This window comes from Polynucleobacter sp. MWH-UH2A, from assembly GCF_018687195.1.
Classification (GTDB): domain Bacteria; phylum Pseudomonadota; class Gammaproteobacteria; order Burkholderiales; family Burkholderiaceae; genus Polynucleobacter.
The window spans coordinates 1-57,671 of sequence record NZ_CP061321.1 but is presented as its reverse complement, the minus strand read 5'-3'; the positions used below and the strand labels follow the sequence as shown (position 1 = coordinate 57,671).

Below are 57,671 nucleotides of genomic sequence, written 5' to 3'. Positions count from 1 at the left end.
TCGATCAAACGGTAATCAAACGCTTTAAGACGAATACGAATTTTTTGGTTTTGCATATTAATTCCAAAGAGCGGTGTGGTGCTGCCACGTTATACATCTAAAGAGCACGGTGACATCAGCAGCACTGATGTCACCGGTTAGCAAACCGCTAAATATTGTTACTAGTAATACCTACTTCTTAAGCCAAAATCTTTGCAACCACGCCGGCGCCAACAGTACGGCCACCTTCACGGATCGCAAAACGCAAACCTTCTTCCATCGCGATTGGCGCGATGAGTTTGACGGTAATCGTGACGTTATCACCAGGCATCACCATCTCTTTGTCTTTTGGCAACTCGATTGAACCCGTTACGTCCGTTGTACGGAAGTAGAACTGTGGACGATAGTTGTTAAAGAATGGAGTATGACGACCACCTTCATCTTTACCCAAGATGTAAACCTCAGCGGTAAAGTGAGTGTGTGGAGTGATAGAACCAGGTTTTGCCAATACTTGGCCACGCTCAACTTCTTCACGTTTTGTACCGCGTAACAAGATACCGACGTTATCGCCTGCTTGACCTTGGTCGAGCAATTTGCGGAACATTTCAACACCAGTACAAGTGGTTTTGAGAGTTGGCTTGATACCAACGATTTCAATCTCTTCACCAACCTTAACGATACCGCGCTCAATACGACCTGTTACTACAGTACCGCGACCGGAGATTGAGAACACGTCTTCTACTGGCATCAAGAACGCACCGTCAACAGCACGCTCTGGAGTTGGGATGTAAGTGTCTAATGCTTCAGCCAATTTCATGATGGCTTCTTTACCCAATGGGCCTTCGTCGCCTTCTAATGCTAATTTTGCAGAACCACGGATGATTGGAGTGTCATCACCTGGGAAGTCATACTTAGACAGGAGTTCACGTACTTCCATTTCAACGAGCTCTAACAATTCAGCATCGTCAACCATGTCGCACTTGTTAAGGAACACAACGATGTAAGGAACGCCAACCTGACGTGCCAAGAGGATGTGCTCACGAGTTTGTGGCATTGGGCCGTCAGCTGCAGAGCAAACCAAGATTGCGCCGTCCATCTGCGCAGCACCAGTAATCATGTTTTTTACATAGTCAGCGTGTCCTGGGCAGTCAACGTGTGCATAGTGACGACCAGCAGTTTCGTACTCAACGTGTGCTGTGTTAATCGTAATACCACGTGCTTTTTCTTCTGGAGCCGCATCGATCTGATCGTATGCTTTAGCTTCGCCACCGAATGCCTTTGAGAGCACGGTTGCGATTGCTGCTGTCAAGGTAGTTTTACCGTGGTCAACGTGACCGATAGTGCCTACGTTTACGTGCGGTTTTGTCCGCTCGAACTTTTCTTTTGCCATTTTTGTCTGCCTTCTTAGCTAGTCAATATTCAAAATTAATGTGGATAAATTACTTCGCTTTAGCAGCCATGACTGCTTCAGCAACGTTCTTAGGTGCTTCGGAATAATGCTTAAATTCCATGGTGTAGGTAGCGCGACCTTGGGTCAACGAGCGCAAGCCTGTTGAGTAACCAAACATCTCTGCCAATGGCACTTCAGCGCGAACGATCTTACCGCCACCTGGAATGTCATCCATACCTTGCAAAATACCGCGACGTGATGAGAGGTCACCCATTACGTTACCCATGAAATCTTCTGGTGTTTCAACTTCAACAGCCATCATCGGCTCAAGCAACACAGGGGCTGCTTTACGCATACCGTCTTTGAACGCCATAGAGCCCGCCATCTTAAATGCGTTTTCATTGGAGTCAACGTCATGGTATGAACCGAAGAACAATGTTGCTTTGATATCTACAACTGGATAACCAGCCAAAATACCGGAGTTCAATGTTTCGATGATGCCCTTTTCTACCGCAGGAATGTATTCACGTGGAACTACACCGCCCTTAATAGCGTCAACGAACTCAAAACCTTTGCCTGGCTCTTGTGGTTCGAGCTTCAATACAACGTGACCGTATTGACCGCGACCACCAGACTGCTTAACAAACTTACCTTCAACTTCATCGCAAACCTTACGAATCGTTTCGCGATAGGCAACTTGCGGCTTACCAACAGTTGCTTCAACGCCGAATTCACGCTTCATACGATCCACCAAAATTTCCAAGTGGAGCTCGCCCATACCGGAAATAATGGTCTGACCAGATTCTTCATCTGTCTTCACGCGGAATGAAGGATCTTCTTGAGCCAAGCGGTTCAATGCAAGACCCATTTTTTCTTGGTCAGCTTTTGTCTTTGGCTCTACAGCTTGAGAAATCACAGGCTCTGGGAATACCATACGCTCCAAAATCACGATGCTGTCTGGATCGCACAATGTTTCGCCAGTAGTTGCATCTTTCAAACCAACTGCTGCAGCGATATCACCTGCATAAACTTCTTTAATTTCTTCACGTTGGTTTGCATGCATTTGCAATAAACGGCCAACACGCTCTTTCTTACCCTTAATTGGGTTATAGATGGTGTCGCCAGACTTCATTACACCTGAGTAAACACGGAAGAAGATGAGCTGACCAACGAATGGGTCAGTCATGATCTTAAATGCCAATGCAGAGAACTTCTCATCATCAGCTGCTTTACGCTCCGCAGGTGTACCGTCTTCCAATTCACATGGAACTGGTGGAACATCTAATGGGGATGGCAACAACTCAACCACCGCATCCAACATCGCCTGAACACCTTTGTTCTTAAATGCTGTTCCACACAACATTGGAACGATTTCATTGGCGATAGTACGTTGACGTAAAGCCTTTTTAATTTCTTCCTCAGTCAAGCCTTCGCCACCGAGATACTTTTCCATTAACTCTTCTGAGCTCTCTGCAGCAGCTTCGAGCATCTTCTCGCGCCACTCTTCAGCAGAAGCTTGTAACTCAGCAGGAATATCTTCGTAGGTGAACTTGGTGCCTTGTGAAGCGTCATCCCAAATGATGGCTTTCATCTTTACCAAGTCGATAACGCCTTTGAAATTTTCTTCAGCACCAATTGGAATCTGAATCAAGATTGGATTTGCTTTAAGGCGAGTTCTCATTTGGTCATAAACCTTGAAGAAGTTCGCACCAGTACGGTCCATCTTGTTTACAAACGCTAAACGAGGAACTTGGTATTTGTTTGCTTGACGCCAAACAGTTTCAGATTGTGGCTGTACACCACCTACCGCACAGTAAACCATGCAAGCGCCATCTAAAACGCGCATTGAACGTTCAACTTCAATCGTAAAGTCTACGTGTCCTGGGGTATCAATAATATTGATACGGTGCTCAGGCATATTACCTGCCATGCCCTTCCAGAAGGTAGTGGTAGCAGCAGAAGTAATCGTGATACCACGCTCTTGCTCTTGCTCCATCCAGTCCATGGTAGCTGCGCCATCATGCACTTCACCGATCTTGTGATTAACACCGGTGTAGAACAAAACGCGTTCTGTAGTTGTTGTCTTACCTGCGTCAATGTGCGCAGAAATACCAATGTTGCGGTATTTATCGATGGGGGTTTTTCGTGCCACTGTTGGTGCCTTTTCTTAACTATTGGATTAGAAGCGGAAATGTGAGAAAGCTTTATTAGCTTCTGCCATACGGTGAACTTCTTCACGCTTCTTCATTGCGCCGCCACGACCTTCAGCAGCCTCTAATAATTCGTTAGCCAAACGTTGCGCCATTGATTTTTCGCCACGCTTCTTAGCAGCCTCGCGCAACCAGCGCATTGCCAAAGCGGAACGACGTGATGGGCGAACTTCAACAGGAACTTGGTAGTTAGCACCGCCAACACGACGGCTCTTCACTTCAACCATTGGCTTTACATTGCCCATAGCAGTTGAAAAAATTTCGAGGGGTTCTTTGTTTGCTTTTTTCTCGATGTGATCAAAGGCACCGTAAACGATACGCTCTGCAACCGATTTCTTGCCGTCCAACATCAGGACGTTCATGAATTTAGCTACTTCTACATTACCGAATTTTGGATCCGGCAAAATTTCCCGTTTGGGAACTTCACGACGACGTGGCATAACTACTCCTTCAGTTCAGTTAGGGGTAATTCACATGAACTACCCGCTCCGGCTGTCCTACTATTTAAGAAAATTCCTAAACGGAACAGCCACTTACTTGTCTTTAAAGTCTGACAAACAATGACCTACTACAAATTGCTTACTGCAAAACTACAGCTGCTTAATTAAAAAATTAAGCAGCTTTCTTAGCGCGCTTAGCACCGTATTTAGAACGGGCTTGCTTACGATCTTTAACGCCTTGTAAGTCCAAAGAACCGCGAACGATGTGGTAACGCACACCTGGCAAGTCCTTTACACGACCACCACGAATCAACACTACTGAGTGTTCCTGGAGGTTATGGCCTTCACCGCCAATGTATGAAATCACTTCAAAACCATTGGTTAAGCGAACTTTGGCTACTTTACGAAGCGCAGAGTTAGGCTTTTTAGGAGTGGTTGTGTACACACGGGTACATACACCACGGCGCTGCGGGCTGTTTTGCAGCGCAGGGCTCTTGCTTTTAACGGTAAGCCTTGTTCTTGGCTTGCGTAATAGTTGATTAATTGTTGGCATAAAAATAGCTCGGTTAGTACTTCTTTGTTGCTTTCTTCAAGAAAATCAATGACTTAGAGAATTTCTAGGTCAAAAAGACCCTCTTCTGAATCAGTAGAACTCAGCATTCTAGCTTGGCCAGCCTTCCCCGTCAACCTAAATGGGGGAAAACTGGCCATTTGTGGCCAGAATTACCAAATTAGCTTGGATCAGCCTCCCCAGTAGGAGCGATGACTTCAGCCTCTATTTCCACAGGGGCGCTAGCCATTGCCTCTTCCTCGGCAGCAATCATTTGAGCGCGATCACGCTCGAATTGCTCCCTGACCTTGCGAGCACGGCGATAAGACAAGCCGGTACCAGCAGGGATCAGACGACCAATAATGACGTTTTCCTTGAGGCCACGGAGTGTATCGGTCTTGCCCATAATGGCTGCTTCGGTCAATACACGGGTGGTTTCTTGGAAAGAAGCCGCTGAGATGAAGCTGTCGGTAGACAAAGATGCCTTAGTAATACCAAGCAATACATTGTCAAACGAAGCTGGACGCTTACCTTCAGCGATCACGCGATCATTCTCGTCATAAAGCTTGGAACGCTCAACTTGTTCGCCAGGGATGAATGAGGTTTCGCCTGGATCAGTTACCTGAACACGACGCAACATCTGACGCACGATTACTTCAATGTGCTTGTCATTGATCTTCACACCTTGCAAACGATAAACGTCTTGCACTTCATCAACGATGTAAATCGCCAACTCTTCGATGCCTTTGAGAGTCAAGATGTCATGTGGATCAGCAGGGCCTTCCACAATCATCTCGCCCTTGTTCACCACTTGACCGTCGTGAACGAGTACTTGCTTCTCTTTCGGAATCAAGAATTCATTGGCTTCACCATCCATATCGGTAATGACCAAACGTTGTTTACCTTTGGTTTCTTTACCGAAGGAAACTGTTCCGGTCACTTTCGCCAATACTGCTGCATCTTTTGGTGAGCGCGCTTCGAACAATTCTGCAACGCGTGGCAAACCACCGGTAATGTCGCGAGTCTTCTGTGATTCGATTGGAATACGTGCCAATACTTCACCGACTTCAACCTTCTGACCGTCTTTAACAGTAATCAAAGCGCCCACTTGGAGGCCAATGTTTACTGGGTGATCAGTACCAGCGATCATCACATCATTGCCCTTGTCATCAACCAAGTTGATCACTGGGCGAACGCCTTTGCTTGCCGCAGAACGACGCTTACCGTCAATGACCACCAAAGTGGAAAGACCAGTCACTTCGTCAACCTGCTTAGCAACAGTTACGCCTTCTTCAACGTTGTCGAAGCGAGCGATACCAGCGTACTCAGAAATAATCGGACGTGTTAACGGATCCCATGTCGCCAAGCTTGCGCCAGCCTTCACTGCCGCACCTTCTTTTAACAAGAGAGTTGCGCCGTAAGGAACTTTGTGACGCTCGCGCTCACGACCATTGTCATCAACGATCAAGGCTTCACCAGAACGTGAAATCACAATCTGCTCGCCCTTCGCATTCTTCACAACACGCATCGTGCCGGAGAACTTCAAAGAACCATTCGATTTGGCTTCAATATTGCTTGCAACCAAAGCGCGTGATGCCGCGCCACCAATGTGGAAGGTACGCATGGTCAACTGTGTGCCTGGCTCGCCGATTGACTGAGCAGCAATCACACCAACTGCCTCACCAACGTTCACCAAACCACCGCGACCTAAGTCACGTCCATAACACTTCGCGCACAAACCGTAACGAGTTTGGCAAGAAAGTACTGTACGAACCTTCACTTCGTCGATACCCAATGCCACGATTTGATCAACGTGATCTTCATCAAGCAATGTGTCGTTCGGAACGATTACTTCTTGTGTGTCAGGATGAACAACATCGCCGATGCATACACGACCCAAAATACGATCGCGCAATGCTTCGATAATCTCGCCGCCCTCAACCAGCGCCTTCATGGTTACACCAGTAGTTGCGCCGCAATCCTCTTCGATCACCACGAGATCTTGAGTGACGTCACACAAACGACGTGTCAAGTATCCGGAGTTCGCTGTCTTCAACGCAGTATCGGCTAGACCTTTACGAGCACCGTGGGTGGAAATGAAGTACTGCAACACGTTCAAGCCTTCACGGAAGTTCGCAGTAATTGGGGTTTCAATAATGGAGCCATCAGGCTTAGCCATCAAACCACGCATACCAGCCAACTGACGAATCTGCGCAGCAGATCCACGCGCACCAGAGTCTGCCATCATGTAGATGGAGTTAAAAGATTCCTGGCGAGCAGTTTTACCGTTACGGTCGAGTACGTCAACGTGTGACAACTCATCCATCATGGCCTTACCAACTTGGTCACCAGCGGCGCCCCAAATATCAACCACGTTGTTATAACGCTCTTGATTGGTTACAAGACCTGACATGAACTGCTTGTCATATTCCTTAACCTTGGTAGACGCTTCAGTGATGATGCGATCTTTAGAGGTTGGAATCAACATATCGTCGATGGCAATCGAGATGCCGGCCTTAGTAGCCAAGCGGAAACCAGACTGCAACAAGCGATCAGCAAAAATCACAGTCTCGCGCAAGCCGCACTTACGGAATGAAGTGTTGATCAAGCGTGAGATTTCTTTTTTCTTCAAAGGCTTATTAATTTCCTCAAAAGACATGCCCTTAGGCAAAATCTCAGACAAGATTGCACGGCCAACTGAAGTTTGATAGATCTTGGTCTTTTCAGCAAAACGCGCATCGCCTTCTGCCTTTTTGTCCACGATGTCATATTCAGTAATACGCACAGCAACACGGGAAGCCAATTCAACTTGGCCTGCTTCGTATGCGCGCACTACTTCAGTAATGTTGGCGAAAACCATGCCTTCGCCTTTGCCGTTGATCTTGTCACGTGTAGCGTAGTACAGACCCAACACCACGTCCTGTGAAGGAACGATAGATGGCTCGCCGTTAGCTGGGAACAATACGTTGTTCGAGGCCAACATCAATGTACGTGCTTCCATTTGCGCTTCGAGCGACAAAGGAACGTGAACCGCCATTTGGTCGCCGTCAAAGTCCGCGTTAAATGCCGCGCAGACTAATGGGTGCAATTGGATTGCCTTGCCTTCAATCAGCATTGGCTCGAAAGCCTGAATACCGAGACGGTGCAATGTAGGCGCACGGTTCAACATGATTGGATGTTCACGAATCACTTCTTCGAGAATGTCCCAAACGATTGGCGTCTGGCTTTCAACTTCTTTCTTTGCAGCCTTGATTGTGGTTGCAATGCCTAGAGTCTCAAGCTTGTTAAAAATAAATGGCTTGAACAACTCGAGCGCCATCAATTTTGGTAAACCGCACTGATGCAATTTCAATGTAGGACCAACCACGATCACTGAACGACCAGAGTAGTCAACACGTTTACCGAGCAAGTTTTGACGGAAGCGACCGCTCTTACCTTTAATCATCTCAGCCAAGGACTTGAGAGGACGCTTGTTAGCGCCAGTCATAGCCTTACCGCGACGACCGTTGTCGAGCAATGAGTCAACTGCTTCTTGCAACATACGCTTTTCGTTACGAACGATGATCTCTGGTGCGCGCAACTCTAACAAGCGCTTCAAGCGATTGTTACGGTTAATCACACGACGATAGAGGTCGTTCAAATCAGAAGTAGCAAAGCGACCGCCATCCAATGGCACCAATGGACGCAACTCTGGTGGCAATACTGGCAACACTTCCATGATCATCCAGTCAGGCTTAATGCCTGAGCTTTGGAATGCCTCAAGCACTTTTAAGCGCTTAGCGTATTTCTTGATCTTGGCATCGCTACCAGTTGCTTTTAATTCGGCACGAATCGTTTCTACTTCGCGATCGATATCAATCGAACGCAAGAGTTCACGAATACCTTCCGCGCCCATGATGGCAGTAAACGCACCGTCACCATATTCTTCAGTCTTAGCAATGTACTCATCTTCAGACATGATCTGACCGCGCTTCATCGCGCCTTCAGGAGTCATGCCAGGATCCACCACTACATATGCTTCAAAGTAAAGAACGCGCTCGATATCACGCAATGTCATATCAAGAACCATGCCCAAACGGGATGGCAAGGACTTAAGGAACCAAATATGCGCTACAGGGGCTGCCAACTCAATGTGGCCCATGCGCTCACGACGTACCTTAGCGAGAGTAACTTCAACACCACACTTCTCGCAGATAACGCCACGGAACTTTAAGCGCTTGTACTTACCGCATAAGCACTCGTAGTCTTTGGTTGGTCCAAAAATCTTGGCACAGAACAAACCATCACGCTCGGGCTTAAAAGTCCGGTAGTTGATGGTTTCTGGTTTGCGTACTTCACCAAAAGACCATGAGCGAATTTTCTCAGGGGATGCGAGGCCAATCTTGATGACATCAAACTGCTCATCACCCTGCGTTTGCTTAAATAAATCGAGCAATGCTTTCATATCAGTTGCGCTCCATGTCAATGTCAATACCTAACGAACGGATCTCTTTCACCAGAACGTTGAAGGATTCGGGCATACCAGCATCAATCGTGTGCTCGCCCTTGACGATGTTTTCATAAACCTTGGTTCGGCCTGTGACGTCATCGGACTTCACTGTCAGCATTTCTTGCAAGACATATGAAGCACCGTATGCTTCGAGGGCCCAGACTTCCATCTCACCAAAGCGCTGACCACCAAACTGGGCTTTACCGCCCAATGGCTGCTGCGTTACTAATGAGTAAGGTCCGGTTGAACGAGCATGCATCTTGTCATCAACCAAGTGGTGAAGTTTCAAGACGTGCATTACGCCAACAGTTACAGGACGCTCGAACTGATCACCAGTACGACCATCAAACAGAACCATTTGCTGGCGTGATGGAGTCATCTGCAATGACTTGGCAACTTCTTCTGGGTATGCCAATTCAAGCATGCGACCAATTTCAGCCTCGGTAGCACCGTCAAACACTGGGGTTGCAAATGGCAAGCCTTGGCGCAAGTTCTCAGCCAATGCATTGATTTGCTCATCAGTGAAATTGTCGATGTCTTCTTGACGACCAGTTTCGTTGTAAAGCTGCTTGAAGAACTTACGAAGTTCAGCTTGCTTGGCTTGTTGACGAACCATTTCATCGATACGCTTACCAATACCTTGAGCAGCCCAACCTAAGTGGGTTTCCAAGATCTGGCCAACGTTCATACGTGAAGGAACGCCCAATGGATTCAAGACGATATCAACAGGACGTCCGTCAGCCATAAATGGCATATCTTCCGCAGGAGCAATCTTAGAAACCACACCTTTGTTACCGTGACGACCAGCCATCTTGTCTCCAGGCTGCAAGCGACGCTTAACAGCTAGGTAGACCTTAACCATCTTCGTTACGCCAGGCTGTAAATCATCGCCTTGGGTAAGCTTGGTACGCTTCTCTTCGAACGCCTCATCAAACTGTTTACGCTTCGCTTCGATAGAAGATTTGATCGCCTCAACTTGTGAAGCAACTTCATCATCTGCTGGACGAATATCAAACCAATGGTATTTATCCAAATCAGCAAGGTAATCCTTGTCGATCTTGGTGCCTTTAGCTAATTTCTTAGGGCCGCCGTTAGCAACTTTGCCAACCAACAGCTTTTCTAAACGCATGAAGGCATCGCCTTCAACAATACGCAACTGGTCATTCAAGTCCAAGCGATAGCGTTGCAATTCTTCTTGAATAATCGACTGTGCACGGGCATCGCGCTCAATACCTTCACGAGTGAAGACTTGAACATCAATAACCGTACCAACCATACCCGATGGAACGCGCAAAGAAGTGTCTTTAACATCAGACGCTTTTTCACCGAAGATCGCGCGCAGGAGCTTTTCTTCAGGAGTGAGAGTAGTCTCGCCCTTAGGAGTGACCTTACCAACCAATACGTCGCCAGCCTCAACTTCGGCACCGATGTACACAATGCCACTCTCATCCAAACGGGAGAGTTGTGACTCTGCCAAATTGGAGATATCGCGCGTAATTTCTTCTGAACCAAGTTTGGTATCACGAGCAACTACAGACAATTCTTCAATATGAATAGAGGTATAGCGATCATCAGCTACAACCTTCTCAGAAATCAAGATTGAATCTTCGAAGTTATATCCGTTCCATGGCATAAATGCCACAGTCATATTCTGACCTAATGCCAATTCACCCAAATCGGTAGATGCGCCGTCAGCAACCACGTCACCGCGGGCTACACGATCGCCAACCTTCACGATTGGACGTTGGTTGATATTGGTATTTTGATTTGAACGGGTGTACTTGATGAGGTTGTAAATATCCACACCAACTTCACCAGCAGCAGTTTCATCATCGTTCACACGAATCACAACACGGTTCGCATCAACATAATCCACGATACCGCCGCGGTTAGCCAATACAACAGTGCCAGAGTCAACCGCAACGATGCGCTCTAAACCAGTACCTACCAATGGCTTATCTGGACGCAAGCAAGGAACCGCTTGACGTTGCATGTTTGCACCCATCAATGCACGGTTCGCATCATCATGCTCCAGGAATGGAACTAGTGAAGCCGCTGCAGAAACGATCTGGCTAGGAGCAACGTCGATGAAATCAATGCGCTCTGGGCCAACCATCATGGTTTCGCCAGCTTGACGAGCAGAAACCAATTCGTCAGCCAACTTACCGTTTTTGTCGATCGTCGCATTTGCCTGAGCAATCACATACTTTGCTTCTTCAATCGCAGAGAGATAAACCACTTCATCGCTTACCTTGCTATTGGAAACCTTGCGGTATGGAGTCTCGAGGAAGCCATGCTCATTCAAACGCGCAAATAACGCGAGTGAGTTGATCAAGCCAATGTTTGGTCCTTCTGGAGTTTCGATTGGGCAAACACGTCCATAGTGAGTTGGATGCACGTCACGCACTTCGAAACCAGCGCGCTCACGTGTCAAACCACCAGGTCCCAATGCAGAAATACGACGCTTGTGCGTGATCTCTGAGAGTGGGTTAGTTTGGTCCATAAACTGGGACAACTGTGAAGAACCGAAGAACTCACGAATCGCAGAAGAGATTGGTTTGCTGTTAATCAAATCATGCGGCATGAGGTTTTCTGTTTCGGCTTGGCCGAGACGTTCTTTAACCGCACGCTCTACACGTGACAAACCAGCGCGGAATTGGTTTTCAGCCAATTCGCCAACGCAACGTACACGACGATTACCTAAGTGATCGATATCGTCTACTTCGCCTTTGCCGTTACGTAAATCTACGAGGGATTTAATGGTGTCGAGAATATCTTCGTTCGACAAGACCATTGGACCCTCCATCTCGGCACGACCAAGACGGCTATTAACCTTCATGCGGCCAACTCGAGATAAATCGTATGTGTCTTCGCTATAGAACAAGCGCTGGAACAAGGCTTCAACAGCATCTTCTGTTGGAGGCTCACCAGGACGCATCATACGGTAGATGGCGATACGAGCAGCTGTTTGATCAGCAGTTTCATCAGTACGCAATGTCTGAGAAATGTACGCACCAGAATCCAAATCATTGGTATAGATTGTTTCTAATTGCTTGATACCGGCATCGCGCAATGTCGCCAACAACTCTTCAGTGATTTCATCATTAGCGTAAGCCAAGATTTCACCAGAATCTGGATCAACAATATTGCGTGCAACCACACGACCAACTAAATAGTCATCTGGTACAGCGATTGTCTTTGTCTTAGCAGCTTCGAGTTCACGAATGTGCTTTGCATTGATGCGCTTGTCTTTTTGAATGACAACAACGCCATTCTTATCAACCACATCAAAGCTTGCCAACTGACCGCGCAAACGCTCTGGAACAAATTCCATTGATGCACCGTTGGCAGTCAATGAGAAATGATCAAAGTTGAAGAAGTTTGCAAGAATCTGCTCGTTATTTAGACCAATTGCCTTAAGCAAAATGGTGACTGGCATCTTACGACGACGGTCAACACGGAAATACAGAATATCTTTTGGATCAAACTCGAAATCGAGCCATGAACCACGGTAAGGAATGATGCGTGCTGAGAACAGCAACTTACCAGAGCTATGTGTTTTACCCTTATCGTGTTCAAAGAACACGCCTGGGGAACGGTGCAACTGAGAAACGATTACGCGCTCAGTACCGTTAATCACAAAAGAGCCGTTTTCTGTCATGAGTGGAATTTCACCCATGTAGACTTCGCTCTCTTTTACTTCTTTCACCTTAGTAGGCGCTTCGCGATCATAAATAATCAAGCGAACTTTTGCGCGTAAGGCAGAGTGATATGTGTAACCACGTTGTTGACATTCTTTAACGTCAAACGGTGGCTGTGACAACTGGTAAGACACGTATTCCATACGCGCATAGCCGTTGTTAGACACAATTGGGAATGCTGATGTAAAGGCGGCTTGAAGTCCCTCAGTAAGACGAGACATTGCCGGCTTATCAGCCTGTAAAAATTTAGCGTAGGACTCCAGCTGCGTTGCGATCAGGTAAGGAACCTGATGGTTGTTTACTCGCTTAGCAAAGCTTTTACGGACTCGCTTGCGTTCGGTGAAGCTATAGTTCATTTCATCTCCGAATTCAGCGACTGTACAAAGATTTGGCGATTGGCCACTACCAATCACTGGCGGACAACACTACATCACTTAGATCTAGTGTCCGACCAAACTTGCATTCTGCAGTCGTATCAGAAGGCAAACCCGATTTCAATCAGAAATGAAATCGGGTTTGACCTCTAAAGGTCAAACCCAACATGGCTAACGCCCCTTTGTGAGAGGCGCCAGCTGAGTTTGTATTACTTGAGTTCTGCCTTAGCGCCAGCTTCTTCAAGCTTCTTCTTGGCTTCTTCAGCAGTCTTCTTATCAACGCCTTCTTTGATTGGCTTCGGTGCACCGTCAACCAAATCTTTAGCTTCTTTCAAACCAAGTCCAGTAATTTCGCGAACTGCTTTAATTACTGAAACTTTGTTTGCACCAGCTTCAACGAGGTTTACTGTGAATTCAGTTTGCTCTGCGCCACCAGCATCACCACCGCCAGCACCTGCAGGACCAGCAACAGCCATCGCTGCAGCTGATACACCAAATTTCTCTTCGAACGCTTTAACCAAGTCGTTCAAATCCATAACGGACATGCTACCTACTGCTTCAATGATTTCTTCTTTAGTAATCGCCATTTTTAGCTCCTAATACTTAAATAGTTAATTTGTCGCTTATTCAGCGGCAGGGGTTTCGTTTGCTGCTGTAGCTTCTGGGGCTGCTGGTTCAGCTGCAGGCTCTGCGGCTGGCGCAGCTTCTGCTACTGGGGCCGCTGCTTCTGCAGGGGCTGCCGCTTCGGCTACCGGAGCGGGTGCTCCAGCTGCTTTTTGCGTTGCCACTGCGCCCAATACACGAGCCATCGCAGAAACTGGGGCCAACATCACACCCAACAACGTTGATAACAACTCTTCACGGCTTGGAATTGTCGCGAGGGCTTTAACACCTGCAACATCCAACAACTTACCGTTGTATAGGCCAGCTTTAATGACTAGCAAATCTTGAGTCTTAGCAAAGCTCTGCAATACTTTTGCCGAAGCAATCGGATCAGCAGAAATGCCGTAAATCAAGGGGCCAACCATCGAATCAGCAAGAGGCTCAAACTGTGTGCCTTGTGCAGCACGGCGCGCCAATGTGTTCTTCAAGACGCGAAGATATACACCTTGGTCACGTGCGCTAGCACGTAGCTTTGTCAATTGCTCAACTGGAATACCACGGTATTCAGCGAGAACGACAGTTTGGGCTCCAGCCAATTGAGCGCCGACATCAGCAACAATCGCTTTTTTGTCTTGTACATTCAAAGGCACGGTTTAACTCCATAAAAACCAACTGTTTCCAGTTGGGGTTACACACCAGCGTCTGATTATTTGTTCACAAAGGTTCTTGTGAAAATCTTTTCAGGGTCGCCATCTGCGCTGGTCGTTACTTTCGTAACAATTAAGAATTAACTCTTTACTAGCAACTAATTCACCAACGGTCTTTGATGTTCGACTCTCACTCAAAAAGCGGGAGTCGACCCAAAGTTCTTTTTTGTTACAGGCTAATTAAGCTGCTGCCTGTAACGATGCTTGGTCTACACGTACGCCTGCACCCATGGTGCTGCTTACGGCAACCTTCTTTAAATAAATTCCCTTAGATGCAGGAGGTTTTGCTTTATTCAAAGCCTCAAGCAATGCGAGCAAATTGGATTTCAATGCAGCTGGCTCGAATGAACGACGGCCAATGCTTGCATGCACGATACCGGCTTTGTCCACACGGAACTGAACTTGACCCGCTTTTGCATTCTTAACTGCAGTAGCAACATCAGGGGTAACAGTTCCAACTTTCGGATTTGGCATCAAACCACGTGGGCCCAATACTTGACCTAAAGTACCAACAATTTTCATTGTGTCTGGAGATGCGATCAACACATCAAAATCAATTTTGCCGGCTTTAATTTGATCGGCAAGATCTTCCATGCCAACAATTTCTGCTCCAGCAGCTTTGGCTTGCTCAGCCTTCTCACCTTGTGCAAAAACAGCAACACGAACATGCTTGCCTGTACCAGCTGGGAGCACTACTGCGCCACGCACAACTTGGTCAGATTTCTTGGCATCAATGCCCAACTGAACAGCAACGTCGATAGACTCATCAAACTTTGCAGTTGCACACTCTTTAACGAGGTTCAATGCATCTTCTAATGGATAGAACTTGTTGCGATCAACTTTAGATTGAATTGCTTTAACGCGTTTAGATAACTTAGTCATGATTAGATGCCTTCCACAGTGATGCCCATGGAACGGGCGCTACCAGCGATAGTTCTAACAGCTGCATCCATATCGGCCGCTGTCAAATCTGGCATTTTTGCTTTAGCGATTTCTTCCGCTTGAGCACGAGTAATTTTTCCTACCTTATCGGTATGAGGACGTGGTGATCCTTTTTCGATCTTTGCAGCCTTCTTAATCATGATGGTTGCTGGAGGAGTCTTCATGATGAATGTGAAGCTCTTATCAGCGAACGCTGTAATCACAACTGGAATTGGCAAGCCAGGCTCCATGCTCTGAGTTTGAGCATTAAACGCCTTACAGAATTCCATAATGTTGAGGCCGCGTTGACCCAATGCTGGACCTACGGGTGGTGATGGATTTGCTTTACCTGCAGGAATCTGCAGCTTAATAAAGCCAACAATCTTCTTTGCCATGTGTTGCTCCTTAAAGCGCGCCTAACCTCATTAGGAAAGACCGCTGTTGAGTTAACGCTTCGCTAGTTTTTGGCTTTCTAGCTCGGCTCCTCGGTTAATTACAAAATCTAAATAACCACTTAAAAACAAAAAACGACTTTTACTACTTTTGCTGCACCGCAAAACAGGACTAAGTCCTTGTTTTTACATCTTTTCTACTTGGCCAAACTCCAGCTCAACTGGGGTGCCGCGGCCAAAAATTGTAACAGAAACGCGCAATCTTGACTTCTCATAGTTCACTTCTTCAACGTTGCCGTTAAAGTCTGTAAACGGACCTTCCTTGACGCGGACCATCTCACCTACCTCAAATAGGGTCTTAGGCTTCGGTTTATCTACTCCAGCCTGCATCTGATCCATGATTTTGGTGACTTCTGCGTTTGAAATCGGACTTGGGCGATTACGTACGCCGCCCACGAAACCAGTCACTTTTGGCGTGTTTTTCACCAAATGCCAGCTTTCGTCGGTCATTTCCATCTCAATTAAGACGTAGCCTGGGAAGAAGCGGCGCTCAGTTACAGACTTGGAGCCAGACTTCACTTCAACTACCTCTTCAGAGGGAACCAAAATACGGCCAAATTTCTCTGGCATACCTGAACGAGCGATACGCTCCTCGAGGCCTTTTTTAACACTCTTCTCCATGCCGGAATAGGCATGAATTACATACCAGCGCTTATTACCAGCAGCTTGAGAATTTACGACCACTTCTGAATCAGTCATTTTGCTTACTCACTTCCAGCCCAAAAGGACTGAAAAAACTAGCCATTCAATTAATTTGTCTGCAATCCACAAAAACAAGGACATGATCAGAACAAAGCCAAATACGACTAGAGTCATTTGAGTCGTCTCTTTACGAGTCGGCCAAACAACCTTTTTTACTTCATACCAAGAATCTTTTGCATAGGCGATAAAACGACGCCCATCAGGAGAAATCGCCACAATCATGACTGACGCAGCAATGCCGCCAAACAATACCGCTAAGCGCACCAATAAAGATTGGTCGATGAGCGTGTAGTAAAGCACTAACGCGGCAACGACGATTAAAGCAGCAAGGCCTGAGACCCAGCTGCTTTTTTCTTCAGAATGACTTGCAGTTTGTTGAGACATATTGCTTTCAGTTCAAATCGTGGCAGGGGCGGAGGGCATCGAACCCCCAACCTTTGGTTTTGGAGACCAACGCTCTGCCAATTGAGCTACACCCCTTTATTTCTAAATGCTTCTTAAGCCAAAATCTTTGCAACCACGCCGGCGCCAACAGTACGGCCACCTTCACGGATCGCAAAACGCAAACCTTCTTCCATCGCGATTGGCGCGATGAGTTTGACGGTAATCGTGACGTTATCACCAGGCATCACCATCTCTTTGTCTTTTGGCAACTCGATTGAACCCGTTACGTCCGTTGTACGGAAGTAGAACTGTGGACGATAGTTGTTAAAGAATGGAGTATGACGACCACCTTCATCTTTACCCAAGATGTAAACCTCAGCGGTAAAGTGAGTGTGTGGAGTGATAGAACCAGGTTTTGCCAATACTTGGCCACGCTCAACTTCTTCACGTTTTGTACCGCGTAACAAGATACCGACGTTATCGCCTGCTTGACCTTGGTCGAGCAATTTGCGGAACATTTCAACACCAGTACAAGTGGTTTTGAGAGTTGGCTTGATACCAACGATTTCAATCTCTTCACCAACCTTAACGATACCGCGCTCAATACGACCTGTTACTACAGTACCGCGACCGGAGATTGAGAACACGTCTTCTACTGGCATCAAGAACGCACCGTCAACAGCACGCTCTGGAGTTGGGATGTAAGTGTCTAATGCTTCAGCCAATTTCATGATGGCTTCTTTACCCAATGGGCCTTCGTCGCCTTCTAATGCTAATTTTGCAGAACCACGGATGATTGGAGTGTCATCACCTGGGAAGTCATACTTAGACAGGAGTTCACGTACTTCCATTTCAACGAGCTCTAACAATTCAGCATCGTCAACCATGTCGCACTTGTTAAGGAACACAACGATGTAAGGAACGCCAACCTGACGTGCCAAGAGGATGTGCTCACGAGTTTGTGGCATTGGGCCGTCAGCTGCAGAGCAAACCAAGATTGCGCCGTCCATCTGCGCAGCACCAGTAATCATGTTTTTTACATAGTCAGCGTGTCCTGGGCAGTCAACGTGTGCATAGTGACGACCAGCAGTTTCGTACTCAACGTGTGCTGTGTTAATCGTAATACCACGTGCTTTTTCTTCTGGAGCCGCATCGATCTGATCGTATGCTTTAGCTTCGCCACCGAATGCCTTTGAGAGCACGGTTGCGATTGCTGCTGTCAAGGTAGTTTTACCGTGGTCAACGTGACCGATAGTGCCTACGTTTACGTGCGGTTTTGTCCGCTCGAACTTTTCTTTTGCCATTTTTGTCTGCCTTTAGTTAACTCTTCAAAACCAAAACACGAAATACACAATTAATTAAAACTAAGCCTGGTGCCCATGGGCAGGATCGAACTGCCGACCTCTCCCTTACCAAGGGAGTGCTCTACCACTGAGCCACATGGGCCTTTCTTTTTGCTACTAATGCTGGAGCGGGATAAGAGAATCGAACTCTTGACCGAAGATTGGAAATCTGCTGTTTTACCATTAAACTAATCCCGCACATCTGGTGGAGGGGGTAGGATTCGAACCTACGTAGGCGTAGCCAACAGATTTACAGTCTGCCTCCTTTAGCCGCTCGGACACCCCTCCGCGAACCCAATATTCTGACTCCAAATGGAGTTTCTGTCAATATCTCAACGCTTTGCACAAGTAAAAACGCCCAGACCTAAAAGGGTCTGGGCGTCGCATTGGTGCCCGGCAGTTACCTACTTTCACACGGGTAATCCGCACTATCATCGGCGTAGAATCGTTTCACTGTCCTGTTCGGGATGGGAAGGAGTGGTTCCAATTCGCTATGGTCACCGGGCGTAGAGGGTTGAGTTGCTGATAAATCAACAACTCTATTTGAGTAAGCATGTAATTAAGGATGCAGATTAAATCTGGCAAACATCCAACACAATAGTGCTGGTTATAGGATCAAGCCTAACGGGCAATTAGTATCGGTTAGCTTAACGCATTACTGCGCTTCCACACCCGACCTATCAACGTTGTGGTCTTCAACGACCCTTTATGTAGGTTAAACCTACGGGAGATCTCATCTTCAGGCAAGTTTCCCGCTTAGATGCTTTCAGCGGTTATCTCTTCCGTACATAGCTACCCTGCGATGCTTCTGGCGAAACAACAGGTACACCAGCGGTACGTCCACTCCGGTCCTCTCGTACTAGGAGCAGCCCCCGTCAAATCTCCAACGCCCATGGCAGATAGGGACCAAACTGTCTCACGACGTTTTAAACCCAGCTCACGTACCTCTTTAAATGGCGAACAGCCATACCCTTGGGACCGGCTACAGCCCCAGGATGAGATGAGCCGACATCGAGGTGCCAAACACCGCCGTCGATATGAACTCTTGGGCGGTATCAGCCTGTTATCCCCAGAGTACCTTTTATCCGTTGAGCGATGGCCCTTCCATACAGAACCACCGGATCACTATGACCTGCTTTCGCACCTGCTCGACTTGTCGGTCTCGCAGTTAAGCACGCTTTTGCCATTGCACTTTAGGTACGATGTCCGACCGTACCAAGCGTACCTTCGTACTCCTCCGTTACACTTTGGGAGGAGACCGCCCCAGTCAAACTGCCTACCATGCACTGTTCCCGACCCGGATAACGGGCCAAGGTTAGAACCTCAAATAAATCAGGGTGGTATTTCAAGGTTGGCTCCAACAGAACTAGCATCCTGTTATCAACGCCTCCCACCTATCCTACACAGACCGATTCAAAGTCCAATGCAAAGCTACAGTAAAGGTTCATGGGGTCTTTCCGTCTAGCCACGGGTAGATTGCATCATCACAAACATTTCAACTTCGCTGAGTCTCAGGAGGAGACAGTGTGGCCATCGTTACGCCATTCGTGCAGGTCGGAACTTACCCGACAAGGAATTTCGCTACCTTAGGACCGTTATAGTTACGGCCGCCGTTTACTGGGACTTCAATCAAGAGCTTGCACCCCATCATTTAATCTTCCAGCACCGGGCAGGCGTCACACCCTATACGTCCACTTTCGTGTTTGCAGAGTGCTGTGTTTTTATTAAACAGTCGCAGCCACCTTTTTATTGCAACCCTTTCGTCCTCCCCTTGTACAGGTTCAAACTACCAGGGCGTACCTTATCCCGAAGTTACGGTACAAATTTGCCGAGTTCCTTCTCCTGAGTTCTCTCAAGCGCCTTAGAATACTCATCTCGCCCACCTGTGTCGGTTTGCGGTACGGTCTTGTTAGACTGAAGCTTAGAGGCTTTTCTTGGAACCACTTCCAATTGCTTCGCGAATAAATTCGCTCGTCTCACGCCCTTGAATTACGCTACCGGATTTACCTAATAGCCATCTCCAACGCAAGAACCGGGACATCCAACACCCGGACAACTTTCCGCGATCCGTCCCCCCATCGCATCTAACAATGGTCAAGGAATATTAACCTTGTTCCCATCAGCTACGCATCTCTGCCTCGCCTTAGGGGCCGACTCACCCTGTTCCGATGAACGTTGAACAGGAAACCTTGGGCTTACGGCGAGGGGGCTTTTCACCCCCTTTATCGCTACTCATGTCAGCATTCGCACTTCTGATACCTCCAGCATCCTTTACAAGACACCTTCACAGGCTTACAGAACGCTCTCCTACCATCACATTGCTGTGATCCGCAGCTTCGGTTATATGCTTAGCCCCGTTACATCTTCCGCGCAGGACGACTCGATCAGTGAGCTATTACGCTTTCTTTAAAGGATGGCTGCTTCTAAGCCAACCTCCTGACTGTTTTAGCCTTCCCACTTCGTTTCCCACTTAGCATATATTAGGGACCTTAGCTGGCGGTCTGGGTTGTTTCCCTCTTGACACCGGACGTTAGCACCCGATGTCTGTCTCCCGTGCTCGCACTCGTAGGTATTCGGAGTTTGCTATGGCGCAGTAATCCGCAATGGACCCCACTACCATGACAGTGCTCTACCCCCTACGGTGATACACGAGGCACTACCTAAATAGTTTTCGGAGAGAACCAGCTATTTCCAGTTTTGTTTAGCCTTTCACCCCTATCCACAGCTCATCCCCTAACTTTTCAACGTTAGTGGGTTCGGTCCTCCAGTACGTGTTACCGCACCTTCAACCTGGCCATGGATAGATCAACTGGTTTCGGGTCTACACCCAGCAACTAGCGCCCTATTCGGACTCGCTTTCGCTACGCCTTCCCTATTCGGTTAAGCTTGCTACTGAATGTAAGTCGCTGACCCATTATACAAAAGGTACGCAGTCACCCCTTACGAGGCTCCTACTGTTTGTATGCACACAATTTCAGGATCTATTTCACTCCCCTCCCGGGGTTCTTTTCGCCTTTCCCTCACGGTACTTGTTCACTATCGGTCGATTACGAGTATTTAGCCTTGGAGGATGGTCCCCCCATATTCAGACAGGATTTCACGTGTCCCGCCCTACTTGTCTCTAGCCTAGTACCACCCAATAATTTTCACATACGGGACTATCACCCTTTATTGTTGGACTTTCCATTCCATTCTGTTAATTACTGAGCTATCACTAGAAGGCTCTTCCCATTTCGCTCGCCACTACTCTGGGAATCTCGGTTGATGTCTTTTCCTCTCGCTACTTAGATGTTTCAGTTCACGAGGTTCGCTTCTCATACCCTATGTATTCAGGTATGGATACCACAAAAGTGGTGGGTTTCCCCATTCAGAAATCCCCGGATCAAAGCTTATTTACCAGCTCCCCGGGGCTTATCGCAGGTTATAACGTCTTTCGTCGCCTGTAATCGCCAAGGCATCCATCATGTGCACTTATTCACTTGATCCTATAACGAGCACCATTGCTAGCACCTGTTACAGATTTTACTTCTACTTCTGACATGTTTGCCGTAATCCAAACTGTAAGTACTTGTTAAGAACTTTGTAAAACTCGTTTGATATTACTGATTGATGATTCAATCTTTACCCTTATTACATTGTCAAACGCACTCTCAAAGATACGTTTGACACTTTGCTTACTCAAATTTTTAAAGAACAGCCATAAATGGCAAAACTAAACAATTGACTAATTGCTTAGTTTTGACATTTAAGAGTTGGTGGAGGATGACGGGATCGAACCGACGACCCCCTGCTTGCAAAGCAGGTGCTCTCCCAGCTGAGCTAATCCCCCAACGTCCACTAAGACCATATCACTACTGATTGGTGGGTCTGGTAGGACTTGAACCTACGACCCCTGCGTTATCAACACAGTGCTCTAACCAGCTGAGCTACAGACCCGTGGCTATTATTGTCAACCGATAAGTGTGGGCACTATAGCTCCAGCATCTTTTCTCTAGAAAGGAGGTGATCCAGCCGCACCTTCCGATACGGCTACCTTGTTACGACTTTACCCCAGTCATGAACCCTGCCGTGGCAGTCGCCCTCCTTGCGGTTAGGCTAACGGCTTCTGGCAAAACCCACTCCCATGGTATGACGGGCGGTGTGTACAAGACCCGGGAACGTATTCACCGCGACATTCTGATCCGCGATTACTAGCGATTCCAGCTTCACGTAGTCGAGTTGCAGACTACGATCCGGACTACGATGCATTTTCTGAGATTAGCTCCCCCTCGCGGGTTGGCAACCCTCTGTATGCACCATTGTATGACGTGTGAAGCCCTACCCATAAGGGCCATGAGGACTTGACGTCATCCCCACCTTCCTCCGGTTTGTCACCGGCAGTCTCTTTAGAGTGCTCTTGCGTAGCAACTAAAGACAAGGGTTGCGCTCGTTGCGGGACTTAACCCAACATCTCACGACACGAGCTGACGACAGCCATGCAGCACCTGTGTTCACTTTCTCTTACGAGCACCTAATGTATCTCTACTTCGTTAGTGACATGTCAAGGGTAGGTAAGGTTTTTCGCGTTGCATCGAATTAATCCACATCATCCACCGCTTGTGCGGGTCCCCGTCAATTCCTTTGAGTTTTAATCTTGCGACCGTACTCCCCAGGCGGCTGACTTCACGCGTTAGCTACGTTACTCAGGATGTAAATCCCGAACAACTAGTCAGCATCGTTTAGGGCGTGGACTACCAGGGTATCTAATCCTGTTTGCTCCCCACGCTTTCGTGCATGAGCGTCAGTGTTATCCCAGGGGGCTGCCTTCGCCATTGGTATTCCTCCACATATCTACGCATTTCACTGCTACACGTGGAATTCTACCCCCCTCTGACACACTCTAGCTATACAGTCACAGGCGCCATTCCCAGGTTAAGCCCGGGGATTTCACGCCTGTCTTGTATAACCGCCTGCGCACGCTTTACGCCCAGTAATTCCGATTAACGCTCGCACCCTACGTATTACCGCGGCTGCTGGCACGTAGTTAGCCGGTGCTTATTCTTCAGGTACCGTCATTCCCGGACTGTGTTAGAGCCGGTGTTTCTTCCCTGACAAAAGAGCTTTACAACCCGAAGGCCTTCTTCACTCACGCGGCATTGCTGGATCAGGGTTGCCCCCATTGTCCAAAATTCCCCACTGCTGCCTCCCGTAGGAGTCTGGGCCGTGTCTCAGTCCCAGTGTGGCTGATCGTCCTCTCAGACCAGCTACTGATCGTCGCCTTGGTGGGCTTTTACCCCACCAACAAGCTAATCAGGCATCGGCCGCTCTAATCGCGCGAGGTCTTGCGATCCCCCGCTTTCCCCCTCAGGGCGTATGCGGTATTAGCACAGCTTTCGCTGCGTTATCCCCCACGATAAGGTACGTTCCGATGTATTACTCACCCGTTCGCCACTCGCCACCAGGTGCAAGCACCCGTGCTGCCGTTCGACTTGCATGTGTAAGGCATGCCGCCAGCGTTCAATCTGAGCCAGGATCAAACTCTTCAGTTCAATTCCTGTGATCCTTGCGGATCGTCGCACTCATTCAAGAAATCGACTTGGTAAAAACCAAATCTCTTTACTGTCTATGAGTACTATTTATTTACATCTGTCCCGAAGGACTGGATGCTTTCACTTAGTACCCACAATTATCGGTTGACTAATTTTTAAAGAGGGCTGAATCGTTTTTTGAAAAACATTCAGCGAAGAAGCGAGACTATGACATACCCGAATAGGGTTGTCAACACCTTTTGCACTCTTTTTCCTAAAAAAAGCGAAGATTTTTCTGACTTTCTAAAAAACCTCAATAAAATCAGTCACATAAAACTTGAAAAAAATTTCAATCTTTTTTGAAATTTTCTGCGTTTAGCCCCTCTTTTTGAAGCTCGGCGAAGAAGTGGGGGTCACCTTAAAGGCTATTTGCGCATAAGCCACAAACCAAGGGAAAACCCTGAAATTTTCTCTGATTGGTGCTAATATGTTGCTATGCACAATAAATTAGCGAACAGTCACTCACCTTCCAGCCCTTTCTTGGCGGGGCGGGTAGTTCCTGTGCGAGAACTTCATGCGGGTCATAAGGAAGCGATCCTCGACCACTTGCTTAAGCTAGGCGATGAAGACCGTCGCCTACGTTTTGGCACCCAGACCCCGGATGAAGTTATTCATCATTACGTTGAACACCTAGATTTCAATCAAGATGCGGTTTTTGGTGTATTCAATGCCGACCTGCAGCTCATTGGTATGGCTCATCTAGCCTATCTTCCTGAGATCAAAGGGCAGCCCCGTGCTGCTGAATTTGGAGTTTCTGTGTTGCCAGAGGGTAGGGCGCAAGGGCTTGGTACTGCGCTACTGAACCGCTCTGCAGTGCACTCACGCAATAGCAATATTCAAACCCTTTATGTTCACTGTCTTGCAAACAATAAAGCCATGATGCATTTGGCGCAAAAAGCCGGCATGAAAGTGGAGTATGCCTATGGCGATGCCGACGCTTACCTCACATTGCCACCAGCGAATCCTGGCACGATTGTTGAAGAAGCTGCTAATGAACAGTGGGCTGATTTTGATTACGCATTAAAAGAAAATTTGAAACTTGCCAATCAAGCATGGTGGTGGTTTTTAGGAAAACCAAAACACGCGCGTTAACGAAGCATGTTAGTTGAGGTTTGGTGCGCCACGCAAAATCCAACTCACCAATAAAGATAAATCTGCATCGCTTAATTTTGCGTTTGCCGGCATCGGCACAACGCCCCATGAGCCTGCGCCGCCTTTAATAATTTTGTTTTTTAAAAAGGTGGTTGCGTTTTGATCGTGTTTGTATTTTTGTGCGACAGATTGAAAGCTTGGACCAACAATTTTTTTATCAACCGCGTGACAACCTAAACAAGCATTTTGTTTTGCGAGTACAGAAGCTTGTTGGTCTTCGTTATTGCAATAGGCTTTTGTAATAAAACAAAAAAGCGCTGTAAAAATAAAAATTATTTTTACTAGCGCATATTTTTGCAACATCACAACACTTCTCAAAATTTATTGGAACTTTGGCGGGCTATTGGGTTGTGATTCGTCAGCTTTACCTTGCTTCTCTAGGCGGTTTTTTTCTCCGTCAGAAATAATGTCAAAGTAAACATAAACATCTTTTACGCCATTGGTATTGCTAGCTACTTTTTTGGCAAGGTCTGCTTCTTTTTGAGTCAAGATTCCCATCAGATATACGCTCGCTCCCTCTGCCACGATGGACATAGAATTTGATGGCAACTGATCAGTAAAAATCATTTGCGTTTTAATCTTTGATTCGAGATAAGAATCGTTTGCACGAGCAGTGTAGGTGCTGTTAGGTCCAATCACAATTTCATTAAACACAGTACGCGCATTTTTCATGGCCTTTACATAAGCATCGGCTTCGCCTTTAATGTCGGCATCTTTTGCTTCACCAGTTAGCAACACTTTCTGATTAAATGAAGTCACATTGATGTGTGCGTTATCCCCGAATTTTTTGGAGAGCGCCGCATTTGCTTGCATCTCAATTCCATTGTCAATTGCTTGCACGCCTGGCGTACGACGATCCGCCATCACGCTAGCGCCTGCCGCAACGCCACCCACCGCCAAAATTCCGCATGCAGATAATTGGGTGGCGAGCAAAACTGCAATCAAAGATTTACTAATAAATTGGATTTGCATAAAGGTACTTTGTATTGATTTAAAAAATTAACCTAACAAGACGTGATCAACACCATCACATAAGCCATGCAGCAAGACCAAATGGGTCTCTTGAATGCGCGCCGTACGAGTTGAGGGTGCGCACAAATGAATGTCATCTTTATCCAAGAGGGTAGCAATCTTTCCGCCACCGTTTCCAGTAAGCGCAATAATTTTGATGCCGATTTTTTTTGCGGCCTCAATTGCTTTCACAACATTCTTTGAGTTTCCTGAAGTAGAAATTGCTAACAAGATGTCGCCTTTTTTGCCTAGGCCGCGCACTTGTTTACTAAATACTTCGTCGTAACTGTAGTCATTACCAACGGCTGTCAATATGGAGCTATCGGTTGTCAAAGCAATTGCAGCCAACTCTTGTCGTTCACGCTCAAATCGGCCGATCAGTTCTGCCGCAAAATGCTGAGCATCAGCAGCGGAGCCTCCATTGCCACAAGCCATTACCTTGCCACCCGCTTGCAAACAATCCACCATGGCCAGCACGCCCTGAGCAACTGCATTGGGAAGCGTCTTTTCGGCTTCCTGTTTTACGGCAATGCTGTCTAAAAAATGTTGGGATGCGCGTTGACGCAAACGTTCAATCGTATCTTTGTTCATAGCAACATTATGCGCCAAAGTAACCCTAAATTTAGATGTAGTCAGCTTAACTCAAAACCAACGTATTCTCTTGTTATTGATTCATGTTCAGCAGACAATAAACCCATGGAATTTGCCTCACTCGATTTTTTAAAACAACAAGATCTGCCATCTGGGGCTTTGTACATGGTTGCAACTCCTATTGGGAATATGGGCGACATTACTTTGCGCGCCCTGCATATCCTCAATTCAGTCGATGGGATCGCTTGTGAAGACACCCGACATAGCGCGGCTCTTTTACGCCAGTTTGGTATTCATAAAAAGTGCATTGCACTTCATGATCACAATGAGCTTAGTGGTGCACAAACTGTTATTCAGCATCTTTCAAACCATGAACGCTGGGCTTACATCTCTGATGCTGGCACCCCTGGAATCTCTGACCCAGGAGCACGCTTAGTAGAGCAAGTTCAAAATGCTGGGTACCGAGTTATTCCGGTTCCAGGCGTAAGTTCAGTATCTTGCGCAATTTCTGCATCTGGTTCAGTCATGCTGAACTCAGAGGGGCGCTTTCAATTCTTAGGCTTTTGGCCGCATAAAACTAAGGATCGGGATGCCTGTTTACAAGACATTATCAGCAGCAAGAAGGTGAGCATTTTTTTTGAATCACCACACCATATTCGCGAGACACTTCTCTTGCTTGCAAGTTCCTTAGAAAAAGAGCGCTCTCTACTCATCTGCCGAGAGCTTACAAAGAAATTTGAGCAATTAGCTTCAATTCAGGCGCATGAAATTTCAGAATGGCTTGAAAATTCCGAACATCTAAAAGGTGAATTTGTCATTCTCGTGGCGGGTCGCAAGGGCAATACTGATGAGGCTCCAGACATTGACTCTCTCAATCGCTTGGCGCATGCATTGACCCCCTATCTTGGCAGCAAAGAAATTGCTACAGTGCTATCCCAAACCTTAGGCACAAACAAAAAAGAGGCTTATCAAATTGCTCTAGATGCAAAAGCAGAAGAGCAAGAAAAATAAAAGCTGGCATATAGCCAGCTTTTAAAAATACAGATCTAAGAAATTATTTCGTAAATTACTTAGCTGAAGGTGCTTTTGGTTCTGGCAATTTGCCGCCAGATGCATTGGCCATATAAACCACTGCGCGACCCAATTCGTAATCACTAACGTCGGCAGGGCTTGATCCGCCACGCGCTGGCATTGCGCCTTTACCTTTGAGGACGGAAGTCAACAATGAGTCATAGCCCTTTGCAATACGCGGGGCCCATGCACCTGCATCGCCAACTTTTGGAGCACCAGCAGCGCCAGTTGCATGGCATGAAGAGCAAACTGCTTTGTAAACCTGTTCGCCAGTTTGCAATTCTTTTGGGCCACTAGCGTCTTTGAAATTGAGTTGAGCAACTGGCTTAATCAGCTGTTCGGTCGTAGTTGTAGATTCGCCGCGCTTGCCATTGTTAACGAACACCATCAACAACAAAATAATGATCAAGGGTACAAAAAAGCTTGCGAACACCATGATGATGAGTTGTTTTGGGGACTTAATCAGATTTCCGTGCTCGTTGCTCATAAGAATTTATCGTTTGACGGGTTTTAGGGTTGTTTTGCGGTGATTATAACTAGAGAGTAGGGGTATAGGCACTTACAATAACGGGGTATCCAGTTTTTCCATGGGCGCCCGTAGCTCAGTGGATAGAGTATTGGCCTCCGAAGCCAAGGGTCGCAGGTTCGATTCCTGCCGGGCGCGCCAAAACACAAGGGGTTTTTGACCTATATCATGCGTAAAATCGTGAAAACCGCTAAAATTTGCGTCTAACTTATTGATTCTTATCGTGTCTACACATCTAAATTCAGCCCTTTCTGAGCCGTCCCTGACAAATCCCTTGCCGCCTGAGGCGCCATTGCCACATCGCAAAATAATTCGGAGCTGGCTGATCCCAATGGCACAAGGTGAAACAGCACGCGCAATTATGTTGCTGTTGATTGATTCATTCCTGTGGCTCGGCTGCATTGCTGGCACCGTGTTTGTTGAAAACATTTTGCTAAAAGTTATTTTTGGATTAATTGCTGGTTTTGTAACTGGCCGCATTTTTATCTTGGGACATGATGCATGTCATCAAAGCTTCACCCCTAATCGCGAGCTCAACAAAGTACTCGGACGCATTGCATTCTTGCCTTCACTCACGCCTTACAGCTTGTGGGACGTTGGTCACAATGTGGTGCATCATGGACAAACCAATTTAAAGGGCTTTGACTTTGTTTGGGCGCCTCTATCGAAAGAAGAGTTTGACGCCTTACCCTCATGGCGTAAGGCTCTAGAGCGCCTTTACCGAAGCGGCTGGGGTCCTGTTTTTTATTACCTGATTGAAATTTGGTGGAGACGTGAGTACTTCCCAAATGCAAAAAACAAACCTGGTGATCGTCCAATTTTTCTCAAAGATAATTCACTCGTAACTGCGTTTGCAATTATTTGGATTGGCTGTCTCATTGCTGGTGCGATCGCTACCAACCAATCAATTTGGGTTGGCCTTCTTACCGGTTTTGCGATTCCATTTTTGTTTTGGAACGGCATGATTGGTTTTGTGGTCTACGTTCACCATACCCACCCATCAGTGTCTTGGTATGACAAAAAATCCGAGTGGTTGCGTGCTCAACCGTTTGTTTCGACAACCGTTCACCTGACTTTTAGTTGGATTTGGGGCTCTTTGATGCACCACATCATGGAGCACACCGCCCATCACGTGGATATGAGCGTTCCCCTTTATCGCCTTCCAGAGGCCCAAAAAACCCTCGAAACCATCCTCCCAGAGCGCATTTTTATCCAAAAGTTCTCTTGGGCATGGTATTTCGACACCGCGCGCAAGTGCAAACTTTACGATTTCAAGAACAAGGCCTGGTTAGATTTTGAGGGGAATAAAACTGCTGACTCCGTTCGAGTGGTTCTATCCCCAGTGCCAGCGGGACAAAACGGGTAAAATAGCTCTTTGTATAAAGATTTGCCTTACCCGGATTGCCCATGACTACATCGACTCCAGCCGCCCAAGATTCTTCACAGAGCCTGAAATTTTGCTCTTCTTGCAGTCGCGAAAAGCGCCTTGAAGGTGGAACTTGGATTCCGACAAGTAATCGCAAGCAACGCTGGATTTGCGCTAGCTGCTTATACAACCGTACGCACCGCACTGGTTCAGCAAAAACCTAATAGTCCCAGTAGCACATGCAATCATCACGGTTGCTAAGCTTTGTCTCCCACGTAAGGATTCGTTTTACGCTCATTGCCAAACGTAGACATTGGCCCATGTCCTGGCACAAACTGCACATCATCGCCTAAAGGCCATAATTTTGTTTTAATTGCATGAATTAAGTCTGCATGGTTACCGCGCGGAAAATCTGTTCTGCCAATTGAATCTGCGAACAACACGTCGCCAACAATCGCCAGGCGATCTTCTTTGTCATAAAAAATCACGTGTCCCGGTGTATGTCCGGGGCAATGAAATACTTCAAGATCTACATTGCCGAATTGCACATGATCGCCATCATTAAGCCAGCGATTTGGCTCAAACACTTTGGCATGTCCAAATCCAAAGCGAACGGTTTGCTCGGGCAACTGATCAATCCAAAAACGCTCGTCCTCTTGTGGCCCCTCAATAGGCACCCCAAGCCGATCTGATAAGTCTTTAGCAGCAGCGCAATGATCGAGGTGACCATGCGTCAGCAAAATCTTTTTTACCTTCCCGCCCATTTGTTTTACGCCATCCAATATCTTTTCAATATCCCCTCCGGGGTCGACTACTGCGGCGTCACCCGTTTCCTGGCAAACCAAAATCGAGCAATTTTGTTCAAAGGGGGTAACGGGAACTATTCCTAATTTAATTGGCATATTTAGAGGCTAGATAATTTAATAATGGATGAGCCCCTAGTTTATGGGACTGCGCATAAAATGGATTGAAAGGATAGAACCATGAATACCGAAGATACATTTAAATTCGCGCAAACCCATGAGTGGGCCGATCTTGAAGATGATGGCTTGATATGGGTTGGCATTAGTAACCACGCCCAAGAGGCTTTGGGTGATGTCATGTTTTTTCAAGCGCCCAAGCTAGGTCAACAAGTTAAGCAAGGCGAAGCCATTGCAGTAATCGAATCTGTAAAAGCAGCGAGCGATATTCATGCGCCTGTTAGCGGTGAAATTGTTGCGCTAAATGAAACAGTGGATGCTAGCCCTGAATTAGTAAATCAAAATCCTTATGCAATTTGGTTGTTCAAAATCAAGCCAAGTGCTGAGGCTACTTTATCTACTGAGCTAAGTCAGCTCATGAGCCTTGATCAATACAACTCCACAGCAGGAGCCTAACAGGCTGCATTAAATCGTCAGGGGATCGCGCTCTATTAACCAACGAACCCGATCATCCTTGCTAATGCGCCCCTGAGACTGAGAACGCAAATCGCCATCAATCGCCTCTAAGATCATTTGTAGTCGCTTGCGATCATCAGACTCAATCAATAGTTGAGCCCGCTCAACACCCGCAACCCGCATCATACTTCTGGGAACTGGGTCATAAACCTTTAAACCCACACCTATCAAACCCTTATTTTGTAGTCGGCCCTTTAGCTTGCCTAAAAAACGCGTTGCTTTATCAAGGCTCCTGGCCTCCGCATGCACTAAAGCTTGATAGCAGAAAGGGGGTAACTTTGCCTCTTCTCTTTCAGCGGCCAAATGAGACAAAAACCCATCAACGTCATGCCTCAATAAATACTGATAAACCGCGGCTTCTGGAAACTGAGTTTCGATGTAAATATCGCCGCTATATTCACCATCTTTGTTGGCTCTTCCTGCGCGACCCGCAACCTGAACCAGTTGCGCAAATAATCTCTCGGGCGCCCGAAAATCTTGGGAGAACAATCGACCATCGGCATCCAATACAGCTACCAAACTGACGTGTTGGTAATCATGTCCTTTTGCAATCATTTGAGTGCCGACCACAATATCGACATTGCCCTCGTGGATTGCTTGAAAGAGCTCTTCAGCGCCTTTACTTTTGCGACTAGAGTCTGTGTCTACACGCAATACTCGCGCACTAGGCCACCACCCCTCAATCGCATCTTCCAATTTTTGGGTGCCTTGCCCTAGGGTTTTTAAATCAGCGTTGCCGCAATCAGGGCAATGCTTAGGAATACCTTTTACTAAACCGCAATGATGACAGCTTAAGACTGATTTTCCGCCTAAAGCACCAGCCTTATGCATCACCATGTAAGAACTACATTGATGACACTTCGATAACCATGAGCACGCACTACAATTAAGCACTGGTGCATAGCCCCTTCGATTAATCAGAACAAGACTTTGCTTTTTTTCATCCAAACTTTTTTGGATGGCGGCGATGACGGGCTTGCTTAAAGAAAAGTTTAGCCCTGGCTTCACTTTGTCGCCCGGGCTTAATTGGTTTTGTGGATCTCGCATATTAAGCAAGTGCACCTTTGGCAAAGCGGCACCCTGGGCTCGTTGATCAAGACGCAAGTGTTGATAACGACCTGCCTTAGCTGCTATCCAGGTTTCCAAGGAAGGCGTTGCGGAAGATAGCACTATGGGAATTTTTAAATCGTGTGCACGCCAGATTGCCAGATCTCTCGCCGAGTAACGTATGCCATCCTGCTGCTTATAGGATGGGTCATGCTCTTCATCAACCACGATGGCACACAAGTTTGGCAAAGGTGTTAAGGCTGCCAACCGGGTTCCCAAAATTATTTGTGCCTCGCCAGTAATTGCCTCATACCAAGCAGTGCCGCGCTTCTTTTCAGAGACGCCACTATGCAACACTGCCATTTTCTTTTCTGGGAAATATGCACGCACCCGCCGCTCTAGTTGGGGAGTTAAATTGATTTCCGGCACCAATATCAATGCTTGCGATTTGTTGTCGCTTAGAAGAGCGCGCAGCCAGTGCAAAAATACAGCTGTCTTGCCACTGCCTGTCTGACCCTGTAACAAAGCTGCATTAAATTTTTCTTGGGTACAAAAATTTTTTAATTGCTCCAAGGCCAAAAGCTGAACATCATTTAAGTCAGATTCAGAGACGTACCCCTCAGCCAGATTTTTCTCGACCTCTTTTTTCTTTGTTTTTTTAAGGTCGGCTGCCAGCAGGGAGGCTGATAATTTTCCCCAAGAAGCGGGCTTTTTCCACATCTGCGGAATCGCTGGAATGATGGTTTCGCCAAGCCCATGAATGTAATACTGGCTTGCAAAATTCATGAGTCGCAAAGCCGCCGGATCCATTGGGGGTAATGGCGCTAGATTGGTAACACTCCTTAATTTTTTTATTTCATATTCAGAGTGAGCGCTTACTTTAATTACCACACCAACCAAAGAAGACCTCCCAAATGGCACTTCAACCACATGGCCAATTTGCGGATCTACTTCTAGGCTAGCTTTATCCCATAAGTAGTCAAACCCCTGGGCTAGAGGCTTATCTACAACTACTTGAACTACAGTGGGAGAGGGCATGACGTACTTCGTTTTTTTCTATTTTGCTTGTGGATAAGTCTGTGGATATCATCCAAAAACTTTGATTTGTAAGCTAATTTACCAGCAAACCTGGAAAGCTTACTTTTCCATTAATTCATTCAAAAGCCCTTAATAATCAGTAGCTTATATTGATTTTCGAAGGCATCAGTTTATCTTTAAACGCAATCTCCCTGAATTTTCATTTTTACGCATTGCTGTGCATAACTTTTATGAAAAATCCTCCCAAGAAAGTTAGCAATTACTCAGTATTATTGCTTTGCCCTTAAAGCCCTGGAGTGTTGAATCACTGTTTTCGCCAAAATAGACACGCTTTCAGGCGGGGTGAATTGAGAAATCCCATGCCCCAGATTAAATACATGTCCATCCAAGGCATGCAACCCAGGCTTAAGGGCCGGGACGCTGGCTAAATCATCCAAAATTGCACAGACTTGTTTTGCGATTTGCTCTGGCTCTGAAAACAAAATAAGCGGGTCTAAATTGCCTTGCAAAGCTAAAGGCCTATTTAAGGCGAGCAACTGTTTGCGCGCACGACCAAGAGAAATAGTCCAATCTACCGCAATTACATCAGCACCAACTTGCGCCATATCGTCCAACCAAATAGCGCCGCCCTTGGTGAACATAATTACTGGAATTCTTCTACCTTCATGCTCTCTTGGCAACAAGGCAATGACTTTTTGCATGGAAGCCAAAGACATCTTTTGATACCAACCATCTGGAAGCATTCCGCCCCAGGTATCAAAAATCATCAGTGCTTGTGCACCTGCTTTGACTTGCTCAGTTAAGTATGCAGCCACTGATTGTGCATTGATATCTAAGATATGCTGCAACAAGTCTGGGCGACTAAACATCATTGTTTTAGCATGACGAAAATCGTCTGAACTGGAGCCATCAATCATGTAGCAAGCTAAGGTCCAAGGGCTTCCCGAGAAGCCGATCAAAGGTACACGCTGCTTACCATCTTGCATTAATGCTTTACGAATTTCTGAAACAGCATCAAACACATATTTGAGCTCGCCCATATCGGCAGCACGCAGCTTCTTAACAGCCGCTTCATCACGCAGAGGATGATCAAAGCTAGGGCCTTCGCCCGCGGTAAATTTCAAGCCTAATCCCATAGCATCGGGAATGGTCAAAATATCGGAAAACAAAATAGCCGCATCCAGTGGATAGCGATCTAAAGGCTGAAGCGTTACTTCAGTGGCATATGTTGGATTCTTTGCAAGGCCAAGAAAGCTTCCGGCTCTTGCGCGTGTGGCGTTGTACTCAGGAAGATATCGGCCAGCTTGGCGCATGAGCCAAAGCGGTGTTTGATCTACCGCTTCGCCTAGGCAAGCCTTTAAAAACCGGTCGTTTAACAGCAAGGAATGCCCGGTTTTTTATTTTTTACGACGGAAACGTGCAATTGCTGCCAGCTGTGCAGCAGCCATTGCAAACTCAGATTGAGCCAATGCCAAATCAAATTCTGTACCACGATTTTGCATCGCTTCTTCAGCACGTTTCTTAGCTTCTAATGCTTTTGCTTCATCCAGATCGTGGCCACGAATAGCAGTATCTGCCAATACGGTTACATGATCAGGCTGAACTTCTAAATAGCCACCTGCCACAAATACAAACTCTTCGTCGCCATCAGCTTTTTCAATGCGAACTGAACCCGGACGAATGCGTGTCATTAATGGAGTGTGGCCGCGCAAAATACCGAGCTCGCCACTTTCACCAGGAAGCGCTACAAACTTCGCTTCACCGCTGAAAATAGACTGCTCAGCACTTACTACATCGACGCGTATGGTTGACATAATTTCCCTAGATGAGTTCGATTAAAGCTTCTTCGCTTTCTCGATGGCTTCATCAATTGAACCCACCATGTAGAACGCTTGCTCAGGCAAGTGATCCAATTCACCACTTACGATCATCTTGAAACCACGAATAGTCTCTTTCAATGGAACGTATTTACCTGGTGAACCAGTGAACACCTCAGCAACGTGGAAAGGCTGGGACAAGAAACGTTGTATCTTACGAGCACGAGCCACAGCCAACTTATCTTCTGGAGACAATTCGTCCATACCCAAAATCGCAATAATGTCGCGCAATTCTTTGTAGCGCTGCAAAGTCATCTGTACTGAACGAGCCACTTCATAGTGCTCTTGACCAACCACTTGTGGATCAAGCTGACGGCTGGTTGAATCCAATGGGTCAACTGCTGGGTAGATACCCAAAGCAGCAATATCACGTGACAACACAACGGTGGAGTCTAAGTGCAAGAAGGTAGTTGCTGGTGACGGATCGGTCAAGTCATCCGCAGGAACGTAAACAGCCTGAATAGATGTCACAGAACCAGTCTTGGTAGAAGTAATACGCTCTTGCAATTTACCCATTTCTTCAGCCAATGTAGGTTGGTAACCCACAGCAGAAGGCATACGGCCTAGCAACGCAGAAACTTCGGTACCGGCCAAGGTATAACGGTAAATATTGTCAACGAAGAACAAAATGTCACGACCTTCGTCACGGAACGCTTCAGCCATAGTCAAACCAGTCAACGCAACGCGCAAACGGTTGCCAGGAGGTTCATTCATCTGACCAAACACCATCGCCACTTTGTCGATAACGTTAGATTCTTTCATCTCGTGGTAGAAGTCGTTACCCTCACGAGTACGCTCACCCACACCAGCAAACACAGACAAACCAGAGTGTTGCTTAGCAATGTTGTTAATCAATTCCATCATGTTTACGGTCTTACCAACACCCGCGCCACCGAACAAGCCGACCTTACCACCCTTAGCAAATGGGCAAACCAAGTCAATAACCTTAATACCAGTTTCCAAGAGGTCAACGGAAGGGGAGAGCTCATCGAATTTTGGAGCTGGCTGGTGAATCGCGCGACGCTCTTCAGTGGCAATCGGGCCCGCGTCATCAATTGGACGACCTAAAACGTCCATAATGCGGCCCAATGTTGCTGGACCAACAGGAACAGAAATTGGCTTACCGGTAGATTTCACTTCCATGCCACGACGCAAGCCATCGCTTGCACCCATGGCAATCGCGCGAACTACGCCATCACCGATTTGTTGCTGAACTTCAAAGGTCAAACCTTTTTCAGCAAATGATTTTTCGCCGCTTTCAACTAATGTCAACGCATCATAAATGTTTGGCATTTTGTCGCGTGGGAACTGAATGTCCACCACTGGACCGATACATTGCACGATATTTCCGTTACTCATCGCTTTCTCCGCTTTTAATTCCTGAATTCTTTCGTATTCCTAAATGCCGACCGCTTAAACCGCAGCCGCTCCACCAACAATTTCTGACAACTCCTTGGTAATAGCAGCTTGTCGTGTTTTGTTGTAATCCAATTGCAATTCGCCGATCACGTTCTTCGCGTTATCAGATGCAGCCTTCATGGAAACCATACGTGCAGACTGCTCGGACGCCATATTCTCAGCAACCGCTTGATAAATCATCGTTTCAACGTAACGCTTTAATAAGCCATTCAAAATGGACTCAGCATCGGGCTCATAAATGTAGTCCCAAGATGGTCCCGACTTATCTTCAGAGCTCAAAACAGCTGACTCTAAAGGTAAAAGCTTTTCTAGAACAGGCTCTTGTTTCATGGCATTCACGAAACGTGTGTATGCCAAATACACTGCATCAATCTCGCCCTTCTCAAACGCTTCTAATTGGGCAGCAATTGCGCCAATCAAAACATCCAAATGTGGCGTATCGCCAATTTGAATTGTTTGAGAAATGAGTTTTGCTTTTGAACGATTCAAAAATTGAAGGCCTTTTGAACCAATCGCGGTGTACTCAATTTCAACATTTTTTGCCTGCAAATCGCGCACTTGGTTAGCAATCAAACGCAGAACGTTGGTATTTAAACCACCGCACAGGCCTTTGTCTGTTGTAACCAGAATCGTGCCAACTTTCTTAACCTCTCGAGTTGCCATATAAGCAGGGCGATACTCGGGATTTGCTTTAGAAAGATTGGCTACCATTTCACGAATTTTTTCAGCGTATGGGCGCGCATTACGCATGCGCTCCTGGGCACGACGCATCTTGGATGCGGCGACCATTTCCATCGCTTTCGTGATCTTGCGCGTGTTTTGCACGCTCTTGATCTTGGATCGTATCTCTTTTGTGCCGGCCATGATTTACGCGTCCTTAGAAGGCTGCAGAACGCTTGTAGTCCTCAATCGCAGCGCGTAAAGCAGCTTCGTCTTCTTTGCTCAAATCTTTAGTCTCTTCAATGCGAGCAACTAAGTCAGCATATTTTGATTTCAAGTGATCTTGCAGGCCTTTTTCGAAAGCCAATACATCTTTCACTTCGAGATCATCAAAATAACCATTGTTTACTGCGTAGAGTGAAGCAGCCATTTCCCAAACCTGGAGTGGCTTGTACTGAGCTTGCTTGCACAATTCTGTAACACGGCGACCACGCTCGAGCTGCTTACGGGTTGCTTCATCAAGATCAGATGCGAACTGTGCAAACGCTGCCAATTCACGATACTGTGCCAAGTCAGTACGAATACCGCCGGACAATTTCTTAATCACTTTAGTTTGTGCTGCGCCACCAACGCGGGAAACAGAAATACCTGCGTTAATCGCAGGACGCACACCCGCGTTGAACAAGTCAGTTTCCAAGAAGATCTGACCGTCAGTAATCGAAATCACGTTTGTTGGAACGAATGCAGAAACGTCACCCGCTTGAGTTTCAATAATTGGCAATGCTGTCAATGAGCCAGTCTTACCTTTTACTGCGCCGTTAGTGAACTTCTCAACATACTCGGCATTTACACGAGCAGCGCGCTCGAGCAAGCGTGAGTGGAGATAAAACACGTCGCCAGGATAAGCTTCGCGGCCTGGTGGGCGGCGGAGCAACAAGGAGATTTGACGATAAGCAACTGCTTGCTTGGTCAAGTCATCGTAAACAATCAAAGCATCTTCACCGCGATCGCGGAAGTATTCACCCATTGTGCAACCTGCATATGCAGAGAGGTACTGCATCGCTGCAGACTCAGATGCACTTGCTGCCACAACTACGGTGTATTCCATCGCGCCCAATTCTGTGAGCTTGCGAACAACGTTAGCAATAGTAGAAGCTTTTTGACCGATCGCCACGTAAACGCAATAAACGCCTTTACCTTTTTGGTTAATGATCGCATCAACTGCAACCGCTGTTTTACCAGTTTGACGGTCGCCAATGATCAACTCACGCTGACCACGGCCAATTGGAACCATCGCATCAATCGCCTTCAAACCTGTTTGTACTGGCTGGCTAACGGATTGACGTGCGATAACGCCAGGAGCAACTTTTTCAATAAAGTCAGTTAACTTAGTATTGATTGGACCTTTGCCATCAATCGGTTGACCGAGTGCATTTACTACGCGACCAAGCAATTCTGGGCCAACAGGTACTTCCAAAATACGGCCGGTACATTTAACAGCGTCGCCTTCTTTAATGTGGGTGTACTCACCCAACACCACAGCACCAACAGAGTCACGCTCAAGGTTCAGCGCGAGGCCGATTGTGTTGTTAGGGAATTCCAACATTTCGCCTTGCATCACGCCAGACAAACCATGTACACGGCAAATACCGTCAGTCACTGAAATTACAGTGCCTTCATTGCGCACTTGGGAGTCAACGCCCAATTCGCTAATTCGGCTTTTGATCAGTTCGCTGATCTCGGAAGGATTGAGTTGCATTACTTACTCCTGGGTCTTATTTCGTATGTTCTTAATAGGGATAACTTATGCGCCAAGACTTGCTTGCATTTGAGCTAACTGTGCCTTGACAGAACTATCCATCACCTCGTCACCAACTTGAATGCGGACTCCGCCAATCAATGCTGGATCAACCTGAATAGTTGGGCGCAATTCTTTACCCCCAAAGCGCTTCTTCAAACTTGACAACAAATCATTTAGCGCAGAACCCTCTAAAGGGAATGCGCTGGTAATCATTACTTCTGCAGCACCCTCGCTCTTGTTCTTCATTGCCTCAAATTGATAGGCAATTTCTGGAACAGCTGCTAAGCGGTGGTTTTGGTTCACAAGATTTAAAAAGCTAGCGACCTTAGGATCAAGCTTAGTTTTCACCATGCCAGAAAGTAACTTGCTCAAATCATCAGCGGAAACTTTTGGATTGTTTGATAAAGCAGCAATTTCAGGCAAAGCAGCAAGCTGTGCCAACTCATTTAACTGCTCTAGGCAACCAGCGAGTTCCGCCGGCTTAGCGCTTTGAAAAAGCGCCTCAGCGTAAGGACGTGCAATAGTGGCTAAATCAGCCATATCAAAGTTCTGCCTTTAGTTGATCAAGCAATTGGCCATGCGCTTTTGCATCAACTTCACGACGCAAAATTTGCTCAGCACCTTTAACAGCAAGTAGGGCAACTTCAGCGCGCAACAATTCGCGCGCGCGTGTGACTTGTTGATCTGCATCTTGCTTTGCTTGAGAAATGATTCGAGCGGCTTCAGCTTGTGCGTTTACACGAATTTCTTCGGCAGACATTTGCGCACGTTTTTCTGCTTCAGCAACGCGTTGAACGCCTTCTTGGCGTGCTTTGTTTAATTCTTGCTCAGCTTCATTGCTTGCCAATGCTAGTGCTTCTTTGCCGCGCTCAGCAGCAGCTAAACCATCAGCAATTTTGCTTGAACGTTCATCTAGCGCCTTAACTAGTGGTGGCCACACGAAACGTGCAACAACCCACCATAAGACGAAGAAAACGATCATTTGCGCGAATAGGGTCGCGTTCAGATTCACGATATTCCTTTCAGTATTGTTGAGAACAGTTGGATGACCCTTTGGTCATCCATGCCAAAACAATTACTTAATAACAGCGAGCAGTGGGTTTGCGAAAGCAAACAACATTGCAACACCAACGCCGATCAAGAACGCAGCGTCGATCAAACCAGCCAAAAGGAACATCTTAGTTTGGAGCGGCTCCATCAATTCTGGTTGACGTGCGCAAGCTTCGATGTACTTGCCGCCCATCAATGCAATACCCAAACAAGCACCGATCGCGCCGAGGCCGATAATGATGCCAATACAAATCGCTGTGAAACCTTGAATGTTTGCGAGAAATTGTTGCATGTTGCTGACTCCTGAAGTTAAAAGAGGTAGGTTAAAAATAAAATCTTAGTGATGGCTATGCGCTTGCCCGATGTAAACCAAAGTCAACATCATAAAAATAAAGGCTTGCAACAAAATAACCAAAATGTGGAAGATGGCCCAAGCTGATCCAGCAATAACATGGCCCACCAATCCGAACAGGGATAAATCTAAATTAAAAGTCCATACACTTCCGAGCAGTGCGATCAATAAGAACACCAACTCACCAGCGTACATGTTTCCGAAAAGTCGCATTCCCAAAGAAACGCCTTTCGCCAAATATTCAATAATGTTCAACGCAAGGTTGAATGGGGCCAAATACCACTTCGCACCAAAGGGAGCAGAAACCAGCTCATGCAAGAAGCCGCCAACACCTTTTACTTTGAAGCTATAAAAGAACACCAAAACCAATACTGAGAGTGACATGCCCATAGTGGCATTCAAGTCTGTTGTTGGAACCAATCTGTGATGAGGTACGTGAACACCGAAGCTCTCGATGAAATGATTTACGCCCAACACCCAATCCACAGGAATCAAGTCAAGGGTATTTAAGAGGATGATCCAAAAAAATACGAAAAGCGCGAGTGGTGCAATAAAAGTGCGGTTGCCATGAACAATGCTCTTCGCTTGAGTGTCAACCATTTCCACAATCATTTCTACCAAGCACTGGAAACGACCAGGCACACCAGGGGTTGCGCGACGCGCTGCAATTAACAAAATAAATACCGCTAAGAAGCCCATCAAGGAGGCCCAAAAAATAGTATCTAAATTAATTACGCTGAAATCAATAATGGAATGCTGAGGCTCGCCAATATTGGTGAGATTATGTAAATGCTCAGAAATGTACGCCGTTGGCGTCATTTTTTCCGCTGCCTCATGGGCCTGAAGTACTTCGCTAGACATCTCTTAACTAGTCCTTTGTTAATCTCAATTGTCACTACTTAGCGCCACAACCACGCCAGCCACACACACTTCAAGGCAAGCAGGTAAGTCACCAAAAAGGGGACCCAAAGCAAGCTAGGGACAAGGTATGCAATCCCCACAAACATCATTAATGTCACGGCAATTTTTATAAATTCGCCAGAAACTAATGCTGCTAAAAAACTTCCTGCATTCAATCTTTGCGATTTTTTTGCCATCTCTAATCTTATTAAAAACAAGGCTGAGGGCAAGACGCTAATTAAACCACCTAAAAAGGCCGACTGAGTATAAAGGCTTACCCCTACCGGCTCCCCAAAAACTGACCAAAACACCATGCTAATTGCTGTAATAAGTACTTGGGCCAATAAAACCTTCCAAGGTGAAAGAATTCGGTACTTTGCAGCATTTTTTTGCTGCAACGCAACAATCTCTTCCTTACTATAGACCCGAATGTCCTCTTCTTCGAGGTCATCCCAATCGTCCGCCTTGGAAAATTGATTTTTTTGAGGAATCAATTTAGCCCCAAAAGTTTAATGTGTGCAGTGCAATATGTCAAAGGATTTGGGGACATTTTTGGCAATCTTTACGCTTCTATGCCTATCTTTCTTAATAAAGAATCCAACTCATCGAATTGACTAAACTGAATTCTGAGTTCTCCACCCTTGCCTTTGAACTTAAATTCCGCACTCAATCCAATTAAATCCGCAATTTCTTGAGTTAAGCGACGCATATCCGGATCTTGATTTGGGGCTACAGACCCGACTTTAGTTTTTGCTTTTTTATCTCCAATTTGTCCGCCAGCAATAACCAAAGCCGCAGACATTCTCTCCACCTCGCGCACAGATAAGCCCTGAGCTGCAATTCTTTGCGCCAAGGCAACCTGGCTTGCGCCAGGCAAAGGCAAAAGGGCACGGGCATGCCCCATATCAATGTCTCCCGCCAAAAGCATTGCCTGTACAGGTTTGGCCAGTTGAGCCAGGCGCAAGAGATTACTAATTGCGCTACGAGATTTTCCTACTGCTTTTGCTGCTTGTTCATGCGTAAAACCAAACTCTTCAATCAGCCGCGCTAAACCCTGAGACTCCTCCAAAGGATTTAAATCTTCGCGTTGCATATTTTCGACCAAGGCCATTGCTGCAGCAGCTTGATCATCTGCGCCAGAAACCAAAACAGGCACTTCTTTTAAGCCGGCTATCGTTGCTGCGCGAAAGCGTCTTTCACCCGCAATAATTTCGTATTTGCCTGCGCCCACTAAGCGCACTAGCAATGGCTGCATCACCCCTTGTTCACGAATGCTTTCTGCCAACTCTTGGAGTGCGCCCGCTTCCATTTTTTGGCGTGGCTGATATTTGCCTGCCTGCAAAGCAGTTAAGGGCAAACGATTGATATCCGTTGATGGCTTTGGTGCTTGATTTTTTTCGCCCAACAAAGCCTCTAATCCTCTACCTAAACCTTTTTTCTTTATGGCAACCATGATGATTTGTCTTTTTAAAAAATTACATGCGTTTAATGCGTTCGATCATTTCGGCGCCAAAATCTAAATAAGCTTTTGCACCGCGCGATGATTTATCAAAGGCCACACCGGGAAGACCATATGAAGGCGCCTCTGCCAATCGAACATTGCGCGGAATAATGGTCTTAAATACTTTGTCGCCAAAGTGCTCAAGCAACTGCTCTGAGACTTGTTGTTGCAGGGTCATGCGCGCATCAAACATCACGCGCAACAAACCAATAATGACTAGATCTGGATTTAAATTTGCGTGTACTTGTTTGATCGTATTTACTAAATCAGAAAGCCCTTCCAATGCAAAGTACTCACACTGCATCGGAACGATGACGCCATTCGCCGCACACAAGCCATTCAAGGTTAGCAATGAAAGGGCGGGCGGGCAATCGATCAATATAAAATCGTAATCATCTGCTACCCGTGACAGCGCTTCTTTTAAACGAGATTCTCGCTCATCCAAATCAACTAACTCAATTTCGGCACCCGCTAAATCGCGATTCGCAGGTAGCACATCGTAGCCAGAACTCTCGCAACGTTGCGCACATTCTTTAATTGCTGCCATACCAATTAATACTTGGTAAACACTTAACTCTAAATCGGCTTTCTCCACCCCCGATCCCATAGTGGCATTGCCCTGCGGATCTAAATCTACAAGTAAAACACGCTGCCCATGACCAGCCAATCCCGCAGCTAAGTTAACGGCAGTGGTGGTCTTACCAACACCCCCTTTTTGGTTTGCTATACAGAATATTTTTGCCATGGTTTTTTTAAGAATGTGCAGATGAAATAGTGGGGGTAGATTTTCTCACGGGGCCAAGCACTAAAAGGCGTCGCTCTACAGATAAATTAGGAATGCAAAGCGCTTCGTCAGCCAATAATTGCCAATCCTCTTTGCAAACCGCCGATAACTCTTCATCCGCGCGCTTGGCTTTCATTGCAAATACCAAACCATTGGGCTTAAGCAAGGGCAGAGATAGCTCTAAAAACCGGGATAAATTAGTAAACGCTCTCGAAATAACGGCATCAAACTGTCCAGATTGTTGCAATGCAACATTTTCAACTCGGTCGCTCTGCACATCGATGTTTTTTAACTTTAGCTTGCCGCGAACATGCTGTAGAAAAGCGGTTTTCTTGCGAATGGCCTCAATTAATGTCAGGCTCCAATTTGGTTGAATAATGGCAATCGGGATGGCTGGTAAACCGCCACCAGAACCAAGATCAGCTATCCGAGAGTTATCCTGCAAAAAACGTCTCATTACTGGTAAAACTGCAATAGAATCAATAAGATGCAAGCGCACTGAATCTTGCTCATTCTCAATTGCAGTCAGGTTATGGACTTGATTCCAGCGACCCATTTCCTGCAAAAAAAGCTCTAAATCAGCAATGTTATCGTTGCTTAAATTCAGCCCAAGTTCTGCAATTCCAAGCTCCAGAAGATCTTCGGTCATGTAGTTTCCTGAGCGCGACCCAAACCCTTTTTAAGGTGCACCAAAAGCAAGGAGAGGGCCGCTGGTGTAACTCCAGAAATTCTCCCGGCCTGCCCCAATGTTGCCGGTTTGTGCAAATTCAACTTTTGTTGCACCTCTTTGGATAAACCAAGGACTTGGGAATAATCTAGGGACTCAGGAAGAGGGTAGGTCTCATTGTGCTCTTGGCGCGCAATTTCCATGGCTTGACGATCAATATAGCCTTGATATTTAACGGAAACTTCCACTTGATCGCTAATTTGGGCAGCTAAGCCGAGATCTTGATCCAAAATACCAGGCGACCAAATGCCGCCTCCTAACCCAGTAATTGCCTCGTACGTAACCCCAGGCCTTCTTAAAAGATCGGCCAAATTGCATTCGTGCGACAAATCTTGGCCTAACAATTCTGAAATGAGGGGGGCTACCTCGTGTTTTGGGCCCACCCAAATGTCATGCAAACGAGATGTTTCACGTGAAACAGCCTCTTGTTTCCGGCAAAAAACTTCCCAACGACGATCATCAACTAGTCCTAGCTCGCGGCCAATGCCAGTAAGCCGCATGTCTGCATTGTCTTCTCTCAAACTTAAGCGGTATTCAGCGCGGCTAGTAAACATACGATAAGGCTCTTGAACTCCACGAGTAATCAAGTCATCCACCAAGACGCCTATATAAGATTCGCTGCGCTTTGGTAACCAGGGCTCTTTGCCTTGAGCGGCTAAACCAGCATTAATTCCGGCCAACATACCTTGGGCAGCAGCCTCTTCGTAACCAGTGGTACCGTTTATTTGCCCAGCAAAATATAAACCCCCAATTGCCCTAGTTTCTAAGCTGTGTCGCAACTGACGTGGGTCATAAAAGTCGTATTCAATTGCATATCCGGGGCGCACAATCACCGCGGACTCTAGGCCGCGTATGCTACGAACCAAGTCCCACTGCACATCAAAGGGGAGGCTGGTTGAAATTCCATTGGGGTAAAACTCGTTCGTTGTTAAGCCCTCTGGCTCCAGGAATATTTGGTGGCTATTTCTAGAGGCAAAACGATGAATCTTGTCCTCAATAGAAGGGCAATAACGAGGTCCAACCCCCTCAATTACGCCTGTATACATTGGGGAGCGGTCCAAGCCGCCACGAATAATATTGTGGGTTTTCTCGTTTGTATGAGAAATCCAGCACGGAACCTGCTTAGGATGTTGCTCTGGACGCCCCAAGTATGAAAAAACGGGTACCGGGTCTAAGTCTCCAGACTGCTCTAGCATGACAGAAAAATCAATAGTTCTGCCATCAATGCGGGGCGGGGTACCAGTCTTCAGTCTTCCCTGGGGAAGCTTTAGCTCTTTTAGACGGGCAGACAAAGAAATGGCTGCTGGATCGCCGGCCCTTCCACCAGCATAATTATTTAAGCCAACGTGAATTTTTCCATCTAAAAATGTACCGGCTGTTAAAACAACCTTTTTGGCCATGAACTCCAGACCCATTTGAGTGACCACGCCCTGAACCTCATCACCCTTAACCAAAAGGTCATCCACAGCAGCTTGGAATAGGCTTAAATTTGACTGATTCTCTAAACGTCGACGAATCGCCGCTTTATACAAAACCCGATCACCTTGAGCCCTGGTTGCCCGAACCGCGGGGCCTTTGCTGGAGTTCAGAATACGAAACTGGATTCCAGCCTCGTCGGTGGCGGCAGCCATTGCACCACCCATGGCATCTATTTCTTTAACTAAGTGGCCTTTACCGATACCCCCGATTGAGGGGTTACAACTCATCGCGCCCAAATTTTCAATGCTATGGGTAATTAAAAGCGTATCGCATCCCATGCGCGCCGAAGCAAGCGCAGCCTCTGTCCCAGCATGACCGCCGCCTACAACAATGACATCGAAACTTTTGGAATAACGCATGATTTGCCTTAGATAGGGCGATGATCATAGCATTTTGTTTGTTTCACGTGAAACAAAACATGAGAAATTCTTAAAAAAGTAAAGGGGCGATTTCTAAGTAATTGATTTAATTAATGAAATACGCATTCCACGCAGACTTCAAAATTAATACGCTAACAATTACTAAAAAAGCTTTTCTGACAAAGGCGCTTCCATGCTTAATTGCTAGGCGACTGCCAAATTGGCTACCAGCAATATTCGCCACCATCATGGCAAATCCAAGAGTCCAATGAATTTGGCCAAAGCTAGCCAAAAGTAATATAGCCGCCAGATTGGTGGCAACATTGACCAACTTGGTTGCAGCAGAAGCATGTAAAAAGTCGAAGCCGAAAAAACGAACAAAACCAAATAGCAAAAAGCTACCAGTTCCAGGGCCAAAAAAGCCATCATAAAAACCGATAGTTAAACCTAGCAAAACCCCTTTTAATTGTTGAAATCGATTTGTGCCCTTGGGCGCATGAATTTCTCCGAGCGAAGGCTGAAACCAGGTGTACAGCAACAATAGCAACAAAACAAAAGGTAAAGCCTTGCGCAATGGGTCTGCTGGGAAGTTGCTTACTGCGTTCGCACCCAATAAAGAACCAACAAAACCAGCAACAATTGCGGGACCAACCACCGCCCACGGAAGTGACACATGGCGCAAATATCTTCGTGCAGCATTGAGCGTTCCACCTACGGCAGAAACTTTGTTAGTGGAGAGCAGTGTGGCCGGAGAAGCCTCTGGATACGCCGCGAAAAGGGCGGGCACTTGAATCAAACCACCGCCGCCAGCAACCGCATCTACCAGACCAGCGAAGAAAGCCATCGCCAAAAGCAGGGGCCAAATGTAAATAGAAAATTCGATGGGAGTCTCTTTGTTTTCTTTTTATTTAAATGAGTGTGGCGCTAAACGCGCCACACTAAAAACTAAATAATAAGAGGAAACCAAAAACTTCGTTTTTGTTTCTTAGTTTTTATTTTTAAGGTGCGCAACAATTTCGCCAACAACACCGCGACGAAATGCCAGTACACAAACTACAAATATGAAACCAGTTGCAATCGTGCTCCAAGATCCAATATTTGCGAGGTAGTTTTGTAAACCAACCACAATGCCCGCGCCAACTACTGGACCCAAAATTGTTCCCATGCCACCCAGCAAAGTCATCAACACCACTTCGCCAGACATATGCCAATGCACATCGGTCAAGGTTGCCAACTGGAACACCAAAGATTTCATTGAGCCGGCTAGGCCAGCAAGTGCTGCTGAAATGACAAAAGACATAAGCTTGAAACGGTCTACGTCATAGCCCAAAGAAATTGCACGCGGCTCATTCTCGCGAATAGCTTTCAACACTTGCCCAAAGGGTGAGTGAACTGTTCGCATGATGAGCGCAAAGCCAAACAAGAAAACAGCCAAGACAAAGTAGTACATGGCAACATCGTCTTTGAGGTCAATCAAGCCAAATAATGTTCCGCGAGGAACGCCTTGTATGCCATCTTCGCCACCAGTGTAAGGAACCTGTACGGCCAAAAAATAAACCATTTGAGAAAGGGCCAAGGTCACCATCGCAAAATAAATACCCTGACGACGAATGGCGAGAGACCCAATCAAGAAGCCAAGAATGCCGGAACCTACTACACCCAAGAGAATGCCAAGCTCTGGCGAAAAACTAGCCTCTTTGCAAAAGTAAGCAGTAATGTAAGCAGATGTTCCGAAAAATGCTGCATGACCGAACGATAAAAGACCAGTGAAGCCAAGCAACAAATTAAACGCGCAAGCGAAAAGCGCAAAACACAAAACCTTCATTGCAAAAACAAGATAGATGAAATCTTGAAACGGCAACAGTAGGGCAATTAACACCAAAATGGCGTAAAGCAATTTTGTTTTTGGGTTCATGATTATTTTTCCCGCCCAAAAAGTCCAGCAGGACGAATCAAGAGAACAATTGCCATGATCACAAAAATGACAACTCCAGAAGCCTCGGGGTAGAAGACCTTAGTAAGGCCCTCAACCAAACCCAATGCCAAACCAGTCAAAATGGCGCCCATGATTGAGCCCATGCCACCGATCACCACTACTGCAAAAACGACAATGATGAGATTTGATCCCATCAATGGATTTACTTGGAATATGGGGGCAGCCAATACACCAGCGAAACCTGCTAAGCCAACGCCATAAGCGTATGCCAAAGAAATCATCAGTGGCACATTAATTCCAAATGCTTGAAGTAATTTTGGATTTTCGGTGCCCGCACGCAAATAAGCACCTAACTTTGTTCTCTCGATCACATACCAAGTAGAGAAACAAACCGTTAATGAAATTGCAACAACCCATAAGCGATAGATCGGCAAAATAATGCCGATTGATTCCAAGGGGATCGCCCCTTGTAGAGCCTCTGGAGCTGGGTAGCTCTCACCAGAAATGCCATACCAATGACGGAACATTCCCTCAATGATCAAAGCCAATCCAAAAGTAAGCAATAAGCCATACAAATGGTCTAGGTGATAAAGACGACGCAACATCGTCCGCTCAAGAATGAGACCAAAGCCCGCCAATACGAGCGGAACAACAATTAAAGCAAACCAATAATTAATGGATAGCTCGGGAAAGCCAAGCCATTGGCTGATTTGAGTCAAGCCAATCCAAGCAATAAATGCGCCCATGGTGTACTGAGCACCGTGGGCGAAATTAATAATGTTTAGGAGGCCAAAAATAATGGCCAACCCCAAACTCAAAATGGCGTAAAAAGAGCCATTAATCAAACCCACTAAGAGCTGGGCAACCAGCCCTTGTGGGGTAATTCCGAGAAGTTCAAACATGCTTATTTTTGTAATTACTTATTAGTAACCAGCTTGCACCGTGACAATGAAAGTGGTTGGGTTGCTTCGGCAGCAGGAATCACTGCGCGAACATGGTAGTAATCCCATGGGCTCTTAGACTCAGATGGCTTCTTCACTTCCAAGAGATACATGTCATGCTCAAACTTGCCGTCCGCACGAATCTTGCCCTTAAAGAGACCGTCGTCAATATTAGTTGACTTAAGCGCCTTCATTACCGCCTGAGTGTCGTCTGTGCCAGCCTTTTGAACCGCATTCAAATAAGCCAATACAGAGGAATAAACGCCAGCCTGAACCATGCTAGGCATACGTTTATGTTGCAAGATAAAACGCTTAGCAAACGCACGGGTCTTATCATCTTTATCCCAGTAGAAGCCCTCTGTAAGGTACATGCCTTGAGCAGCATTCAAGCCCAAAGAGTGAACGTCTGTAATGAACATCAACAAAGGCACAACCGTTTGCTTCTTATTGATACCAAATTCAGAAGCCTGTTTTACGGTATTAATGGTGTCTTGACCAGCGTTTGCCAAGGCCACAACATCGGCGCCACTGGCTTGAGCTTTTAAGAGGTAAGAAGAGAAATCGCTATTTGGGAAAGGATGCTTGCTGGTGCCCAATACTTTTCCACCGTTAGCAGTCACAACACCGGTTGCATCTTTTTCCAATGCAGCGCCGAATGCATAGTCAGCAGTAATAAAGTACCAATTCTTTTTACCTTGCTTTACAACCGCCTTGCCTGTTCCGTTGGAAAGCGCATAGGTGTCATAAGTCCAATGAACGTTATTGGCTGTACATTTTTCATTGGTAATTGGCAAAGATGCTGCACCAGAAACCAAAGTAATTTTGTTCTTTTGTTCGGCCACTTCCATTACAGCCAACGCAACGTTGGTTGAAACCAATTCAACAATCACGTCAACGCCATCTTTGTCATACCATTCGCGCGCTTTATTAGCAGCAATGTCTGCTTTATTTTGGTGGTCTGCGCTAACGAGTTCAATCTTTTTACCAATCACTGTGCCGTCTTTAGAAAAGTCAGCGATAGCCATTTTGGCGGCAATCACCGCACCAGGACCAGCCAAATCAGAATAGGTTGAAGATAGGTCGGTTAACACCCCAATCTTGACAACGTCACCACTAACTTTGGACCCACTTTGTGCAAAAACTGGGTTTGAAGCGAACATGGTCGCTGCAACCAGACTTGCGGTAATTTGCTTTAACTTCATACCCATCTCCTATAAAAACTACTAAACACCTAAATACTCATTTAATAGCGTTGCTTTTTCAGCAAGCTCGTTTTGCTGCACAACCTCAACCACATTTCCATGCTCAACAACATAGTGTCGATCCGCTAGAGGCGCAGCAAAACGGAAGTTTTGCTCAACCAACACAATAGTGAAACCTTTGTTACGCAAGCTAGTCACCACCTCGCCCAGCTTTTGCACAATCACCGGTGCCAAGCCCTCAGTAATCTCGTCGAGTAAAAGCAACTTTGCCCCAGTTCTCAAAATACGAGCCATGGCTAACATCTGCTGTTCGCCACCAGAAAGTCGTGTTCCCGGGCTATTGCGGCGCTCATACAGATTAGGGAACATTTCATAGATTTCGTCTAAGCCCATTCCGCCAGGCGCAACTTCTGGCAACAAGAGCAAGTTCTCTTCAGTGCTCAGGCTAGCAAAGATGCCTCGCTCTTCAGGACAAAAACCAACCCCGAGGCGTGCAATTTTGTATGTCGGCATCCCAACGGTTTCCGCCCCATATACCTGAACGGAGCCTGTTCTTTTGCTTGTTAAGCCCAAAATGGATTTCAGAATGGTGCTTCGGCCAGCGCCGTTTCTACCCAACAAGGTAACAACTTCACCGTCTCGCACGGCGAAATTCACGCCATGCAAAATATGTGACTCGCCGTACCAAGATTCTAAATTTTTAACCTCGAGCGCCATGGTCATAAAGCATCTCCCCCATGGCTGCCCATATAAGCCTCAACCACTAGAGGGTTATTGGAAACTTCGTGATAAGAACCTTCAGCCAATACGGAACCACGCTGCAATACCGTAATACGATCGGCGATGGAAGAAACTACTTTCATATTGTGTTCAACCATCAAAATGGTTCGCCCTTTAGACACACGATCAATCAGCTCGGTCACCCGCTCCACGTCCTCGTGACCCATACCTTGAGTGGGCTCATCCAACAACATCAGCTCCGGCTCCATCGCCAAAGTAGTAGCAATTTCTAGCGCTCTTTTACGACCATAGGCTAAATTCATGGTTTCTTCATCAGCAAACTTCTCTAAACCGACTTCCCGCAATAACTCTAAAGCCCTCTCGTTTAGGACATCCAGCGAGCTTCCAGGTTTCCAAAAATGGAATTCGGTACCCAATCCTTGCTGCAGTGCAACACGAACGTTTTCCAGCACTGTTAAATGAGGAAAAACTGCGGAAATTTGAAATGATCGAATCACACCCCGACGCGCAATTTGAGACGGGGCTTCATTGGTGATGTCGAAGCCATTAAATAGAATTTGGCCGCTAGTCGGCTCCAAAAATTTTGTGAGCAAATTAAAGCAAGTTGTTTTTCCAGCGCCATTCGGCCCAATTAAGGCGTGAATGGTTCCTCTGGTTACATCCAAGTTAACGTCGCTTACCGCTGAAAATCCTTTAAAGGATTTTCCGAGACCAATTGTTTTTAAGATTGTTTCTTGCAAGTTCATACCCTCTACCCCCTGCTGGGGCAAGACTTTGAGGATAACTCAGAACGGCTTAGCTATATATAGCAATTACCCTAAATCAAAAGGGTTTGTAAATTATGAGTTTTGGGTATTTTTAATAAATTTTTGAATCGCAATTCTTGCGGATTCATCCAAAACATCCAAGGGTATGCGTTGGGAGCCTTGAATGATCATAAGGGCATACGCCTTTGCCAACGCAGATGCTTCGGCACACAAGCTGAGCTCATCCCCTCTTGCGGGAGATTGATTTCGCCAATAGTTGATGGCAGCCTCAAGCTCTTGAATGGTGATGTACAACATGCAAATGTCTTGATTTACTTATCGTCGAGGGAAAGCATGGTGCCGCGGCACTTTTTAGCACCGCAACGACACTCATAGTCTTTTTTCATTTGCTTTGTAATACGGCCCTCAATATCTAAAGAGTAGTCATAAAACAACTCCTCACCAACCTTAAGGGCGCGCTTGGCATAAATAAAAACGCGAGGTTCGCCACCAAAACTATCTTCGCGAGTTTCACAACTAGGGCTACAAGAGTGATTAATCCAGCGGGCAGCATTGCCACCATACTTCGCATCAATTACTCGACCATCTTCAAGAGAAAAATAGAAGGTGTGATTTGGGTCTTTAGGGTCATGGGGGTGCCGCTTTTCTGCAAGCTTCCAACTAATGCGCTCGCCTTTGTATTCAATAATTGCCTGGCCTTTTTTAATTGGTTTGGCTACAAAGACGCCCCTGCCATGAATCGGCGAAGATTTAACAACAATAGAAGACCGATCCACCTTTGGTGGTTTTAATGTTTTTGATTTCATTGTTATACGTCTAGGTTTCGGGCGATGAGCGCGTTCTTCTCAATGAATGCGCGACGTGGCTCAACCTCATCACCCATCAATGTTGTAAACACCTGGTCAGCCGCAATCGCGTCTTCAATTTTTACTTGGAGCAAAGTTCTTGAATCAGCATCCATGGTGGTTTCCCAAAGCTGGGATGGGTTCATCTCACCAAGACCCTTATAGCGCTGACGACTGAGCACGCGCTCAGCCTCAGACAACAACCAAGAGAACGCACCCCGGAAATCATTAATAGTTTGCTCTTTCAGATTTTTATCTGGGTCACCTCGTCGCACCTTGGTGCCAGCCAACACTTTTCCAGACAACACTGCAGCTGCATTAGCAAGGCTTTGATAGTCATCGCCATGAACAAAGTCGGAGTTAATTGTTGAGAGCTTTAGGTTGCCGTGAATGCGGCGAGACAACAACAAACGGAATCGTTCGGTGCGGTCTTCTTTTTGCACAATAATTTCTGGTGCCAACGCCAATGGATTTGAGGGGTCTGCAAGCGCGGTTCTTAAGCGGTCAGCAGATTCATTCGCAGCTTTTTCAGTATCCAGATTTAATTGGGTTCCAGAAGCAATGGCGCGTAATGCATCTTCATCAATCGTGCGAGAGAGTCGATCAACAATAGACTGAATCACTTGATAGTGTTTGGCCAACTCATTTAAGGCTTCACCCTCAATAACTTCGCCACCAGGGGTTTGCAAAGAAGCTGTTTCCATGGCGATTTTCAGTAAAAGCTGATTAAGCTCGGTATCGTCTTTAATGTACTGCTCACTCTTACCAAACTTCACCTTATAAAGCGGTGGTTGAGCAATATAAATGTGCCCGCGCTCAATTAACTCTGGCATCTGTCTGTAGAAGAAGGTTAAGAGTAATGTGCGGATGTGGCTACCATCAACGTCCGCGTCGGTCATGATGATGATGCGGTGATAGCGCAATTTATCGGCTTTGTATTCTTCAACACCAATACCGGTACCTAAAACCGTAATTAATGTCACCACCTCTTGGCTGGTGAGCATCTTGTCAAACCGAGCCTTCTCTACGTTCAGAATTTTTCCTTTTAAAGGAAGAATTGCCTGAAAACGACGGTCGCGGCCCTGTTTAGCAGAGCCTCCCGCGGAGTCGCCCTCGACAATAAATAGTTCTGACTTCGCAGGATCTTTTTCTTGGCAATCAGCAAGCTTACCTGGCAAGCCTAACCCATCTAAAGCGCCCTTGCGTCGTGTCATGTCGCGCGCTTTACGAGCCGCCTCACGGGCGCGAGCAGCGTCTACAATTTTTCCGCAAAGAATTTTTGCGTCGGCAGGACGCTCTTGTAAGTAAGCGCTTAATGCTTCCGCAACAATTTCTTCAACCGGCCCACGAACTTCGCTTGATACCAGCTTGTCTTTTGTTTGGCTGGAGAATTTTGGCTCTGGCACTTTTACGGACAATACGCAGGCTAAGCCTTCACGCATATCATCGCCAGAAATTTCTACCTTGGCCTTTTTGGCAACTTCATTTTCATCAATATATTTATTGATGACGCGAGTCATCGCAGCGCGCAAGCCTGTTAAATGGGTGCCGCCATCACGCTGTGGAATGTTATTGGTAAAACATAAAACCTGTTCACTAAAACTATCATTCCACTGCATAGATACTTCAGCGGTGATCTGACCACCTAGATCTGAAGGACGTACGCCCTCAGCGTAAAAAATATTAGGGTGTAAAACATTTTTAGTTTGGTTAATGTATTCAACAAAACCGCGCACACCGCCTGAGAAAGCAAAATCTTCTTCCTGACCAGTGCGTTGATCGATCAGTTTGATGTGTACGCCGTTATTTAAGAATGAGAGTTCGCGAATACGCTTTACTAAAACTTCATAATGAAACTCAATGTTTCCAAATATTTCTTCGTCGGCTAAGAAGTGCACCTCTGTGCCTGACAGCTCAGTATCACCCGTTACAGTAATCGGGGAAATAGCAACACCATTCTCTTCTTGAATATTACGATTTTGTATTACCCCGCGAGCAAACTCCATGTAATGGGTTTTTCCATCGCGACGAATAGTCAACTTCAACCATTTAGAAAGTGCGTTTACACAACTCACACCCACACCATGTAGACCACCAGAAACTTTATAACTGTTTTGGTCGAACTTACCGCCAGCATGCAGTTCGGTCATTACGATTTCTGCTGCACTTCTTTTTGGTTCGTGTTTGTCGTCGTATTTAATACCGGTTGGAACACCGCGGCCGTTATCAACAATCGAAATAGAGTTGTCTGTTTGAATAACAACTGTGATTTCAGAACAGTACCCTGCCAGAGCTTCGTCAATGGAGTTGTCTAAAACCTCAAAAACAAGATGGTGCAAGCCTGTTCCATCAGAGGTATCTCCGATGTACATACCGGGACGTTTACGAACAGCTTCAAGACCTTCTAAGATTTGAATCGATGCTGCACCATACTGCTCTACTGCTTTTTTTTCTTCAGTCATTTTCTTTTACATTAAATGCGCATTGGCATTACTACATACTTAAAGTCTTCTGATCCTGGCAATGTAATTACCGCACTGCTGTTAGCATCACCCAAGCTAATTTGAATTTTTTCATTCTTCAAATTTGTCAGCACATCCAACAAGTAGCTCACATTAAAACCAATCTCTACAGCGTCACCGCTATATTCCGTTTCAATTTCCTCTTGCGCCTCTTCTTGTTCAGCGTTGGTCGATTGAACAGTAATTCGATTTGGGGATAAAGAAAAACGAACTCCTTTAAATTTATCCGTCGTCAAAATAGCAGCGCGCTGTAAGGCCGCTTGCAATACATCTCGACCAACCACTAGTGAGTTTTTGTGACCTTTTGGAATCACTCTTTGAAAGTCTGGGAACTTGCCTTCAACTAACTTGGAAATAAGCTCAATATCACCAAAGGTAAACTTCACTTGATTAGCGGTCAAACTAATCTCCAACGATTCATCCGAGTCTTCAAGCAAATGTTGGCACTCAAGTATTGTTTTACGAGGAATGATGATTTCCTGACGCTGACCAGAGCCTGAGGGCGCTTCCGCAAGTTGAACTTGAGAAAAGGCCAGACGATGACCATCTGTCGCAACCGCAACCACCTCTTTACCCTCAACAACCAACAACATTCCATTTAAGTAGTAACGAATATCTTGCTGAGCCATTGAAAAGTGCACTTGACTAATGATTTGACGAAAGCTTTTTTGCGTCATCTTCCAGGCAGCAGTCACCTCGCCCACGCTTTGCATTATCGGAAACTCGGTCGCAGACAATGTTTGCAAAGAGAAGCGGCTTTTGCCGCTCTGAACTACCATGCGATTATCTTTGAGGTTAAGAGACACCGGTCCCTCAGGAAGAGCCCTCAAAATATCCAACAACTTTCTTGCAGCAACCGTTGTAGTGACATCTTCAGAACCAACACCAAAGTTGGCATTGGTTGTAATTTGAATCTCAATATCAGTAGAAACAAAAGACACCTTTTCACCACTCTTTTTAAATAAGAGGTTTGCCAAAATTGGTAGTGTGTGTCTACGCTCAACAATCCCACTTACCACCTGTAGTGGTTTTAATAAGCTATCGCGCGAGGTATTGACAAGTTGCATTGCTTTTAAATCCTTGTATATATCTAAGTAGTAATAGTAATAAGGGTTGTCTTTTCCGTGGATAAGTCAAAAACCTCAAATAAAACAACACTTTAAACAACTAAAAACCTGTGGAAAACTTCTGTATAAACACTGCATAAAATTGGGATAACTTTTTCTCAACACCCTATTTTTGCATGAAGCGGGATCTTTCCACAATTTATCCACAAGCAATCCCCAAAGTTATCCCTAGGGTTATGCACACGCTTATCCACAAGCAAAAATTACGCCTTCAGGGTTTGCTCAATAACGTGAATCTCATGGTTTAGTTGACTATCGTGAGCGCGCTCATCTGCAATCTTGCGAACGGCATGCAAAACGGTGGTGTGATCCCGCCCACCAAATAATTCCCCAATCTCTGGAAGGCTTTTTTGGGTTAATTCTTTTGCCATAAACATGGCAATTTGCCTTGGTCGAGCAATATTTGCGGGCCGTTTCTTTGAGTACATATCAGCAACCTTAATGCTGTAGAAGTCCGCAACCGCTTTTTGAATATTTTCAACGGAGATTTGCCGATTTTGAATTGACAATAAATCTTTCAGCGCGGTTCTAGCCACCTCAATAGTGACCTCTCGGCCATGGAAGCGAACGAAGGCCAAAATCTTTCTTAAGGCGCCCTCAAGCTCACGCACATTAGACCGTAGGTGCTTTGCTACAAAAAAGGCGACATCTTCACTCATGGCGATACCTTCGTTAGCGGCCTTCTTCATCAGAATCGCTACGCGCATTTCTAGCTCAGGAGGCTCAATAGCCACGGTTAAGCCAGAATCAAAGCGCGAAATCAATCGATCATCAATACCGGCCATCTCTTTTGGATAGGTATCGCTAGTAATAATGACCTGAGAACGATTGCTTAATAAGGCTTCAAACGCATAAAAGAACTCTTCTTGAGTTCGCGACTTGCCACTAAAAAACTGGATGTCGTCGATTAACAAAAGATCAAGTGAGTGGTAGTAACGCTTGAAGCGATCAAAGGCTTTTTGTTGATATGCGCGCACAACATCAGAAACATATTGTTCAGCATGAATGTAGCGAATTCGGGCATTTGGCTTTTCTTTTAAAAGGTGGTTGCCGATCGCATGAATGAGGTGTGTTTTTCCGAGGCCAACACCGCCATACAAAAACATGGGGTTGTATGAGGTTCCTGGGTTGTGTGCAACCTGAATTGAGGCCGCTCTAGCTAGTTGATTTGCTTTGCCGGTTACAAAAGTCTCAAAAGTGAGATTGGGGTTGAGCTTTGAGTGGTCTTCAATCTCAAAAGACTGCTCTTCCACCGAGATTGTTGGCGAGCTATTGGTTTGAGTTTCTATATTTGCAATGGGCTCCGTAGGCTCGGCGGTGGCCGGCTTTGTTGGGGGTGTGGCCTCAACCGCCAGGGCAAAATGAATATTGACTGGGTCGCCAAAGTACTCGGCCGCCATTTCTTGGAAGCGTTCAGCAAAAGTTTTTTTGATCCAATCTAACTTAAAACGGTTTGGCGCACCAATTGTTAGTAAGCGATCACTCTCATCAAAAGATACTAAAACTAGGGGCTGTATCCAGGTTTTAAACTGTTGTGGTGATAATTCACGCGAGAGGACGCCAACGGCGCCGTCCCAAAAACCAAAAGGACTAATTGAATTCAAGGCGGGGGGATTTTGTAGGTTGCTCAT

48 protein-coding genes, 7 tRNA genes, 3 rRNA genes and 2 pseudogenes (1 of these 60 running past the window's edge) are annotated in these 57,671 nt (G+C 46.3%); 6 read left to right on the top strand and 54 right to left on the bottom strand.

The genetic code is table 11. The features are described from left to right. From rpsJ to IC571_RS00190, 23 genes and pseudogenes are all read right to left on the bottom strand, one after another. Positions 1-56, bottom strand: partial view of a 30S ribosomal protein S10 gene (gene rpsJ, locus IC571_RS00300; protein WP_011901899.1) — the 5' portion only. 256 nt of this gene lie to the left of the window's left edge; only the first 56 of its 312 coding nucleotides appear in the window; its start codon is at positions 54-56; the stop codon falls past the left edge of the window. Positions 57-178: 122 nt separating this feature from the next. Continuing rightward, positions 179-1,369: an elongation factor Tu gene (gene tuf, locus IC571_RS00295; protein WP_215316659.1), complete on the bottom strand. Its 1,191-nt coding sequence runs from the start codon at positions 1,367-1,369 to the stop codon at positions 179-181. A 49-nt stretch (positions 1,370-1,418) separates the two neighbouring features. Further along, the gene (fusA, locus tag IC571_RS00290) at positions 1,419-3,521 is read right to left on the bottom strand and encodes an elongation factor G (RefSeq protein ID WP_215316672.1); all 2,103 of its coding nucleotides are present in this window, start codon (positions 3,519-3,521) and stop codon (positions 1,419-1,421) included. A 27-nt stretch (positions 3,522-3,548) separates the two neighbouring features. Beyond that, on the bottom strand, positions 3,549-4,019 hold the full coding sequence (gene rpsG, locus IC571_RS00285; protein WP_068320103.1) for a 30S ribosomal protein S7: 471 nt from the start codon (positions 4,017-4,019) through the stop codon (positions 3,549-3,551). Positions 4,020-4,191: 172 nt separating this feature from the next. Next, on the bottom strand, positions 4,192-4,572 hold the full coding sequence (gene rpsL / locus IC571_RS00280) for a 30S ribosomal protein S12 (protein WP_068947691.1): 381 nt from the start codon (positions 4,570-4,572) through the stop codon (positions 4,192-4,194). Positions 4,573-4,750: 178 nt separating this feature from the next. Next, positions 4,751-9,013 (bottom strand): DNA-directed RNA polymerase subunit beta', encoded by a 4,263-nt coding sequence (rpoC, locus tag IC571_RS00275; RefSeq protein ID WP_215316670.1) that lies wholly within the window; start codon positions 9,011-9,013, stop codon positions 4,751-4,753. A 1-nt stretch (position 9,014) separates the two neighbouring features. After that, positions 9,015-13,115, bottom strand: a complete 4,101-nt coding sequence (gene rpoB, locus IC571_RS00270) for a DNA-directed RNA polymerase subunit beta (protein WP_215316668.1) — start codon at positions 13,113-13,115, stop codon at positions 9,015-9,017. Between the two features lie 227 nt (positions 13,116-13,342). Further along, on the bottom strand, positions 13,343-13,720 hold the full coding sequence (rplL, locus tag IC571_RS00265) for a 50S ribosomal protein L7/L12 (RefSeq protein ID WP_173954847.1): 378 nt from the start codon (positions 13,718-13,720) through the stop codon (positions 13,343-13,345). Between the two features lie 141 nt (positions 13,721-13,861). Continuing rightward, positions 13,862-14,386, bottom strand: a pseudogene (gene rplJ, locus IC571_RS00260) (50S ribosomal protein L10); the annotation flags it as partial. A gap of 237 nt (positions 14,387-14,623) precedes the next feature. Beyond that, positions 14,624-15,325 (bottom strand): 50S ribosomal protein L1, encoded by a 702-nt coding sequence (gene rplA, locus IC571_RS00255; protein WP_215316664.1) that lies wholly within the window; start codon positions 15,323-15,325, stop codon positions 14,624-14,626. A gap of 2 nt (positions 15,326-15,327) precedes the next feature. Next, the gene (rplK, locus tag IC571_RS00250; RefSeq protein ID WP_215316663.1) at positions 15,328-15,759 is read right to left on the bottom strand and encodes a 50S ribosomal protein L11; all 432 of its coding nucleotides are present in this window, start codon (positions 15,757-15,759) and stop codon (positions 15,328-15,330) included. A 183-nt stretch (positions 15,760-15,942) separates the two neighbouring features. Next, complete coding sequence (gene nusG / locus IC571_RS00245; RefSeq protein ID WP_173954843.1) at positions 15,943-16,515, bottom strand: transcription termination/antitermination protein NusG; 573 nt, start codon at positions 16,513-16,515, stop codon at positions 15,943-15,945. A gap of 9 nt (positions 16,516-16,524) precedes the next feature. Further along, on the bottom strand, positions 16,525-16,902 hold the full coding sequence (gene secE, locus IC571_RS00240) for a preprotein translocase subunit SecE (protein ID WP_215316661.1): 378 nt from the start codon (positions 16,900-16,902) through the stop codon (positions 16,525-16,527). A gap of 20 nt (positions 16,903-16,922) precedes the next feature. After that, positions 16,923-16,998 (bottom strand) — tRNA-Trp (locus IC571_RS00235). Positions 16,999-17,015: 17 nt separating this feature from the next. Next, positions 17,016-18,206: an elongation factor Tu gene (gene tuf, locus IC571_RS00230; RefSeq protein ID WP_215316659.1), complete on the bottom strand. Its 1,191-nt coding sequence runs from the start codon at positions 18,204-18,206 to the stop codon at positions 17,016-17,018. Positions 18,207-18,273: 67 nt separating this feature from the next. Continuing rightward, a tRNA-Thr gene (locus IC571_RS00225) sits at positions 18,274-18,348 on the bottom strand. 21 nt (positions 18,349-18,369) lie between these two features. Continuing rightward, a tRNA-Gly gene (locus IC571_RS00220) sits at positions 18,370-18,443 on the bottom strand. 5 nt (positions 18,444-18,448) lie between these two features. Continuing rightward, positions 18,449-18,533, bottom strand: a tRNA-Tyr gene (locus IC571_RS00215). Positions 18,534-18,636: 103 nt separating this feature from the next. Continuing rightward, positions 18,637-18,750: ribosomal RNA gene (rrf, locus tag IC571_RS00210) — 5S ribosomal RNA — on the bottom strand. A gap of 106 nt (positions 18,751-18,856) precedes the next feature. After that, a 23S ribosomal RNA gene (locus IC571_RS00205) occupies positions 18,857-21,730 on the bottom strand. Between the two features lie 268 nt (positions 21,731-21,998). Beyond that, positions 21,999-22,074: transfer RNA gene (locus IC571_RS00200), tRNA-Ala, on the bottom strand. Positions 22,075-22,104: 30 nt separating this feature from the next. After that, a tRNA-Ile gene (locus tag IC571_RS00195) sits at positions 22,105-22,181 on the bottom strand. 59 nt (positions 22,182-22,240) lie between these two features. Beyond that, positions 22,241-23,773, bottom strand: a 16S ribosomal RNA gene (locus IC571_RS00190). Together the 16S, 23S and 5S rRNA genes with 5 tRNA genes alongside form the textbook arrangement of a ribosomal RNA operon. A 474-nt stretch (positions 23,774-24,247) precedes the next feature. Between IC571_RS00190 and IC571_RS00185 the strand changes: the two genes are divergently transcribed. Beyond that, a complete protein-coding gene (locus IC571_RS00185; protein ID WP_215316657.1) occupies positions 24,248-24,904 on the top strand; it encodes a GNAT family N-acetyltransferase in 657 nt (218 codons plus the stop codon). 9 nt (positions 24,905-24,913) lie between these two features. Here the strand turns inward: IC571_RS00185 and IC571_RS00180 are convergent, their stop codons facing one another. From IC571_RS00180 to IC571_RS00170, 3 genes are read right to left on the bottom strand one after another with little or no spacing between them, the layout of a single operon-like run. Continuing rightward, complete coding sequence (locus IC571_RS00180; RefSeq protein WP_215316655.1) at positions 24,914-25,267, bottom strand: c-type cytochrome; 354 nt, start codon at positions 25,265-25,267, stop codon at positions 24,914-24,916. An 18-nt stretch (positions 25,268-25,285) separates the two neighbouring features. Further along, complete coding sequence (locus tag IC571_RS00175; RefSeq protein WP_215316653.1) at positions 25,286-25,936, bottom strand: BON domain-containing protein; 651 nt, start codon at positions 25,934-25,936, stop codon at positions 25,286-25,288. A gap of 27 nt (positions 25,937-25,963) precedes the next feature. Further along, positions 25,964-26,566 carry a phosphoheptose isomerase gene (locus IC571_RS00170; RefSeq protein WP_215316652.1) on the bottom strand — a complete coding sequence of 201 codons (603 nt, stop codon included), beginning with the start codon at positions 26,564-26,566 and terminating at the stop codon, positions 25,964-25,966. A 105-nt stretch (positions 26,567-26,671) separates the two neighbouring features. Here IC571_RS00170 and rsmI point away from each other — a divergent pair, with 105 nt between their 5' ends. Next, positions 26,672-27,577, top strand: coding sequence for a 16S rRNA (cytidine(1402)-2'-O)-methyltransferase (rsmI, locus tag IC571_RS00165; protein ID WP_215316650.1), 906 nt, complete (start codon positions 26,672-26,674; stop codon positions 27,575-27,577). 55 nt (positions 27,578-27,632) lie between these two features. On the opposite strand, the gene IC571_RS00160 is transcribed toward rsmI, so the two are convergent. Further along, entirely contained in the window at positions 27,633-28,124 is a 492-nt protein-coding gene (locus IC571_RS00160) for a cytochrome c5 family protein (protein WP_215316649.1), read from the bottom strand. 104 nt (positions 28,125-28,228) lie between these two features. Here IC571_RS00160 and IC571_RS00155 point away from each other — a divergent pair. From IC571_RS00155 to IC571_RS00145, 3 genes are all read left to right on the top strand, one after another. Beyond that, positions 28,229-28,304, top strand: a tRNA-Arg gene (locus IC571_RS00155). A 190-nt stretch (positions 28,305-28,494) separates the two neighbouring features. After that, positions 28,495-29,529: a fatty acid desaturase gene (locus IC571_RS00150; protein ID WP_215317761.1), complete on the top strand. Its 1,035-nt coding sequence runs from the start codon at positions 28,495-28,497 to the stop codon at positions 29,527-29,529. 41 nt (positions 29,530-29,570) lie between these two features. Further along, positions 29,571-29,753, top strand: coding sequence for a hypothetical protein (locus tag IC571_RS00145; protein ID WP_215316647.1), 183 nt, complete (start codon positions 29,571-29,573; stop codon positions 29,751-29,753). Positions 29,754-29,786: 33 nt separating this feature from the next. Here the strand turns inward: IC571_RS00145 and IC571_RS00140 are convergent, their stop codons facing one another. Continuing rightward, positions 29,787-30,431: an MBL fold metallo-hydrolase gene (locus IC571_RS00140; RefSeq protein ID WP_371742893.1), complete on the bottom strand. Its 645-nt coding sequence runs from the start codon at positions 30,429-30,431 to the stop codon at positions 29,787-29,789. An 81-nt stretch (positions 30,432-30,512) separates the two neighbouring features. Between IC571_RS00140 and gcvH the strand changes: the two genes are divergently transcribed. After that, on the top strand, positions 30,513-30,905 hold the full coding sequence (gene gcvH / locus IC571_RS00135) for a glycine cleavage system protein GcvH (protein ID WP_215316646.1): 393 nt from the start codon (positions 30,513-30,515) through the stop codon (positions 30,903-30,905). 9 nt (positions 30,906-30,914) lie between these two features. On the opposite strand, the gene priA is transcribed toward gcvH, so the two are convergent. The 26 genes and pseudogenes from priA to dnaA all read right to left on the bottom strand — a co-directional run. Then, on the bottom strand, positions 30,915-33,050 hold the full coding sequence (gene priA, locus IC571_RS00130; RefSeq protein WP_215316644.1) for a primosomal protein N': 2,136 nt from the start codon (positions 33,048-33,050) through the stop codon (positions 30,915-30,917). A 269-nt stretch (positions 33,051-33,319) separates the two neighbouring features. After that, a complete protein-coding gene (gene hemE, locus IC571_RS00125) occupies positions 33,320-34,432 on the bottom strand; it encodes a uroporphyrinogen decarboxylase (protein ID WP_215316642.1) in 1,113 nt (370 codons plus the stop codon). 15 nt (positions 34,433-34,447) lie between these two features. After that, a complete protein-coding gene (locus IC571_RS00120) occupies positions 34,448-34,864 on the bottom strand; it encodes a F0F1 ATP synthase subunit epsilon (RefSeq protein WP_215316641.1) in 417 nt (138 codons plus the stop codon). Between the two features lie 21 nt (positions 34,865-34,885). Further along, positions 34,886-36,286, bottom strand: coding sequence for a F0F1 ATP synthase subunit beta (gene atpD / locus IC571_RS00115; RefSeq protein ID WP_112202554.1), 1,401 nt, complete (start codon positions 36,284-36,286; stop codon positions 34,886-34,888). A gap of 54 nt (positions 36,287-36,340) precedes the next feature. Then, on the bottom strand, positions 36,341-37,210 hold the full coding sequence (gene atpG, locus IC571_RS00110; RefSeq protein WP_215316639.1) for a F0F1 ATP synthase subunit gamma: 870 nt from the start codon (positions 37,208-37,210) through the stop codon (positions 36,341-36,343). A gap of 13 nt (positions 37,211-37,223) precedes the next feature. After that, positions 37,224-38,765 carry a F0F1 ATP synthase subunit alpha gene (atpA, locus tag IC571_RS00105; RefSeq protein WP_215316637.1) on the bottom strand — a complete coding sequence of 514 codons (1,542 nt, stop codon included), beginning with the start codon at positions 38,763-38,765 and terminating at the stop codon, positions 37,224-37,226. A 45-nt stretch (positions 38,766-38,810) separates the two neighbouring features. Beyond that, positions 38,811-39,347 (bottom strand): F0F1 ATP synthase subunit delta, encoded by a 537-nt coding sequence (locus tag IC571_RS00100; RefSeq protein ID WP_215316635.1) that lies wholly within the window; start codon positions 39,345-39,347, stop codon positions 38,811-38,813. Between the two features lies 1 nt (position 39,348). Beyond that, positions 39,349-39,819, bottom strand: a complete 471-nt coding sequence (locus IC571_RS00095; RefSeq protein ID WP_215316633.1) for a F0F1 ATP synthase subunit B — start codon at positions 39,817-39,819, stop codon at positions 39,349-39,351. 63 nt (positions 39,820-39,882) lie between these two features. Then, the gene (atpE, locus tag IC571_RS00090) at positions 39,883-40,149 is read right to left on the bottom strand and encodes a F0F1 ATP synthase subunit C (protein WP_114639407.1); all 267 of its coding nucleotides are present in this window, start codon (positions 40,147-40,149) and stop codon (positions 39,883-39,885) included. Positions 40,150-40,194: 45 nt separating this feature from the next. After that, complete coding sequence (gene atpB / locus IC571_RS00085) at positions 40,195-41,070, bottom strand: F0F1 ATP synthase subunit A (RefSeq protein WP_215316632.1); 876 nt, start codon at positions 41,068-41,070, stop codon at positions 40,195-40,197. A 38-nt stretch (positions 41,071-41,108) separates the two neighbouring features. Next, positions 41,109-41,603 carry an ATP synthase subunit I gene (locus IC571_RS00080; RefSeq protein WP_215316630.1) on the bottom strand — a complete coding sequence of 165 codons (495 nt, stop codon included), beginning with the start codon at positions 41,601-41,603 and terminating at the stop codon, positions 41,109-41,111. A gap of 68 nt (positions 41,604-41,671) precedes the next feature. Further along, positions 41,672-42,562, bottom strand: coding sequence for a ParB/RepB/Spo0J family partition protein (locus IC571_RS00075; protein ID WP_215316628.1), 891 nt, complete (start codon positions 42,560-42,562; stop codon positions 41,672-41,674). 22 nt (positions 42,563-42,584) lie between these two features. After that, positions 42,585-43,355: a ParA family protein gene (locus tag IC571_RS00070; protein WP_215316626.1), complete on the bottom strand. Its 771-nt coding sequence runs from the start codon at positions 43,353-43,355 to the stop codon at positions 42,585-42,587. A gap of 7 nt (positions 43,356-43,362) precedes the next feature. After that, positions 43,363-44,043 carry a 16S rRNA (guanine(527)-N(7))-methyltransferase RsmG gene (gene rsmG, locus IC571_RS00065; protein WP_215316624.1) on the bottom strand — a complete coding sequence of 227 codons (681 nt, stop codon included), beginning with the start codon at positions 44,041-44,043 and terminating at the stop codon, positions 43,363-43,365. Continuing rightward, a complete protein-coding gene (gene mnmG / locus IC571_RS00060) occupies positions 44,040-45,959 on the bottom strand; it encodes a tRNA uridine-5-carboxymethylaminomethyl(34) synthesis enzyme MnmG (RefSeq protein ID WP_215316622.1) in 1,920 nt (639 codons plus the stop codon). The genes rsmG and mnmG overlap by 4 nt, the downstream gene beginning before the upstream one ends. A gap of 106 nt (positions 45,960-46,065) precedes the next feature. After that, positions 46,066-46,803, bottom strand: coding sequence for a TSUP family transporter (locus IC571_RS00055; protein WP_215316621.1), 738 nt, complete (start codon positions 46,801-46,803; stop codon positions 46,066-46,068). A 141-nt stretch (positions 46,804-46,944) separates the two neighbouring features. Next, entirely contained in the window at positions 46,945-47,874 is a 930-nt protein-coding gene (locus IC571_RS00050; RefSeq protein ID WP_215316619.1) for a branched-chain amino acid ABC transporter permease, read from the bottom strand. A gap of 2 nt (positions 47,875-47,876) precedes the next feature. Beyond that, on the bottom strand, positions 47,877-48,797 hold the full coding sequence (locus IC571_RS00045) for a branched-chain amino acid ABC transporter permease (RefSeq protein ID WP_215316617.1): 921 nt from the start codon (positions 48,795-48,797) through the stop codon (positions 47,877-47,879). A gap of 14 nt (positions 48,798-48,811) precedes the next feature. After that, the gene (locus IC571_RS00040) at positions 48,812-50,038 is read right to left on the bottom strand and encodes an ABC transporter substrate-binding protein (RefSeq protein WP_215316616.1); all 1,227 of its coding nucleotides are present in this window, start codon (positions 50,036-50,038) and stop codon (positions 48,812-48,814) included. A 21-nt stretch (positions 50,039-50,059) separates the two neighbouring features. Beyond that, positions 50,060-50,761 carry an ABC transporter ATP-binding protein gene (locus IC571_RS00035; RefSeq protein WP_215316614.1) on the bottom strand — a complete coding sequence of 234 codons (702 nt, stop codon included), beginning with the start codon at positions 50,759-50,761 and terminating at the stop codon, positions 50,060-50,062. Then, positions 50,758-51,525 (bottom strand): ABC transporter ATP-binding protein, encoded by a 768-nt coding sequence (locus IC571_RS00030; protein WP_215316612.1) that lies wholly within the window; start codon positions 51,523-51,525, stop codon positions 50,758-50,760. Before IC571_RS00030 ends, IC571_RS00035 begins: the two co-directional genes overlap by 4 nt. Positions 51,526-51,618: 93 nt before the next feature. After that, entirely contained in the window at positions 51,619-51,843 is a 225-nt protein-coding gene (locus tag IC571_RS00025; RefSeq protein ID WP_215316611.1) for a DUF3717 domain-containing protein, read from the bottom strand. Positions 51,844-51,857: 14 nt separating this feature from the next. Continuing rightward, complete coding sequence (locus IC571_RS00020; protein WP_215316609.1) at positions 51,858-52,352, bottom strand: SET domain-containing protein; 495 nt, start codon at positions 52,350-52,352, stop codon at positions 51,858-51,860. Positions 52,353-52,354: 2 nt separating this feature from the next. Further along, entirely contained in the window at positions 52,355-54,853 is a 2,499-nt protein-coding gene (gene gyrB / locus IC571_RS00015) for a DNA topoisomerase (ATP-hydrolyzing) subunit B (RefSeq protein ID WP_215316607.1), read from the bottom strand. Positions 54,854-54,864: 11 nt separating this feature from the next. Next, positions 54,865-55,980, bottom strand: coding sequence for a DNA polymerase III subunit beta (dnaN, locus tag IC571_RS00010; RefSeq protein ID WP_215316605.1), 1,116 nt, complete (start codon positions 55,978-55,980; stop codon positions 54,865-54,867). A gap of 263 nt (positions 55,981-56,243) precedes the next feature. Further along, positions 56,244-57,596, bottom strand: a pseudogene (dnaA, locus tag IC571_RS00005) (chromosomal replication initiator protein DnaA); the annotation flags it as partial. Between the last annotated feature and the right edge of the window lie 75 nt (positions 57,597-57,671).

Excerpts from the sequence above, each read along its gene's own strand:
- tuf (WP_215316659.1), bottom strand. The coding sequence starts at position 1,369 with ATGGCAAAAGAAAAGTTCGAGCGGACAAAACCGCACGTAAACGTAGGC.
- rpsG (WP_068320103.1), bottom strand. The coding sequence starts at position 4,019 with ATGCCACGTCGTCGTGAAGTTCCCAAACGGGAAATTTTGCCGGATCCA.
- rpsL (WP_068947691.1), bottom strand. The coding sequence starts at position 4,572 with ATGCCAACAATTAATCAACTATTACGCAAGCCAAGAACAAGGCTTACC.
- rpoC (WP_215316670.1), bottom strand. The coding sequence starts at position 9,013 with ATGAAAGCATTGCTCGATTTATTTAAGCAAACGCAGGGTGATGAGCAG.
- rpoB (WP_215316668.1), bottom strand. The coding sequence starts at position 13,115 with ATGAACTATAGCTTCACCGAACGCAAGCGAGTCCGTAAAAGCTTTGCT.
- rplL (WP_173954847.1), bottom strand. The coding sequence starts at position 13,720 with ATGGCGATTACTAAAGAAGAAATCATTGAAGCAGTAGGTAGCATGTCC.
- rplA (WP_215316664.1), bottom strand. The coding sequence starts at position 15,325 with ATGACTAAGTTATCTAAACGCGTTAAAGCAATTCAATCTAAAGTTGAT.
- rplK (WP_215316663.1), bottom strand. The coding sequence starts at position 15,759 with ATGGCAAAGAAGATTGTTGGCTTTATTAAGCTGCAGATTCCTGCAGGT.
- nusG (WP_173954843.1), bottom strand. The coding sequence starts at position 16,515 with ATGACTGATTCAGAAGTGGTCGTAAATTCTCAAGCTGCTGGTAATAAG.
- secE (WP_215316661.1), bottom strand. The coding sequence starts at position 16,902 with ATGTCTCAACAAACTGCAAGTCATTCTGAAGAAAAAAGCAGCTGGGTC.
- tuf (WP_215316659.1), bottom strand. The coding sequence starts at position 18,206 with ATGGCAAAAGAAAAGTTCGAGCGGACAAAACCGCACGTAAACGTAGGC.
- IC571_RS00185 (WP_215316657.1), top strand. The coding sequence starts at position 24,248 with ATGCACAATAAATTAGCGAACAGTCACTCACCTTCCAGCCCTTTCTTG.
- IC571_RS00180 (WP_215316655.1), bottom strand. The coding sequence starts at position 25,267 with ATGTTGCAAAAATATGCGCTAGTAAAAATAATTTTTATTTTTACAGCG.
- IC571_RS00175 (WP_215316653.1), bottom strand. The coding sequence starts at position 25,936 with ATGCAAATCCAATTTATTAGTAAATCTTTGATTGCAGTTTTGCTCGCC.
- IC571_RS00170 (WP_215316652.1), bottom strand. The coding sequence starts at position 26,566 with ATGAACAAAGATACGATTGAACGTTTGCGTCAACGCGCATCCCAACAT.
- rsmI (WP_215316650.1), top strand. The coding sequence starts at position 26,672 with ATGGAATTTGCCTCACTCGATTTTTTAAAACAACAAGATCTGCCATCT.
- IC571_RS00160 (WP_215316649.1), bottom strand. The coding sequence starts at position 28,124 with ATGAGCAACGAGCACGGAAATCTGATTAAGTCCCCAAAACAACTCATC.
- IC571_RS00150 (WP_215317761.1), top strand. The coding sequence starts at position 28,495 with ATGGCACAAGGTGAAACAGCACGCGCAATTATGTTGCTGTTGATTGAT.
- IC571_RS00145 (WP_215316647.1), top strand. The coding sequence starts at position 29,571 with ATGACTACATCGACTCCAGCCGCCCAAGATTCTTCACAGAGCCTGAAA.
- IC571_RS00140 (WP_371742893.1), bottom strand. The coding sequence starts at position 30,431 with ATGCCAATTAAATTAGGAATAGTTCCCGTTACCCCCTTTGAACAAAAT.
- gcvH (WP_215316646.1), top strand. The coding sequence starts at position 30,513 with ATGAATACCGAAGATACATTTAAATTCGCGCAAACCCATGAGTGGGCC.
- priA (WP_215316644.1), bottom strand. The coding sequence starts at position 33,050 with ATGCCCTCTCCCACTGTAGTTCAAGTAGTTGTAGATAAGCCTCTAGCC.
- IC571_RS00120 (WP_215316641.1), bottom strand. The coding sequence starts at position 34,864 with ATGTCAACCATACGCGTCGATGTAGTAAGTGCTGAGCAGTCTATTTTC.
- atpD (WP_112202554.1), bottom strand. The coding sequence starts at position 36,286 with ATGAGTAACGGAAATATCGTGCAATGTATCGGTCCAGTGGTGGACATT.
- atpG (WP_215316639.1), bottom strand. The coding sequence starts at position 37,210 with ATGGCCGGCACAAAAGAGATACGATCCAAGATCAAGAGCGTGCAAAAC.
- atpA (WP_215316637.1), bottom strand. The coding sequence starts at position 38,765 with ATGCAACTCAATCCTTCCGAGATCAGCGAACTGATCAAAAGCCGAATT.
- IC571_RS00100 (WP_215316635.1), bottom strand. The coding sequence starts at position 39,347 with ATGGCTGATTTAGCCACTATTGCACGTCCTTACGCTGAGGCGCTTTTT.
- atpE (WP_114639407.1), bottom strand. The coding sequence starts at position 40,149 with ATGCAACAATTTCTCGCAAACATTCAAGGTTTCACAGCGATTTGTATT.
- atpB (WP_215316632.1), bottom strand. The coding sequence starts at position 41,070 with ATGTCTAGCGAAGTACTTCAGGCCCATGAGGCAGCGGAAAAAATGACG.
- IC571_RS00075 (WP_215316628.1), bottom strand. The coding sequence starts at position 42,562 with ATGGTTGCCATAAAGAAAAAAGGTTTAGGTAGAGGATTAGAGGCTTTG.
- IC571_RS00070 (WP_215316626.1), bottom strand. The coding sequence starts at position 43,355 with ATGGCAAAAATATTCTGTATAGCAAACCAAAAAGGGGGTGTTGGTAAG.
- rsmG (WP_215316624.1), bottom strand. The coding sequence starts at position 44,043 with ATGACCGAAGATCTTCTGGAGCTTGGAATTGCAGAACTTGGGCTGAAT.
- mnmG (WP_215316622.1), bottom strand. The coding sequence starts at position 45,959 with ATGCGTTATTCCAAAAGTTTCGATGTCATTGTTGTAGGCGGCGGTCAT.
- IC571_RS00055 (WP_215316621.1), bottom strand. The coding sequence starts at position 46,803 with ATGGCTTTCTTCGCTGGTCTGGTAGATGCGGTTGCTGGCGGCGGTGGT.
- IC571_RS00050 (WP_215316619.1), bottom strand. The coding sequence starts at position 47,874 with ATGAACCCAAAAACAAAATTGCTTTACGCCATTTTGGTGTTAATTGCC.
- IC571_RS00045 (WP_215316617.1), bottom strand. The coding sequence starts at position 48,797 with ATGTTTGAACTTCTCGGAATTACCCCACAAGGGCTGGTTGCCCAGCTC.
- IC571_RS00040 (WP_215316616.1), bottom strand. The coding sequence starts at position 50,038 with ATGAAGTTAAAGCAAATTACCGCAAGTCTGGTTGCAGCGACCATGTTC.
- IC571_RS00035 (WP_215316614.1), bottom strand. The coding sequence starts at position 50,761 with ATGACCATGGCGCTCGAGGTTAAAAATTTAGAATCTTGGTACGGCGAG.
- IC571_RS00030 (WP_215316612.1), bottom strand. The coding sequence starts at position 51,525 with ATGAACTTGCAAGAAACAATCTTAAAAACAATTGGTCTCGGAAAATCC.
- IC571_RS00025 (WP_215316611.1), bottom strand. The coding sequence starts at position 51,843 with ATGTTGTACATCACCATTCAAGAGCTTGAGGCTGCCATCAACTATTGG.
- IC571_RS00020 (WP_215316609.1), bottom strand. The coding sequence starts at position 52,352 with ATGAAATCAAAAACATTAAAACCACCAAAGGTGGATCGGTCTTCTATT.
- gyrB (WP_215316607.1), bottom strand. The coding sequence starts at position 54,853 with ATGACTGAAGAAAAAAAAGCAGTAGAGCAGTATGGTGCAGCATCGATT.
- dnaN (WP_215316605.1), bottom strand. The coding sequence starts at position 55,980 with ATGCAACTTGTCAATACCTCGCGCGATAGCTTATTAAAACCACTACAG.